Annotated in this window: 51 protein-coding genes and 2 tRNA genes (1 of these 53 cut by a window edge); 22 read left to right on the forward strand and 31 right to left on the reverse strand. The window is 73.2% G+C overall.

Annotated elements, in window-relative coordinates; genetic code table 11:
- Window positions 1–124: 124 nt before the first annotated feature.
- From ACH5AO_RS00900 to ACH5AO_RS00920, 5 genes are read right to left on the reverse strand one after another with little or no spacing between them, the layout of a single operon-like run.
- Window positions 125–1075 (reverse strand): VOC family protein, encoded by a 951-nt coding sequence (locus ACH5AO_RS00900; RefSeq protein ID WP_398920394.1) that lies wholly within the window; start codon window positions 1073–1075, stop codon window positions 125–127.
- Window positions 1056–2171: a 4-oxalomesaconate tautomerase gene (locus tag ACH5AO_RS00905; RefSeq protein ID WP_398920396.1), complete on the reverse strand. Its 1116-nt coding sequence runs from the start codon at window positions 2169–2171 to the stop codon at window positions 1056–1058. The genes ACH5AO_RS00900 and ACH5AO_RS00905 overlap by 20 nt, the downstream gene beginning before the upstream one ends.
- On the reverse strand, window positions 2168–2875 hold the full coding sequence (locus tag ACH5AO_RS00910) for a 4-carboxy-4-hydroxy-2-oxoadipate aldolase/oxaloacetate decarboxylase (RefSeq protein ID WP_398920398.1): 708 nt from the start codon (window positions 2873–2875) through the stop codon (window positions 2168–2170). Before ACH5AO_RS00910 ends, ACH5AO_RS00905 begins: the two co-directional genes overlap by 4 nt.
- Window positions 2872–3624 (reverse strand): PIG-L deacetylase family protein, encoded by a 753-nt coding sequence (locus ACH5AO_RS00915; RefSeq protein WP_398920399.1) that lies wholly within the window; start codon window positions 3622–3624, stop codon window positions 2872–2874. The genes ACH5AO_RS00910 and ACH5AO_RS00915 overlap by 4 nt, the downstream gene beginning before the upstream one ends.
- Window positions 3625–3672: 48 nt before the next feature.
- Complete coding sequence (locus ACH5AO_RS00920; protein WP_398920401.1) at window positions 3673–4323, reverse strand: GntR family transcriptional regulator; 651 nt, start codon at window positions 4321–4323, stop codon at window positions 3673–3675.
- 188 nt (window positions 4324–4511) lie between these two features.
- Here ACH5AO_RS00920 and ACH5AO_RS00925 point away from each other — a divergent pair, with 188 nt between their 5' ends.
- Window positions 4512–5663 carry a Gfo/Idh/MocA family protein gene (locus ACH5AO_RS00925; RefSeq protein WP_398920403.1) on the forward strand — a complete coding sequence of 384 codons (1152 nt, stop codon included), beginning with the start codon at window positions 4512–4514 and terminating at the stop codon, window positions 5661–5663.
- A 216-nt stretch (window positions 5664–5879) separates the two neighbouring features.
- On the opposite strand, the gene ACH5AO_RS00930 is transcribed toward ACH5AO_RS00925, so the two are convergent.
- Both ACH5AO_RS00930 and ACH5AO_RS00935 read right to left on the reverse strand, forming a co-directional pair.
- Window positions 5880–6494, reverse strand: coding sequence for a TMEM175 family protein (locus tag ACH5AO_RS00930; protein WP_398920405.1), 615 nt, complete (start codon window positions 6492–6494; stop codon window positions 5880–5882).
- A 53-nt stretch (window positions 6495–6547) separates the two neighbouring features.
- The gene (locus tag ACH5AO_RS00935) at window positions 6548–7582 is read right to left on the reverse strand and encodes a LacI family DNA-binding transcriptional regulator (RefSeq protein WP_398920406.1); all 1035 of its coding nucleotides are present in this window, start codon (window positions 7580–7582) and stop codon (window positions 6548–6550) included.
- Window positions 7583–7689: 107 nt separating this feature from the next.
- Between ACH5AO_RS00935 and ACH5AO_RS00940 the strand changes: the two genes are divergently transcribed.
- The 3 genes from ACH5AO_RS00940 to ACH5AO_RS00950 are packed head-to-tail and all read left to right on the forward strand — an operon-like array spanning window position 7690 to window position 10718.
- Window positions 7690–8865 carry a phytanoyl-CoA dioxygenase family protein gene (locus ACH5AO_RS00940; RefSeq protein ID WP_398920408.1) on the forward strand — a complete coding sequence of 392 codons (1176 nt, stop codon included), beginning with the start codon at window positions 7690–7692 and terminating at the stop codon, window positions 8863–8865.
- Between the two features lie 18 nt (window positions 8866–8883).
- On the forward strand, window positions 8884–9660 hold the full coding sequence (locus ACH5AO_RS00945; RefSeq protein ID WP_398920410.1) for an SDR family oxidoreductase: 777 nt from the start codon (window positions 8884–8886) through the stop codon (window positions 9658–9660).
- A 53-nt stretch (window positions 9661–9713) separates the two neighbouring features.
- Complete coding sequence (locus tag ACH5AO_RS00950) at window positions 9714–10718, forward strand: Gfo/Idh/MocA family oxidoreductase (RefSeq protein WP_398920412.1); 1005 nt, start codon at window positions 9714–9716, stop codon at window positions 10716–10718.
- A gap of 60 nt (window positions 10719–10778) precedes the next feature.
- On the opposite strand, the gene ACH5AO_RS00955 is transcribed toward ACH5AO_RS00950, so the two are convergent.
- From ACH5AO_RS00955 to ACH5AO_RS00975, 5 genes are read right to left on the reverse strand one after another with little or no spacing between them, the layout of a single operon-like run.
- Window positions 10779–11798 (reverse strand): Gfo/Idh/MocA family protein, encoded by a 1020-nt coding sequence (locus ACH5AO_RS00955; protein WP_398920414.1) that lies wholly within the window; start codon window positions 11796–11798, stop codon window positions 10779–10781.
- 29 nt (window positions 11799–11827) lie between these two features.
- On the reverse strand, window positions 11828–12730 hold the full coding sequence (locus ACH5AO_RS00960; RefSeq protein ID WP_398920416.1) for a sugar phosphate isomerase/epimerase family protein: 903 nt from the start codon (window positions 12728–12730) through the stop codon (window positions 11828–11830).
- A gap of 1 nt (window position 12731) precedes the next feature.
- The gene (locus ACH5AO_RS00965) at window positions 12732–13643 is read right to left on the reverse strand and encodes an ATP-binding cassette domain-containing protein (RefSeq protein ID WP_398920417.1); all 912 of its coding nucleotides are present in this window, start codon (window positions 13641–13643) and stop codon (window positions 12732–12734) included.
- Window positions 13644–13648: 5 nt separating this feature from the next.
- Window positions 13649–14725 carry an ABC transporter permease gene (locus ACH5AO_RS00970; RefSeq protein WP_398920419.1) on the reverse strand — a complete coding sequence of 359 codons (1077 nt, stop codon included), beginning with the start codon at window positions 14723–14725 and terminating at the stop codon, window positions 13649–13651.
- Complete coding sequence (locus ACH5AO_RS00975; RefSeq protein WP_398920421.1) at window positions 14725–15744, reverse strand: sugar ABC transporter substrate-binding protein; 1020 nt, start codon at window positions 15742–15744, stop codon at window positions 14725–14727. The genes ACH5AO_RS00970 and ACH5AO_RS00975 overlap by 1 nt, the downstream gene beginning before the upstream one ends.
- Window positions 15745–16060: 316 nt before the next feature.
- Between ACH5AO_RS00975 and iolC the strand changes: the two genes are divergently transcribed.
- Genes iolC through ACH5AO_RS01000 form a run of 5 tightly spaced genes read left to right on the forward strand, consistent with a single transcriptional unit; the run spans window position 16061 to window position 21572 of the window.
- Window positions 16061–17053: a 5-dehydro-2-deoxygluconokinase gene (gene iolC, locus ACH5AO_RS00980; RefSeq protein WP_398920423.1), complete on the forward strand. Its 993-nt coding sequence runs from the start codon at window positions 16061–16063 to the stop codon at window positions 17051–17053.
- Between the two features lie 13 nt (window positions 17054–17066).
- The gene (locus tag ACH5AO_RS00985) at window positions 17067–17945 is read left to right on the forward strand and encodes a deoxyribose-phosphate aldolase (RefSeq protein ID WP_398920425.1); all 879 of its coding nucleotides are present in this window, start codon (window positions 17067–17069) and stop codon (window positions 17943–17945) included.
- Window positions 17946–17973: 28 nt separating this feature from the next.
- Complete coding sequence (iolB, locus tag ACH5AO_RS00990; RefSeq protein ID WP_398920427.1) at window positions 17974–18867, forward strand: 5-deoxy-glucuronate isomerase; 894 nt, start codon at window positions 17974–17976, stop codon at window positions 18865–18867.
- The gene (gene iolD, locus ACH5AO_RS00995) at window positions 18864–20756 is read left to right on the forward strand and encodes a 3D-(3,5/4)-trihydroxycyclohexane-1,2-dione acylhydrolase (decyclizing) (RefSeq protein WP_398920429.1); all 1893 of its coding nucleotides are present in this window, start codon (window positions 18864–18866) and stop codon (window positions 20754–20756) included. The genes iolB and iolD overlap by 4 nt, the downstream gene beginning before the upstream one ends.
- A 30-nt stretch (window positions 20757–20786) precedes the next feature.
- Entirely contained in the window at window positions 20787–21572 is a 786-nt protein-coding gene (locus ACH5AO_RS01000; protein ID WP_398920431.1) for a GntR family transcriptional regulator, read from the forward strand.
- A gap of 16 nt (window positions 21573–21588) precedes the next feature.
- Here ACH5AO_RS01000 and ACH5AO_RS01005 read toward each other — a convergent pair whose 3' ends face one another.
- Complete coding sequence (locus ACH5AO_RS01005; RefSeq protein ID WP_398920433.1) at window positions 21589–22569, reverse strand: aldo/keto reductase; 981 nt, start codon at window positions 22567–22569, stop codon at window positions 21589–21591.
- A 661-nt stretch (window positions 22570–23230) separates the two neighbouring features.
- Here ACH5AO_RS01005 and ACH5AO_RS01010 point away from each other — a divergent pair.
- The 4 genes from ACH5AO_RS01010 to fxsT are packed head-to-tail and all read left to right on the forward strand — an operon-like array spanning window position 23231 to window position 31582.
- Window positions 23231–24352, forward strand: coding sequence for a trypsin-like peptidase domain-containing protein (locus ACH5AO_RS01010; RefSeq protein WP_398920435.1), 1122 nt, complete (start codon window positions 23231–23233; stop codon window positions 24350–24352).
- Window positions 24349–25881, forward strand: a complete 1533-nt coding sequence (locus tag ACH5AO_RS01015; protein ID WP_398920437.1) for a hypothetical protein — start codon at window positions 24349–24351, stop codon at window positions 25879–25881. Before ACH5AO_RS01010 ends, ACH5AO_RS01015 begins: the two co-directional genes overlap by 4 nt.
- On the forward strand, window positions 25878–26984 hold the full coding sequence (locus ACH5AO_RS01020) for an AAA family ATPase (protein ID WP_398920438.1): 1107 nt from the start codon (window positions 25878–25880) through the stop codon (window positions 26982–26984). Before ACH5AO_RS01015 ends, ACH5AO_RS01020 begins: the two co-directional genes overlap by 4 nt.
- Window positions 26981–31582 (forward strand): FxSxx-COOH system tetratricopeptide repeat protein, encoded by a 4602-nt coding sequence (gene fxsT, locus ACH5AO_RS01025; RefSeq protein WP_398920440.1) that lies wholly within the window; start codon window positions 26981–26983, stop codon window positions 31580–31582. The genes ACH5AO_RS01020 and fxsT overlap by 4 nt, the downstream gene beginning before the upstream one ends.
- A 52-nt stretch (window positions 31583–31634) precedes the next feature.
- Here the strand turns inward: fxsT and ACH5AO_RS01030 are convergent, their stop codons facing one another.
- From ACH5AO_RS01030 to fxsA, 3 genes are read right to left on the reverse strand one after another with little or no spacing between them, the layout of a single operon-like run.
- Complete coding sequence (locus ACH5AO_RS01030) at window positions 31635–32918, reverse strand: aKG-HExxH-type peptide beta-hydroxylase (RefSeq protein ID WP_398920441.1); 1284 nt, start codon at window positions 32916–32918, stop codon at window positions 31635–31637.
- Window positions 32915–34162, reverse strand: coding sequence for an FxsB family cyclophane-forming radical SAM/SPASM peptide maturase (locus tag ACH5AO_RS01035; RefSeq protein ID WP_398920443.1), 1248 nt, complete (start codon window positions 34160–34162; stop codon window positions 32915–32917). Before ACH5AO_RS01035 ends, ACH5AO_RS01030 begins: the two co-directional genes overlap by 4 nt.
- A gap of 2 nt (window positions 34163–34164) precedes the next feature.
- On the reverse strand, window positions 34165–34458 hold the full coding sequence (gene fxsA / locus ACH5AO_RS01040) for an FxSxx-COOH cyclophane-containing RiPP peptide (protein ID WP_398920445.1): 294 nt from the start codon (window positions 34456–34458) through the stop codon (window positions 34165–34167).
- 232 nt (window positions 34459–34690) lie between these two features.
- On the opposite strand from fxsA, the gene ACH5AO_RS01045 reads away from it, so the two are divergent.
- The gene (locus ACH5AO_RS01045) at window positions 34691–36382 is read left to right on the forward strand and encodes a chloride channel protein (RefSeq protein ID WP_398920447.1); all 1692 of its coding nucleotides are present in this window, start codon (window positions 34691–34693) and stop codon (window positions 36380–36382) included.
- Here the strand turns inward: ACH5AO_RS01045 and ACH5AO_RS01050 are convergent.
- Both ACH5AO_RS01050 and ACH5AO_RS01055 read right to left on the reverse strand, forming a co-directional pair.
- Entirely contained in the window at window positions 36343–36762 is a 420-nt protein-coding gene (locus tag ACH5AO_RS01050) for a CU044_2847 family protein (RefSeq protein ID WP_398920449.1), read from the reverse strand. The two genes, ACH5AO_RS01045 and ACH5AO_RS01050, sit on opposite strands and share 40 nt — an antisense overlap.
- Before the next feature lie 252 nt (window positions 36763–37014).
- Window positions 37015–37088, reverse strand: a tRNA-Pro gene (locus tag ACH5AO_RS01055).
- 100 nt (window positions 37089–37188) lie between these two features.
- On the opposite strand from ACH5AO_RS01055, the gene ACH5AO_RS01060 reads away from it, so the two are divergent.
- Together ACH5AO_RS01060 and cobF are read left to right on the forward strand one after the other, a co-directional pair.
- The gene (locus ACH5AO_RS01060) at window positions 37189–37713 is read left to right on the forward strand and encodes a DUF309 domain-containing protein (RefSeq protein WP_398920451.1); all 525 of its coding nucleotides are present in this window, start codon (window positions 37189–37191) and stop codon (window positions 37711–37713) included.
- A gap of 55 nt (window positions 37714–37768) precedes the next feature.
- Complete coding sequence (gene cobF, locus ACH5AO_RS01065; RefSeq protein WP_398920452.1) at window positions 37769–38542, forward strand: precorrin-6A synthase (deacetylating); 774 nt, start codon at window positions 37769–37771, stop codon at window positions 38540–38542.
- 228 nt (window positions 38543–38770) lie between these two features.
- Here cobF and ACH5AO_RS01070 read toward each other — a convergent pair whose 3' ends face one another.
- Window positions 38771–39520 carry a cobalt-precorrin-6A reductase gene (locus tag ACH5AO_RS01070; RefSeq protein ID WP_398920454.1) on the reverse strand — a complete coding sequence of 250 codons (750 nt, stop codon included), beginning with the start codon at window positions 39518–39520 and terminating at the stop codon, window positions 38771–38773.
- A 121-nt stretch (window positions 39521–39641) separates the two neighbouring features.
- Here ACH5AO_RS01070 and ACH5AO_RS01075 point away from each other — a divergent pair, with 121 nt between their 5' ends.
- Window positions 39642–41045, forward strand: a complete 1404-nt coding sequence (locus ACH5AO_RS01075; RefSeq protein ID WP_398921065.1) for a diacylglycerol/lipid kinase family protein — start codon at window positions 39642–39644, stop codon at window positions 41043–41045.
- Here the strand turns inward: ACH5AO_RS01075 and ACH5AO_RS01080 are convergent.
- Window positions 41031–41804 carry a sulfite exporter TauE/SafE family protein gene (locus ACH5AO_RS01080; RefSeq protein ID WP_398920456.1) on the reverse strand — a complete coding sequence of 258 codons (774 nt, stop codon included), beginning with the start codon at window positions 41802–41804 and terminating at the stop codon, window positions 41031–41033. The genes ACH5AO_RS01075 and ACH5AO_RS01080 overlap by 15 nt on opposite strands.
- A 75-nt stretch (window positions 41805–41879) precedes the next feature.
- The gene (locus tag ACH5AO_RS01085; RefSeq protein ID WP_398920458.1) at window positions 41880–43067 is read right to left on the reverse strand and encodes a thiolase family protein; all 1188 of its coding nucleotides are present in this window, start codon (window positions 43065–43067) and stop codon (window positions 41880–41882) included.
- 324 nt (window positions 43068–43391) lie between these two features.
- Between ACH5AO_RS01085 and ACH5AO_RS01090 the strand changes: the two genes are divergently transcribed.
- From ACH5AO_RS01090 to ACH5AO_RS01110, 5 genes are all read left to right on the forward strand, one after another.
- On the forward strand, window positions 43392–43874 hold the full coding sequence (locus ACH5AO_RS01090) for a Dps family protein (RefSeq protein WP_398920460.1): 483 nt from the start codon (window positions 43392–43394) through the stop codon (window positions 43872–43874).
- A gap of 40 nt (window positions 43875–43914) precedes the next feature.
- Window positions 43915–44247 carry a DUF3140 domain-containing protein gene (locus ACH5AO_RS01095; protein ID WP_398920462.1) on the forward strand — a complete coding sequence of 111 codons (333 nt, stop codon included), beginning with the start codon at window positions 43915–43917 and terminating at the stop codon, window positions 44245–44247.
- Between the two features lie 5 nt (window positions 44248–44252).
- Complete coding sequence (locus ACH5AO_RS01100) at window positions 44253–44909, forward strand: endonuclease (RefSeq protein WP_398920464.1); 657 nt, start codon at window positions 44253–44255, stop codon at window positions 44907–44909.
- Window positions 44910–45025: 116 nt separating this feature from the next.
- Complete coding sequence (locus ACH5AO_RS01105) at window positions 45026–45838, forward strand: SAM-dependent methyltransferase (protein ID WP_398920466.1); 813 nt, start codon at window positions 45026–45028, stop codon at window positions 45836–45838.
- Window positions 45839–45860: 22 nt separating this feature from the next.
- Complete coding sequence (locus tag ACH5AO_RS01110) at window positions 45861–46397, forward strand: NUDIX hydrolase family protein (RefSeq protein ID WP_398920467.1); 537 nt, start codon at window positions 45861–45863, stop codon at window positions 46395–46397.
- 12 nt (window positions 46398–46409) lie between these two features.
- Here ACH5AO_RS01110 and ACH5AO_RS01115 read toward each other — a convergent pair whose 3' ends face one another.
- The 10 genes from ACH5AO_RS01115 to gap all read right to left on the reverse strand — a co-directional run.
- Window positions 46410–47588 carry an ABC transporter ATP-binding protein gene (locus tag ACH5AO_RS01115; protein ID WP_398920469.1) on the reverse strand — a complete coding sequence of 393 codons (1179 nt, stop codon included), beginning with the start codon at window positions 47586–47588 and terminating at the stop codon, window positions 46410–46412.
- Between the two features lie 25 nt (window positions 47589–47613).
- Entirely contained in the window at window positions 47614–48447 is an 834-nt protein-coding gene (locus ACH5AO_RS01120; RefSeq protein ID WP_398920470.1) for a carbohydrate ABC transporter permease, read from the reverse strand.
- The gene (locus tag ACH5AO_RS01125; protein WP_398920473.1) at window positions 48447–49376 is read right to left on the reverse strand and encodes a carbohydrate ABC transporter permease; all 930 of its coding nucleotides are present in this window, start codon (window positions 49374–49376) and stop codon (window positions 48447–48449) included. The genes ACH5AO_RS01120 and ACH5AO_RS01125 overlap by 1 nt, the downstream gene beginning before the upstream one ends.
- Window positions 49373–50653, reverse strand: a complete 1281-nt coding sequence (locus ACH5AO_RS01130; RefSeq protein WP_398920475.1) for an ABC transporter substrate-binding protein — start codon at window positions 50651–50653, stop codon at window positions 49373–49375. The genes ACH5AO_RS01125 and ACH5AO_RS01130 overlap by 4 nt, the downstream gene beginning before the upstream one ends.
- A 168-nt stretch (window positions 50654–50821) precedes the next feature.
- Window positions 50822–51529 (reverse strand): response regulator, encoded by a 708-nt coding sequence (locus ACH5AO_RS01135; RefSeq protein WP_398920477.1) that lies wholly within the window; start codon window positions 51527–51529, stop codon window positions 50822–50824.
- A 17-nt stretch (window positions 51530–51546) separates the two neighbouring features.
- Window positions 51547–52743, reverse strand: a complete 1197-nt coding sequence (locus ACH5AO_RS01140; protein WP_398920478.1) for a sensor histidine kinase — start codon at window positions 52741–52743, stop codon at window positions 51547–51549.
- 76 nt (window positions 52744–52819) lie between these two features.
- Window positions 52820–53290: a hypothetical protein gene (locus tag ACH5AO_RS01145; RefSeq protein WP_398920480.1), complete on the reverse strand. Its 471-nt coding sequence runs from the start codon at window positions 53288–53290 to the stop codon at window positions 52820–52822.
- A gap of 89 nt (window positions 53291–53379) precedes the next feature.
- Window positions 53380–54333, reverse strand: coding sequence for a hypothetical protein (locus tag ACH5AO_RS01150; RefSeq protein ID WP_398920482.1), 954 nt, complete (start codon window positions 54331–54333; stop codon window positions 53380–53382).
- Between the two features lie 241 nt (window positions 54334–54574).
- Window positions 54575–54648: transfer RNA gene (locus tag ACH5AO_RS01155), tRNA-Pro, on the reverse strand.
- A gap of 127 nt (window positions 54649–54775) precedes the next feature.
- Window positions 54776–55265, reverse strand: partial view of a type I glyceraldehyde-3-phosphate dehydrogenase gene (gene gap, locus ACH5AO_RS01160; RefSeq protein WP_398920484.1) — the end only. 509 nt of this gene lie beyond the right edge of the window; 490 of the gene's 999 nt are visible here — the last part of the coding sequence; the start codon falls outside the window, past its right edge; it ends in the stop codon at window positions 54776–54778.

The raw sequence follows: 55265 nt of genomic DNA on the forward strand, positions 1-55265 counted from the left end.
GCCGGCATTATTACTCCCGACCCCCCCCCCCCCCCCCCCCCCCCCGGGGCCCGCCCCCCCCCCCCCCCCCCCCCCCCCCCCCCCCCCCCCCCCCCCCCCCCCCCCCCCGGTGGCGCGGTCCTCGTCAGGCGACCGGTGGTGTGCCGTGGGTGTGGAACGACGCGATGGTCTTCAGGCCCCAGGCCTGCCCCTTGGCCCGCTCCGCCTCGGTCCAGGTGATCAGCGGCCAGTCGGGGGCCAGCACCAGGCGGGTGAGTGGGTTGCACAGCTCGATGCGGTTGCCGCCCGGCTCGTAGACGTAGAGGAAGAACGTCTGCTGGATGGCGTGCTTGTGCGGGCCCGTCTCGATGAACACGCCGGTGTCGATGGCGAGGTCGGCGGCGCGCAGGATGTCCTCGCGGGTGTCGGCCGCGAAGGCGATGTGGTGCAGCCGCCCGGAGGAACCGGTCCAGTCCTCGGTGTAGACGACGTCGTACGACTTGTCGGTGAAGGTCAGCCAGCGGGCGGCGATCCTCCCGGAGTCGAGCCGGATCTGCTCGGTGGGCCGGGCGCCGAGGAGCTGTTCCTGGAACTCGGCGTTGGCGAGCACGTCGGCGGCGAGGAAGTTGATGTGGTCCAGGCGGCGGACGCCCACGCCCCGGTTGGGTCTGGCCTGCGGCTGGTTCTTCAGCGCCGGCTTCAGCTCCTCGGGGGCCCGGTAGTGCTCGCTCTCCCAGTACAGGGCGTGCTCGTGGCCGTCGGGGTCGGCGGTGAGGTACATCCTGCCGATGCCGGGCTCGTCCTCGACCCACTTCCCGGGCCGGTCCGCCGCCTCCAGGGCGGCCACCCGGCGTTGCAGCGCCTCCTCACTGGAGGTGCGCAGCGCGAGCCGGCCGAGGCCGGGGTGTTCGCGGGCGGTGAGGACCAGGCTGTGGTGTTCGTAGTCGTCGTAGGTGCGCAGGTAGACGGTGTCGCCGGCCTGGCCGTTGACGGTCAGGCCGAGGTAGTCGGTGAAGAAGGCGACGCTGGCGTCCAGGTCGGGCGTGAAGAGCTGGGCGTGGCCGACGTGGGCGATGTCACCGAGCGGCGGAGTCATGGGTGCCTCCAGGGCGTTGTGCGGGGATCGGTGCCGTCTCGGCGGGCCGGGGGAAGACGGTGCCGTCGAAGATCTTGCGCGCGGTGCGTACGACGGCGGTGCGGCGGACCGTGGCGGAGCCGGGGTCGACGTGGACGTCGATCTCCAGGTAGCCGGTGGGGTGTTCGACGCGTACCCGGTCGCCGGAGTCGGGGAGCCGTGCGATCCCCTCCCCCACCCCGCCCGCCACGCGCAGTCCGGCCGCCACGCTCGCGGCGCCCAGGACGCCGATGGAGGTGTGGCAGCGCACCGGGATGAAGGTGCGGGTGGTGACCGCGCCGCCGTGCCGGGGCGGGGCGAGCAGGGTCAGTTTGGGCACGGTGGCGCCCTCGACGTCCCCGAGACCCATCAGGTGCCCGGCGGCCAGCCGGATCTCCTTGAGGCGGTCGGCGAGCGCCGCGTCCCCCTCCAGTTCCGCCGGCGTCTCGTACCCGGTGACCTCCAGCGCCGCCGCCGGGATCAGCACCACCGGCATGCCGTTGTCGACGCAGGTCACCTCGGTGCCGGCGATCGTGTCGCGGGCGTTGCCGGTGGGCAGCAACGGGCCCTCGCCCTGCGGGAACTCGATGACGACCGGGGCGGCCGTGCCCGGCACGCCGGATATCCTGGCGGTGCCGGTGTGGTCGACGCGTCCGCCCGGGGTCGGGAAGGTCGCGACGGCGCGTTCGCCGGTGTTGAGCATGCGGATGCGTACGGACGTCTCGTCGTCCCCGGCGGCCACCAGCCCGCGCTCGACGGCGAACGGGCCCACTCCGGCGAGGATGTTGCCGCAGTTCTGCCGGTCGGTGACCTCGGGTGTGTCCACAGCGACCTGGAGGAACAGGTAGTCGACGTCGACGTCCGGGTCGGCCGAGCGGGAGACCACGGCGACCTTGCTGGTCAGCGGGTGGGCGCCGCCCAGGCCGTCGATCTGGCGCGGGTCGGGACTGCCCATGATCCGCAGCAGCAGGTCGTCACGGGCGGCGGGATCGGCGGGCAGGTCGTCGGCCAGGAAGTAGCCGCCCTTGGAGGTGCCGCCGCGCATCAGCGTGCAGCGCACCCCGTCGGATCCGGTCACGGCCGCTCCCCGGCCGCGTACGCGTCGTACGACTGGTAGGTCACGCCCAGTTGCCTCAGCTTCTCGCGCAGCCCGTAGCGGTCCAGGCCGAGTTGGCCCTCGATGAAGGCGGCGCGGGAGGCGGCCTCCTTGTTCTCCCGGGCCTCGGACGCCTCGGCCGTCTCCCGGGCCTTCTCGCGGGGGACGACCACCACGCCGTCGTCGTCGGCGACGATCACGTCGCCGGGGCGGATGACCTGGCCGTCGACGGCGACCGGCACGTTGACCGAGCCACCGGTGGCCTTGACCGTGCCCTGTGCGGAGACGGCCCGGGACCAGGCGGCGAAGTCCATCTCGCGCAGTTCCTGCGTGTCGCGGATGCCCGCGTTGATGACCAGGCCGCGGACGCCGCGCCGTCGCAGCGCGGTGGCGAACAGTTCGCCGAACATGCCGTCGGTGGACGGGGAGGTGGTGGTGACGACCAGGACGTCGCCCTCGCCGCACTGCTCCACGGCGGCGTGGATCATCAGGTTGTCGCCGGGCCAGGAGAGCACGGTGACCGCGGTGCCCGCGACCCGTACGCCCTGCTGGATCGGCCGCAGCTCCGGTCCGAGCAGCCCGGTGCGGCCCATGGCCTCGCTGATCGTGGCCACGCCGTACCCGGCGAGCGCCTCGACGTCCTTCGCGTCGGCCTTCGGGGGGTCGGTGACGACGACGCCGCTCATGCCAGCTCCTTCGCGATCTGCGGGTACGGGCGCATGAACGCCTCGGCCATGGTCTTGTGCGGCAGGCCCAGGTTGGGGCCCGCGTTGCGCTTGAGCTGGACGCCGCGGCGGACGGCCAGGTCGGTGTAGTAGTCCCACAGGTGCCGCTGCGCGGCGAGGCACTCCATGGCCTTGCGCTTGGTCTCCCACACCTCGGTGATGTCGAGCAGGACCTCGGGCCTGAAGCCGCTCATCTCGGGCTGGTGCGGCTCGAAGTAGAAGACGGGCGGGGCGCCGATGATCTCGCCCTCCCCCGGGTAGCCGATGGCCTGGGCGAGGACGCGGGCCTGGAGCGCCATGCGGTGGGCGGCCGGGTGGTCGCCGTTGTACGGGTCCTCGACGGGGTGGGTGAGCACCACGTCGGGCTGGGTGGCGCGGTAGACCTCGACGAGCCGGTCGGTCAGTTCGGGGGTCTCGGTCAGCGGGTAGTCGCCGGCGTCGAAGAAGCGGACCTCGGCGCCGAGGACGGCGGCGGCCTTCTCCGCCTCCTCCCGGCGTATCGCCTTGATCTCCTCCAGCTTCTTCCCCTCGCGCCAGGCCTTGGCCGACTCACCGCGCTCGCCGAAGGTCAGGCACGCGATGGTGACCTTCTCCCCGCGCGAGGCGGCCAGGGCGACGGCGCCGCCCGCCCGCCACACGAAGTCCCCCGCGTGCGCGGTGACGACGAGCGTCGAACGGGGTACGGGGGCGGGCGCGTTGGCATGCGTCATGACTGAAGATCTCCTTGGTGACAGGTGACGCCCGCCCCGGTGCGTGTGTCAGTCGCGCAGCGCCTCGATCACGCTGGTGAGGTGGGCGCGGACGGCCGCCTCGGCCGCCTGCGGGTCCCTGGCCGCGATCGCCTCGATCATGGCCAGATGCTCGTTCAGGGATTGCTGCGGACGCCCCGGTCGCAGCGCCAACTGGAAGCGGTGCCGCACCAGTTGGGCGTTGAGCCGCTCCAGGAGCTCCACGGCCGTCATCTGGCCGGAGAACTCCCGGATCCTGGCGTGGAGTTCGTGGTTGAGCTCCGAGTAGGTGAGCGGTTCGCCGTCGGCCACGGCCTTGCGCATCGCCGCGCCCAGGTCCTTGAGCTCGGTGACCTGTGCGTCGGTGACGGCGGCCGCCGCCTTCGCCGCGCAGAGACCTTCGAGGACCAGGCGGCATTCGGTGATGGCGACCGCTTCCTCCACGGTCACCACCCGCACCCGTGAACCACGGTTGCGGATCCGTTCCACGAGCCCCTGGGACTCCAGCTCGATCAGCGCGGCCCGGATGCTGGCCCGGGTCACGCCGAACTGCTCGGCGAGTTCGTTCTCCACCAGCCGCTGCGCCGGCGCCATCTCGCCGCGCAGGATCGCCTCCCGCAGCTGCCCGAGCGCAAGCTGTCTGGCCTGCTCCCCGGTGCCCGGACGGGCTTGGTTCGGCATGGTCGCCCTCCCTGAGTGAGTGCCTGTCGAACGTAAATCTAGCCAAACAAGATTGTCAACAATTTTGTTCGCCGTATTGCGGTGGTCGCTTCCGGCGCGTGGATTGTCCTGTCAAACGGTTGACATGACGGCGGGTGCCCGCAGAAGGTGAGCGGGCAGGACACGGACCGGGCCGGAGAGAGGCTTTCATGCTGGACGCACTGGGTGTCGCCGTCGTCGGATTCGGCTGGATGGGGCGGGTGCACACCCAGGCGTACGCACGCGTGCGGCACCACTATCCGCAGCTCCCCCTCCGCCCCGAACTGGTCACGGTCGCCGAGGAGGTGCCGGGCCGGGCCGAGGAGGCCGCCGCGCAGTTCGGCTTCGCCTCGACGACCCGCGACTGGCGGGAGGTGGCCGCCGACCCCCGGGTGCGGGCCGTCAGCATCACCGCCCCGAACTTCCTGCACCGCGAGATCGGTGTCGCGATGGCCGAGGCCGGCAAGCACCTCTGGATCGAGAAGCCGGTGGGCCTGGGCGCGGACGACGCCCGCGCGGTCGCGGACGCGGTCGCCAAGGCCGGGGTCCAGGGGACGGTCGGCTTCAACTACCGCAACGCGCCCGCCGTGGAGGCGGCCCGCGAGCTGATCGCCTCCGGTGAGATCGGCACGGTCACCCATGTCCGCATCCGGCTCTTCAGCGACTACGCGGCCCATCCCGAGGGCGCCTTGACCTGGCGCTACGAGCGGGAGCGCGGGGGCAGCGGGGTGCTCGGCGACCTGGCCTCGCACGGCGTGGACCTGGCCCGCTTCCTGCTCGGCGACATCGCCTCGCTGACCGCGGACACGGCGGTCTTCCTGCCCGAGCGGGCCCGGCCCGTCGGCGCCACGGCCGGTCACTCCCGCGCGGCCGGCGGTGAACTCGGCCCGGTGGAGAACGAGGACTACGTCAACTGCCTGCTGCGGTTCGCCTCCGGCGCGCGCGGGGTGCTGGAGGCGTGCCGGGTGTCGGTCGGCGAGCAGAACAACTACGGCTTCGAGGTGCACGGTACGCGGGGGGCGGTGTTCTGGGACTTCCGGCGGATGAACGAACTGGGCGTCAGCAGGGGGACCGCCTACCAGGACCAGCCCGTCAGCACGGTCTACGTCGGCCCGGGGCACGGGGAGTTCGGGGCGTTCCAGCCGGGGGCGGCGAACTCCATGGGGTACGACGACCTGAAGGTGATCGAGGCGTACCGGTTCCTGCGCTCCGTCGCGGAGGGGGTTCCGTACGGGGCCACTCTTGCCGACGCCGTGCACAGTGCGGCGGCGCTGGACGCGATGGCGCGGTCGGCGGAGAGCGGGGCGTGGGTGGTGCTCTGACGTTTCCTCGCCCCCGCCGCCCCTTCCCGTCCCGTCCTTCAAGGGGCGCTGCCCCTTCGACCCCGACGTGCGGGTGGGTGGGGGTTGCTCGCGCAGTTCCCCGCGCCCCTATAGGGGCGCGGGGCTGTGCTGACATGCGGCTCCGCCGCGTGGGCGCATGGGGGTCTGAGGGCGCAGCCCTCAGGGAAGGGGCGGCGGGGGCGAGGAAAAGGAGCGTCATCCCGCCCGGGCGTTCTCGCGTCGGCCCAGCCACACCTTCACCGGTACCAGCACCAGCCACCACCACATGGCGGCGGGCCCGACGGCCAGGGCGAGCGGGACGGTCACCAGGAACACCGTCACCGTCGCCCCCAGATCGACGGCGCGGAGCCGCTCGTCCCGCACGGGCGCGGTCCCGCCGCGCAGCCAGGGGCGCCGGACGACGAGGGCGGCCAGCGCCAGGTGGACGGCGCCGAGCGAGGCCACCGTCACCGCGTAGATGATCACCGGGGCGCGTTCGTCGCCGTACTCGGAGACCAGCGCGGTCGGGAACGGCAGCAGGGCCGCGATGCCCAGACCGAGCAGGGTCAGCGAGATCACGTGCCCGTCCACCTGCCGGACCGTGCGGAAGATCGCCCGGTGGTCGCGCCAGAAGCCGCCCAGCACCGCCAGGCTGATCCCGTAGGCACCCAGACTGGGCACCGTGTCGCCCAGGGCCTGGTGGAACTCCTCGGAGTCCAGTCCTTGCGGCACGGAGATGTCCAGGACCAGCAGGGTGATGGCGATGGCGAACACACCGTCGGCGAGCGCGATCAGCCGCTCGGGCCCGCCTTCCGGGGTCGGTTTCCTCATGCGCACGACGGTAGGCAGGCCCGGCCCGGGGCACGGGGTTACACGCCCGGCCGTCACCCCGCCGGCATCGGGGGCGGCATGTTGTAAGGGGTCACCACCTGGACGGCGGAGGGGAGGGTGGGCCCGGCGGGCGGCAGGGCGCCGTGGGCGCGCATCACCAGGTGGCAGGCCTCGCGCAGGTCGTGGCGCAGGTCGTGGTGGAGCACGGCGGACAGCCGGTGCTCCCGCAGCAGTCGGGTGTTGTCGTGGTCGAGGTCGTGCGCGACGAACACCGCGCACTCGCGTCCGGCGTCCTCGAAGGCGCGCAGGGTCGCGATGTTGCCGCCGCCGATCGAGTAGACCGCGCGGATCCCCGGGTCGCGTTCCAGGGCGGCCCGGACCAGGTCGTACTGGGTGGCGTCCAGGCCCTGGCCCTCCGCGATCTCGACGAGGGTCCGCCCGGGGAACCGGGCGCGCATGGTGGCGCGGAACCCCATCTCGCGCTCCTCCTCGTTGCGGAAGGAGCCGCTGGAGAGACTGGTCAGCACATTGCCCGGCCGGTCCCCCAGCCACTGCCCCATCAGATACGCGGCGGTCGCGCCCGCCGCGCGGTTGTCGCTGCCGACGTGGCCGATCCGGGCGCTCGCGGGCAGGTCCGTCACCAGGGTCACCACGGGGATCCCGGCCGCCGCGAGCCGGCCGACGGCGGCGGTGACCTCGGGGACGTCCGGGGCCTTGAGGAGTACGCCCTGGGAGCCGCGCCGGCCGATCCGGTCCAGGACGGCGACCAGTTCCCCCGCCGGGCCCGTCTCCCGGAAGTGGAAGCGGGAGCGGACCACCGCCGGGTGCAGGGAAGGCAGTTCGGCCTCCAGCGCGGCCCGGACGGCCGTCGAGAACCGCTCCGGCGACTGCATCACGATGTCCACCATGAACGTCCGGCCGACCAGCCGGACCTGGGTGCGCTGCCGGTCCAGGTCGGCGATCGCCAGGCGCACCTCCCGCGCGGTGCTCTCCCGCACTCCGCCCCGGCCGTTGAGGACCCGGTCCACCGTGGCCTCGCTCAAACCGGCCTGACGTGCGATTTCCCGGATCGGGAAGGGATGGCCCACATCCGCTCCTGAGGGGTTTTTGATGGCTCGCTGCTGGTTGTTCGAAGGGTTTGTACTGACAAGAATGACATCAGCCGCGTCGCTCCGTGACCCGAAGGGACGGCCCCATGTCAGCCTCCACCCACCAGCGGACGCCCGTTCCGGCCGCCTGGCTGTCCGAGCGGGACTGCGACCTGGACGCCTTCCGCGCACTGGTCGAGCAGCCGACCGACCTCGACGCCTACCCGCACGCCAGTGACGTCGAGCGGAACGTGCTGCTGTACGACGCCGACCGGCTCGCCCTCGCCGACCACCGTGCCGTCCAGGCCGAGCTGGTACGCGCGTTCGCGGACGGCCCCGGCATCGTGGTGATCCGCGGGGCCTTCACCGACCCGGCGGTGGTGGACCGGACCACCGCCGTGTTCGACGCCCTGATCGCCGAACAGCGCGCCTCGGGCGCCGCGGCCGGCGACCACTTCGCCAAACCGGGCGCCAACGACCGGGTGTGGAACGCCCTGGAGAAGGCGGCCCTGTACGACCCCGAGGCGTTCGCCGACTACTACGCCAACGAGGTGATCGCGCTGGTCTCCTCGGCCTGGCTCGGCCCCGGCTACCAGATCACCTCCCAGGTCAACGTGGTCAATCCGGGCGGCGCGGCGCAGACCGTGCACCGCGACTACCACCTCGGGTTCCTCTCCGACGAGGCCGCCTCCGCCTACCCGGCGCACGTGCACCGCCTCTCCCCCGTGCTCACCCTCCAGGGCGCGGTGGCCCACTGCGACATGCCCGTCGAGTCCGGGCCCACGCTGTACCTGCCGCACTCGCAGAAGTACGAGCCGGGCTACCTCGCCTGGCGGCTGCCGGAGTTCCGGGCGTACTTCGAGGAGCACCACGTGCAACTGCCGCTCGCCAAGGGCGACGCGGTGTTCTTCAACCCGGCGCTCTTCCACGCCGCCGGCGCCAACCGCTCGGCGGACATCCGGCGCATGGCCAACCTGCTCCAGGTGTCGTCGGCGTTCGGCCGGGCGATGGAGACGGTGGACCGCGAGGCGGTGGTGGGCGCCGTGTACCCGGTGCTCCTCAAGCGGCGGGGCGAGGGCGCCGGCGAGCGGTGGCTGGAGAACGTGATCGCGGCGAGCGCCGAAGGCTACCCCTTCCCCACCAACCTCGACAGCGACCCGCCTGTCGAGGGCCTGGCCCCGCCCTCGCAGGCCGACGTCGTGCGCCGGGCGCTGCGCGAGGGCTGGACCGCGCGGACCCTGCGGGGCGAACTGCGGGCCGGCGCCAAGCGGCGCGAGAGCTGAGAGGAGCCGGACGCAGGCATGGGACTCCTCGACGACAAGGCCGTCCTCGTCAACGGCGGCAGTCAGGGCGTCGGCGCGGCCGTCGCGCGGGCCGCGGTCCGCGAGGGGGCGGTCGTGGCCGTGAGCGGGCGGCGCCCGGAGCCCGGTGAGGCGCTGGTGGCCGAACTGACCGCCGCGGGCGGCAAGGCGATGTTCGTACGGGCCGACCTGGCGGACGCCGAACAGGCCACGGCGTGTGTCGCGCGGGTGGTGGAGGCGTACGGGCGGATCGACTGCCTGGTCAACTCCGCGGGACTCACCTCGCGCGGGACGCTGCTCGACACCACGCCCGAGCTGTTCGACCAGCACATCGCGGTCAACCTCAAGGCGCCGTTCTTCGCCATGCAGGCCGCCGTCGCCGACATGGTGCGGCGAGCGGCGCCCGGCACGGTCGTCAACGTCATCACCTCCTCCGCGCACGGCGGGCAGCCGTTCCTGGCGCCGTACGTCGCCGCGAAGGCGGGGCTGATCGGCCTCACGCGGAACGCGGCGCACGCCCACCGCTGGGACCGGATCCGGATCAACGGCCTGAACATCGGCTGGACCGCCACCGAGGGCGAGGACGCCACCCAGCGCGCCTTCCACGGCGCCGGGGACGACTGGCGCGAGCAGGCCGCCGCGCGGCTGCCGATGGGCAGGCTCGGCCAACCGGACGAGATCGCCGACTTCGTGGTCCTGCTGCTCTCCGACCGTTCCGGTGTGGTCACCGGCTCCGTGATCGACTGGGACCAGAACGTCCTCGGCGGCCTCGACTGACCTCCCCGCACACCCCGCTCGTACGCACCCGCAAGCAAGGAGCACCGTCCCCCATGCGCATCGGAATCCTCGGCCTCGGCCGCATCGGCGCCTTCCACGCCGAGACCCTCTCCGGGCTCGGCGCCGTCGAGTCCCTCGTCGTCTCCGACCCGTTCGCGGACGCCGCGAAGGCCGCCGCCGAACGGTTCGGCGCCGAGGTCGCGGACTCCCCCGAGGCCCTGCTCGCGGCCGGGGTGGACGGCGTGGTCGTCGCCGCCGCGACCGACGCCCACCCGGCGCTGATCCTCGCCTGTGTGGAGGCGGGCGTGCCCGTCTTCTGCGAGAAGCCGGTGGCCCGCACGATGGCCGAGGGGGTGGCGGTGCTGAAGGCGGTCGAGGGCCGGGACGTGCCGGTCCAGATCGGCTTCAACCGCCGCTTCGACGCCGGCTTCACCGCCGCGCGGGCGGCCGTGCGGAGCGGGGAGCTGGGCACGCTGCACACCGTGCGCTCGACGACGCTGGACCCGGCGCCGCCGCCGGCCGCGTACGTCGCCGCGTCCGGGGGCATCTTCCGGGACTGCTCGGTGCACGACTTCGACATCATCCGCTGGGTGACCGGCCGCGAGGTGGCCGAGGTGTACGCGGCCGGCGGCAACCGGGGCGCCGACTACATCCGGGAGGCGGGCGACGCCGACACCACCGGCGCGGTCCTCACCCTCGACGACGGCACCCTCGCGGTGGTCTCCAACAGCCGCCACAACGGGCGCGGTCACGACGTCCGCATGGAGATCCACGGCTTCGCCGACTCCATCGCGGTGGGGCTGGAGGACAAGCTGCCGCTGCGGTCGGTGGAGCCGGGCACGACCTTCCCGGCGGGCACCCCGCACGACTTCTTCATGGACCGGTTCACCGCCGCCTACCGCGCCGAACTGGCCGCGTTCACCGAGGTCGTGGCCGGTGTCATCCCCTCGCCGTGCACGGTCGCGGACGCCCTGGAGGCGGGCTGGATCGCCGAGGCGTGCACCCTGTCGCTGCGCGAGCACCGTCCCGTCACCGTCGCGGAGGTACGGCAGGCCTGAGCGGGTCCGGCCGGGCCCCCGCGCACCGGAATCCCGGGAACCGCGCGGGCGGGCCCGCCGTCACCGGTACAGCGCGGGTTTCTCCACCAGGTCGACCTCCACCCGGCCACCCTCCTCCAGCGCCCGCACCCCCGCCTCGCACACGGCCGCCGCGGCGTAGCCGTCCCACGTGCCGGGGCCGGTGATCTCGCCGCGCCGGGTCGCGTCGACCCAGGCCTGGACCTCGTCGTCGTAGGCCTGGGCGAAGCGTTCGGTCCAGTCCTGGGGGATGGTGCCGCCCCAGTGGCCGGCCGTGTGGGTGATGAGGGCGTGGCCGTCGCCGATGCGGGCGGTGCCGTGTTCGCAGACCACCTCGGCCTGTACCTGGTAGCCGAAGCCGCAGTTGACGAAGATCTCGACGTCGCTGAGCGCGCCGCCGTCGGTCTCCAGGACGACGAACTGCGGGTCGGCCAGTCCTTCGGGGGCGCCGGAGGAAGGGGTGGGGCGCAGGACCGTGACGGCGGTGATCTCGTGGCCGAGGAGCCAGCGGGTGGCGTCCACCTCGTGGGCCACCGAGTCGGTGACGAGCATGGCGCTGGTGAAGAAGGGCGCGCTGGACACGTTGCGGTGCCGGTTGTGCAGCATCAGCGGGCGGCCCAGCCTGCCGGTGGAGAGCAGTTCCTTCAGCTTCACGTACTCGGTGTCGTAGCGGCGCATGAAGCCGACCTGGACCCGGCGGTGGCCGAGGGCCTGCTCGGCCTCCATGACGCGCAGGGCGGAGGCCGCGTCGGGGGTGAGCGGCTTCTCGCACAGGACGGGCAGGTCGTGTGCGAACGCGGTGAGCAGGGCGGCCTCGTGGGCCGGCCCGGAGGAGGCGACGAGCACGGCGTCGACGTCGGCCGCCGCCATCGCGGCGGCCGGGTCGGTGTGGGCGGTGCAGCCGTCGACGCCCGCGGCGACGGCCTCGGCCCGTTCGGCGTCGACGTCCACGACGGCGGTGACCCGCGCGCCGCTGACGACCCGGTCGATGCGGCGTACGTGGTCGGCGCCCATCCGGCCGGCCCCGATGACGGCGACGCGCAGCGGCTCTCGCCGGTCCATGGCTCTCGCCTCCCCCTTCGTCGGGCTCGTCAGGCGCCGCAGGAGCGGAGGAACTGGCGGGTGCGTACGGCGATGGGGAGCGGCTTGTCCGGCTCGCAGGGGTACATGTCCTGCTCGACGATCGCGAACAGGTCCACGCCCAGCTTCTGCGCGGCCGTGAGCACCGGGCCCAGCTCGGGGACGCCGGCGGGCGGCTCGCACATCACCCCGCGCTGCACGGCCGGCCCGAACGGGACCCCGTTCCCGACGACGTCGGCGAGGATCTCCGGGTCGACCTGCTTGAGGTGGAGGTAGCCGATGCGTTCGCCGTAGGTCTCGATCAGCTTGACGCTGTCGCCGCCGCAGTAGGCGTAGTGGCCGGTGTCCAGGCAGAGGTTGACCAGGCCGGAGTCGGTCGAGTCGAGGAAGCGCTCGACGTGCTCCTCGGTGTCGATGTGGGTGTCGGCGTGCGGGTGGACGACGATGTCCAGGCCGTACGTGTCCTTCACCTCGCGGCCGAGGCGTTCCATGCCCCGGGTGAGGTGGCCCCACTGCTCGGTGGTGAGCTCCGGGGGTTCCAGGATCTCGGCGGTCTTGTCGTCGCGCCAGAAGGACGGGATCACGACGAGGTGCTTCGCGTCCATGGCCTGGGTGAGGGCGGCGACGCGGCTGACCTGTTCCCAGGTGGTGTCCCACTCGGAGGGGCCGCGGTGCAGACCGCAGAAGATGGTGCCGGCGGAGACCTTGAGGTCGCGCTTCTTCACCTCGTCGGCGAGGCGGGCCGGGTCGGTGGGGAGGTAGCCGTAGGGGCCGAGTTCGATCCAGGAGTAGCCGGCCTCGGCGACCTCGTCGAGGAAGCGCTGCCAGGGCACCTGCCGCGGGTCGTCGGGGAACCAGACGCCCCAGGAGTCGGGGGCGGAACCGACACGGATGCGGTCGAGCGCGAGGGCCATGTCAGGACTTTCCTTCCGGGGTTGCGGCCACGGGGGCCTGGAGGTCGCCCTCCTCGGGGAGTTCCTCGGTGTCGACGCCGCCGACCTGCGCCAGCTCGTGCTTGAGGGCGGCCAGTTCGGCGCCGCCCGCCATGTGGTTGGTCAGCTCCTCGAGGCCGACCTCGCTGCGGTCGGCGCTGAGTTCCACGGTGCCCAGGCGCAGCACGCTGAAGTGGTCGCCGACCATGTAGGCGTGGTGCGGGTTGTGGGTGATGAAGATGACGCCGAGGCCGCGGTCGCGGGCCATCGCGATGTACTTGAGCACCACGCCGGACTGCTTGACTCCGAGGGCGGCCGTCGGCTCGTCCAGGATCAGCACCCGCGCGCCGAAGTAGACGGCGCGGGCGATGGCGACGCACTGGCGCTGGCCGCCTGAGAGCGTGCCGATGGGCTGCTCCAGGTCGTCCAGGACGATGCCCATGTTGCGCAGTTCCTCGTCGGCGGTCCGCTTCATGCGGTCGATGTCGAGGCGGCGGACGGGCCAGGGGCCCTTGGTCATCTCGGAGCCGAGGAAGAAGTTCCGCCACACCGGCATCAGCGGGACGACCGCGAGGTCCTGGTAGACGGTGGCGATGCCCTTGTCGAGGGCCTCGCGCGGGGTGGAGAAGCGCACCGGCTCGCCGTCGACGAGGAACTCGCCCTCGGTGTGCTGGTGCAGACCGGAAATGATCTTGATGAGGGTGGACTTGCCCGCGCCGTTGTCGCCGAGGACACAGGTCACCCTGGACGGGTGGACGGTGAGGTCGACGCCGTGCAGGGCGCGGATGTTGCCGTAGGACTTGCCGGCTCCGCGGAGTTCGACCAGGGGGCGGTCGCCGTCGGGGGCGGTGTCCTTGAGGACGGAGCCGTGGGTGCCGGGGGTCTTGTCGGTCATTGCGGTCACCTCCGGGTCGCCTGGCGCTGGACCCACAGATTGATGAGGACGGCGCCGAGCAGCATCACGCCGAGGAAGGCCTTGAACCAGTCCGGGTTCCAGCCGGCGTAGACGATGCCCTGCTGCACCATGCCGAACATGAAGGCGCCGAAGACCGGGCCGATCGCGCTGCCGGCGCCGCCGGTCAGCAGACAGCCGCCGATGACGGCGGCGGCGATGTAGATGAGCTCCTGGCCCACTCCCTCGCCGGACTGCACGGTGTTGAAGGAGAACAGGTTGTGCATGCCGACGAACCAGGCGCCGAAGCCGACCAGCATGAACAGGGAGATCTTGGTGAAGGTGACGGGGACGCCGACCGCGCGGGCGCTGTCCTGGTTGCCGCCGACGGCGAAGATCCAGTTGCCGTACTTGGTGCGCAGCAGCACCCAGGTGGCGAGGGCGGCGAAGACGAGCCACCACACCACGGTGATCTTCACCTGGACGCCGGCGACCTCGAAGCCGGAGGCGAAGATCGCCTTGGCCTGGTCGAAGCCGTCCATGTCGCTGATGCTGTCGGTGGCGACGTTGCCGGTGACCAGCTTGGTCACCGCCAGGTTCACGCCCTGGAGGATCAGGAAGGTGCCGAGGGTGACGAGGAAGCTGGGCAGCCCGGTCCGTACCAGCATCCAGCCGTTGAACGCGCCGATGCCCAGGGAGACCGCCAGGGCGACGATCACGCCCATCCACACGTTCAGGGTGAGCTGGTAGCTGAGCATGCTCGCGGTCAGTGCCGAGGTGACGACGGCGACGCCGGACGAGAGGTCGAACTCCCCGCCGATCATCAGCAGGGCCACGGGCAGCGCCATGATCCCGATGACCGACGACTGGTACAGGATGTTCGCCATGGAGCTGCCGTCCCGCACCGGCGGCGCGGCGAACAGGAAGAACACCATGACGGCCACGGCCCCGAGGAACACGCCGACCTCGGGCCGGGCGAGCAGGCGCAGCGCCGGCGAGCGCCGCACGGTGCGGCCGTCGGTCTGTTTCGGGCCGGGGGCCGGCGGTGTGCTCACCGCCGGCTCAGCCTGTGGGGCCATGCTCATCACCGGGTGCCCTTCGCGGCGTACCCGGAGACCGCGTCGACGTTGGACTTGTCGACGAACGCCGGGCCGGTGAGCACCGGCTGCTCACCGCCGCCGCTGTAGTTGCCGTTGTTCTCGTAGAGCCACAGGCCGTCGACGGCGAGGTAGCCCTGGAGGTAGGGCTGCTGGTCCACGGCGAACTCGATGTCGCCGGCCTCGATCGCCTTGGTCAGCTCCTTGTTGAGGTCGAAGGTGGCGACCTTCGCCTTGCTGCCCGCGTCGCCCACCGACTGCACCGCGGTCGGCGCGAAGGGCGCGCCGAGGGTGACGACGTAGTCGATGGCGGAGTCCTGCTTCAGCTTCGCGGTGATCGTCGACTTCACCGACGGCATGTCGGTGCCGTTGACGTTGAGGATCTGGGTCTCGCCCTCGAAGGTCTTCTTCACCCCGTCGCACCGCTGGGTCAGGCCGACGTTGCCCTGCTCGTGGACGACGCAGACCGTGTTCTTCGCGCCGACCTCGTTCAGCTTCTTGCCGAACGCCTCGCCCGCCACGGACTCGTCCTGGCCGAAGAACTCCAGCAGGCCGAGGTCCTTCCAGTCGCTCAGACCGGAGTTGAGACCGACGACGGGGATGCCGGCCGCGTCCGCCTTGGCTATGACCTCCTTGAGCGCGTCCGGCTTGGCGAGGGTGACGGCGATGCCGTCGACCTTCTGGTCGATCGCGTTCTGCACCAGGGTGGCCTGGTTGCCGGCGTTGGGGTCGGCCGAGTAGACCAGGTCGACGTTGTCCTTGGCGGCCGCGGCCTCGGCGCCCTTGCGGACGATGTCCCAGAAGGTGTCACCGGGCGCCTGGTGGGTGACCAGGGCGACCTTCATGCGGGGCGTGTTCGCCTTGCCCGCGGAGGCGTCCGCTCCGCCTTCCTCCGACTCCTTGCCGCCGGAACCGCTGGAGCATCCGGCGAGGGTCAGGGCAGCTGCCGCTGCGACCGCGACGAACTGCGCGATTCTGCGGGAGCGGGTGTGCGAAGAGCGGTCCATCTGTCCTGCACCTCACTGTGCTACGCGGGGAAAGGGCGGGAGTCCGAGGATCCGGTGCCCGGAACCTCGGAAGTCCGGGAGTGCGCCATGGAACACGGCGGTTCATGCTGGGACGCGATCCAATCCCCAGAACCGTCCGCTGTCAATACTTTGTTAAGACATCATTTCACTAACTAGTCCGAATGTAAGTACAAACTATTGACAGCGTCGCCCTTCGAGACCTACACCTGGGAGGCGGCAGGTCCCCGGAATCCATCCCCACCGTGGCAGGGCGCCCCGGGACCCGCATCCCCAGCTGCTCGAGGAGCGTCGCTCAATGGCCCACTCACCACAGTATTTCGACCTGATCACCATGGGGCGCATCGGGGTCGATCTTTATCCACTGGAGACCGGCGTTCCGTTGTCACGGGTGGAGACGTTCGGGAAATTCCTGGGCGGATCGGCCGCGAATGTCGCGGTGGCGGCCGCCCGGATGGGCCGTTCCACGGCGCTGATCACCCGCACCGGTGACGACCCCTTCGGCACCTTCCTGCACGAGGCGCTCAGGGAGTTCGGCGTGGACGACCGCTGGGTCACGCCGGTCGCCGCGCATCCCACGCCGGTCACCTTCTGCGAGATCTTCCCGCCGGACGACTTCCCGCTGTACTTCTACCGCCTCCCCAAGGCCCCCGACCTGGAGATCCGCGCCGACGAGCTGGACCTGGCCGCCGTACGCGCGGCCGGGATCTTCTGGGTCACCGGCACCGGCCTGAGCGAGGATCCCAGCCGCTCGGCCACGTTCGCCGCCCTGGAGGCGCGGGGCGGGTCCGGCACCACCGTCTTCGACCTGGACTGGCGCCCCATGTTCTGGCGCGACCCGGAGCAGGCCCGCCCGTACTACCGCGAGGCGCTGCGCCACGCCACGGTCGCCGTCGGCAACCTCGACGAGTGCGAGGTCGCCACCGGTGTGCGCGAGCCCGAGGCCTGCGCCGAGGCGCTGCTGGCGGCCGGGGTGGAGCTGGCCGTGGTCAAGCAGGGCCCGAGGGGCGTGCTCGCCGTGCACCGCGACGGCACCCGGGCCGAGGTGCCCCCGGTGCCGGTCGAGGTGGTCAACGGCCTCGGCGCGGGCGACGCCTTCGGCGGCTCGCTCTGCCACGGCCTGCTGGCCGGCTGGGGCCTGGAGAAGACCATGCGCCACGCCAACGCCGCCGGCGCCCTCGTCGCCTCGCGCCTCGCCTGTTCGTCCGCCATGCCGACCGGGCCGGAGGTCGCGGACCTCCTCACGCGGGCCGCGTCGCCCGGCGCGGCGGACCTGCCGAGCCAGTCCTGAACGGAGCCCTTCCATGAACCTCAGCATCCCCGACCTCACCACGGTCCGGGCCCGCAATCCGGAGGCCGTCGCCGAGGCCGCCGCCCGCCGGGCACGGCGCCCGCTGATCGGCGACAGCGGGCGGCTGATGATCGTGGCCGCCGACCACCCCGCCCGGGGCGCGCTCGGCATCGGCGACCGCCGACTGGCCATGGCCCACCGCACCGACCTGCTGGAACGTCTCTGCACCGCGCTGTCCCGCCCGGGCGTCGACGGCGTGCTGGCCACCGCCGACATCCTGGAGGACCTGCTGCTCCTCGGGGCGCTGGAGAACAAGGTCGTCATGGGCTCGATGAACCGCGGCGGCCTGGCCGGCGCGTCCTTCGAGATGGACGACCGCTTCACCGGCCACCGCGCGCAGGACATCGCCCGGCTGGGCTTCGACGCCGGCAAGCTGCTGGTCCGCATCGACTACGACGACCCGGGCTCGCTGACCACCCTGGAGTCCGCCGCCCGCGCCGTCGACGCCATGGCCGAACACCGGCTGCCGGTCTTCGTGGAGCCGTTCATATCGCGCCGGGGCGCGGACGGCCGGGTCCGCAACGACCTGTCCGCCGAGGCCGTCACCCGCTCCATCGCCATCGCCTCCGGGCTGGGAGGCACCTCCGCCTACACCTGGCTGAAGCTCCCCGTCACCGACGACGTCGACGCCATGCCGGAGGTGCTGGGGGCCTCCACGCTCCCCGTCGTCCTGCTCGGCGGCGAGGTCGGCGACCAGGAGGCGGCGTACGAGCGGTGGGGCAAGGCGCTGCGGCTGCCCACCGTGATGGGGATGGTCGTCGGCCGCTCGCTGCTCTACCCGGCCGAGGGCAGTGTGGAGACGGCGGTCGACACGGCCGTCGGCCTGTTGTGAGAAGCCCGTACGAAGACGGAGGCATCGCATGGCACATCACCTTCCCGCGGGCAAGGCCCTCGCCGGCCCCTACGCCGTCGACGTGACCCCGAAGTCCGCCGGCTGGGGCCACTCCGGCCTGCGCGTCCTGGAGCTGCCCCCGGGCGGCACGCACACCTTCGACACCGGCGACAGCGAGTGGATCGTGCTGCCGCTGAGCGGCGGCTGCACGGTCACCGCCGACGACGACTTCGGCCACGACACCTTCGAACTCACCGGCCGCACCGGTGTGTTCGACGGCGTCACCGACTTCGCCTACGTCCCGCGCGACGCCCGTGCGACGGTGTCCGCCGCGGACGGCGGACGGTTCGCGCTCACCGGCGCCCGCTGCACCCGCCGGCTGCCCGCCCGGTACGGGCCCGCCTCCGGCGTCCCCGTGGAGCTGCGCGGCACCGGGAACTGCTCGCGGCAGGTCAACAACTTCGGCGCGGCAGGCGTGTTCGAGTGCGACAGGCTCATCGCGGTCGAGGTGCTCACCCCGGGCGGCAACTGGTCGTCCTTCCCGCCGCACAAGCACGACGAGCACCGGCCCGGCGAGGAGTCCGTGCTGGAGGAGATCTACTACTTCGAGTTCGCCGGCCACGACGGCACCCCCGGCCTCGGCTACCAGCGGGTCTCCCCCTCCGGTCCGGGCCGTGAGACGGACGTGCTGGCGGAGGTGCGCGACGGCGACGTCGTCCTCATCCCGGACGGCTGGCACGGCCCGTCGATGGCCGTGCCCGGCCACCACATGTACTACCTCAACGTCATGGCGGGGCCCGATCCGGAGCGCGCCTGGCTGATCTGCGACCACCCCGACCACGCCTGGATCCGCGACACCTGGCCGGACCAGGCCGTCGACCCCCGACTCCCCCTCTACACCGCACCGGAGAGGTCCGCATGAGCGCCGCCACCCGCCGCACGAGCGCCGCCACCCGCCGGCTGACGACCGCCCAGGCACTGGTGCGGTTCCTGTCCGCCCAGTACACCGAACGCGACGGCGTACGGCGCCGGCTGATCGCGGGCACCTGGGGCGTCTTCGGCCACGGCAACGTGGCGGGGATCGGGCAGGCGCTCGTCGAATGCTCCGACGTCATGCCGTACCACCAGGGCCGCAACGAGCAGGCCATGGTGCACGCCGCCGTCGGGTACGCCCGCCAGCTGAACCGGCTCTCGGCGCAGGCGGTGACGACGTCCATCGGCCCCGGCGCGACCAACCTGGTCACCGGCGCGGCCCTGGCCACCGTCAACCGGCTGCCGGTGCTGCTGCTGCCCGGCGACTACTTCGCCTCCCGCGTCGCCGACCCGCTGCTCCAGCAGCTGGAGCACCCGGTCGAGGCGGACGTCTCGGTCAACGACACGCTCCGCCCGGTGTCCAGGTACTTCGACCGCGTCACCCGCCCCGAGGCGCTGATCCCCTCCGCGCTGAACGCCGTGCGGGTGCTCGCCGACCCGGCCGAGACCGGCGCGGTGACGCTGGCCCTCCCCCAGGACGTGCAGGCGGAGGCGTACGACTGGCCGGAGGAGTTCTTCGCCGAGCGCGTCTGGTCCGTACGCCGTCCCGCCCCGGACCCGGCGGAGCTGACGGCGGCCGCGCGGGCCGTACGGACCGCGCGCCGCCCGCTGATCGTCGCGGGCGGCGGGATCCACCACAGCGAGGCCGAGGAGGCGTTGAGGGCGCTGGTGGAGGCCACCGGCATCCCGGTCGCCTCCACCCAGGCCGGCAAGGGCTCCCTGCGCCACGACCACCCCGCCGACCTCGGCGGCATCGGCCACACCGGCACGGCGGTCAGCGACCAACTGGCCCGCACCGCCGACCTGGTGATCGGCGTCGGCACCCGCTACACCGACTTCACCACCGCCTCCGGCACCCTCTTCCAGAACCCGGACGTCCGTTTCCTCAACCTCAACATCACCGGGTTCGACGCGCACAAGCTGGCGGCGCGCACCCTGGTCTGCGACGCGCGGAGCGGTCTGGAGCTGCTCACCGGGGCGCTGGCCGGACACCGCGTGGAGGCGTCGTACGAGGAGGAGTACCGGGCCGGCAAGGCGCGCTGGGAGCAGGTCGTCGAGGGCGCCTACCGCGCGGCGGACGACACGGCCGTACCGACGCAGACGCAGGTGCTCGGCGCGCTCGACGCGGTCGTCGGCGACGAGGACGTGGTGATCAACGCGGCCGGTTCGCTCCCCGGTGACCTGCACAAGCTGTGGCGGTCGCGCAGCCCCCGCCAGTACCACCTGGAGTACGGCTACTCCTGCATGGGCTACGAGATCCCGGCCGCGCTGGGTGTCCAGCAGGCCGCGCCCGGAACCCCGGTCTGGGCCCTGGTCGGCGACGGCACGTACCTGATGAACCCGACGGAGATCGTCACCGCCGTCCAGGAGAACCTGCCGGTGAAGATGGTCCTGGTGCAGAACCACGGGTACGCCTCCATCGGCGGCCTGTCGGAGGCGGTGGGCGCCGAGCGCTTCGGCACCGCCTACCGTCACCGGGCCGCCGACGGCACCTTCACCGGCGCCCCGCTGCCCGTGGACCTCGCCGCGAACGCGGCCAGCCTCGGCATGGACGTACTCCGCGCCAAGACCGTGCGGGAGCTGCGCGACGCGCTGGCCGAGGCGCGCGCCTCCGCCCGGCCGACGTGCGTGTACGTCGAGACCGACCCCGCCCCCACCGCGCCCCCGGCCGAGGCCTGGTGGGACGTGCCGGTGGCCGAGGTGTCCGCCCGCGAGGCCGCCGTCCAGGCCCGCGCACGGTACGACACCGAGGTCGCCGAACGCCGCCGCCACCTCTGAACCCCCGCACCACTACAGGAAGGTACGTCCATGGCGAAGACCGGTGACCCCGCACGTGCCGCGACCGGACCCGCGCTGAGCACCCTGGACTTCGCCCTGGACCGGGGCAGTCCGGTGCCGCTGTACCACCAGCTCGCCCAGCAGCTGGAGGCGGCGATCGAGCAGGGCGTCCTCGCCCCGGGCGATCTGCTGGGCAACGAGGTCGACCTGTCGGTGCGGCTCGGCCTGTCCCGCCCCACCGTCCGCCAGGCCATCCAGTCCCTCGTCGACAAAGGGCTGTTGGTCCGGCGGCGCGGGGTGGGCACGCAGGTGGTGCACAGCAAGGTCAGGCGCCCCCTGGAGCTGAGCAGCCTCTACGACGACCTGGAGGCGGCCGGGCAGGGCCCGACCACGCAGGTGGTCCGCAACGAGACGGTCCCCGCGCCCGCGGACGTGGCGACCGCCCTGGGGCTGGCGCAGGGCGGCGAGGTCGTCCTGCTGGAACGCCTCCGCCGCACCCACGGCCAGCCGGTCGCCCTGCTGTGCAACTACCTCCCGTCGGACCTCCTCGGCCTCGACAGCGCCCGGCTGGAGGCGACCGGCCTGTACCGGATGATGCGCTCGGCCGGCATCACCCTGCACAGCGCCCGTCAGACGGTCGGCGCCCGCGCGGCCACCGCGGCGGAGGCCGCCCGCCTGGACGAGGAGGAGGGCGCCGCCCTGCTCACCATGGAGCGCACGGCGTACGACGACACCGGGCGGGCGGTGGAGTACGGCACCCACGTCTACCGCGCGTCCCGGTACTCGTTCGACTTCCAGCTGCTGGTCAGACCGTGAGGCACGGGCCGGCGGTTCAGTGCGCCGCGTCCAGCCGGGCCCGCTGCTCCGCCGACAGTTCCAGGTCCACCGCCGCCAGGTTCTCCTCCAGCTGGGCCGGCGACGACACCCCGGCCAGCGGGATGACCGGCAGCTCGTGGCCGATCTGCCAGGCCAGTACGACCTGGTTGACGGTCGCTCCGGTCTCCCGGGCGACCTCGTGCAGCACGGCGAGGCGGGCCGGGGTGCCCGGGTGGTCGTAGTCGCCGGGCAGGCGTTCGGGGCGGGTGTAGGCGCCCTTGAGCAGCGGCGAGTAGGCGACCAGGGTCAGGGCGGGCTCGGCGCGCAGGTAGCCGGCCAGCTCCGCGCCCGCGTGGCCGAGGCTGCCGTCGGGGAAGAGGGCGTCGGGGACGTCGAAGCGGGGGCGCAGATGGCTGTGCTGGTACTGCAGGACCTCGTAGCCGGGCAGGCCGGCCGCCGCCGCGAGGGCGCGGGCCCGCTCCACTCGCCAGACGGCCTGGTTGCTCACGCCGAGCAGCCCCACCGTGCCCTCGGCGACCAGCGCCCCGAAGGCCTCGACCGTCTCGCGCTGGGGGACGGTGTGGTCGTCGATGTGCGCGTACAACAGGTCCAGCCGCTCCAGCCCGAGCCGTTCACGACTGCGTTCGGACGACTCCCGGATCACCTTCGCGGACAGGCCCTCGGCGTTGTCGGTGTAGCTCGTGCCGGGGGCGAGGGGGCGGGCGCCGAGCTTGGTCGCGAAGACGATCTCGTCGCCCACCCCTCGGCCGCGGCGCCAGCGGCCGAGCAGTTCCTCGCTCTGCCCGCCCTGGCCGCCGTCGGTCCAGAAGGCGTAGTTGTCGGACGTGTCGATGAAGTTCCCGCCGGCCTCGACATAGCGGTCGAGCAGGGCGAAGGAGGTCTTCTCGTCGGTCACCGACCCGAACAGCATCGCGCCGAGCGCGAGCACGCTCACCCGGCGGCTGTGCGGACCGGTGCCGATGGTGCGGTACTTCATGCCTGAATCCTCCCGTTCAGCACCCCGATGCCGGGGCACGGAACGGGAGTCTTCCGCTTGAAGAGCGCTCCAAGTCAAGCGTGTCCGCGGCTCGTCGAGGCGAAGCGGCGAAGAGGCGAAGCGGAAACCGGTCCACCTCGCGATCCGTCCCGGTCGACGAGCCGGGCGGACGGGAAACCGGACGGAGCGGGCAGCAGCGCCCGGACACGCGCGGGACGGCGGGACGGCCGACGCCGGGGGGCCGCGCGGGAGCGTGTTCGGCTTCGGGCTGTCGGACGACGCCGTCCGGTACGGGCCGAACCGCGCCCCCGGCGTCGCCGGGCGGGCCGGCGAGCGCCTCGGACAGGGGGACCGCACCGGCGCGGGTCCCGGCCGGCGGGACGACCGGCGGATCGTGGCCGGGCCGCCGGGCCGGCACCACCGGGGACGGCCGACGCTCCGTCACCGGCCGTCCCGGCCTGCGGAGAACGCGACGGCGGCATTTCGGCCACCCTTCGGCCCTCCCGTCCGATTCGGACGTCTTGCCGGGACACCGACCGGGTATTGCTGCTTAGCATGGCCGTAACACGCGCGCCTCCAGCACCTGGTTCACCGCGGCCGTGCCCGACCCCGGCGAACGGGGTGCGGCGGAGGCTCGCGGAGCGGGAAACGGGGGGCAGGGGTGGAACATTCACTCGCGGAGTCATGGCGCGTACGGATCCTGGACGCACGGGGAACGCCGGTCGGCGCAGGGGTGTTCGTCGCCGGTGACAGGGTGGTGACCTGCGCGCACGTCGTGGAAGGGGCGCTCGGTCCCGATGCCGGGGACCCGCGGGAGGCGGAACTCACGGTGGACTTCCCCGGCTCCCTCGCACCCGGTGCCGGGCCGGTGCGCGCCCGGGTCGCGCCCCGGGGATGGGCGCCGCCGGACGAGGAGCGGGCCGACGTCGCGGTGCTCGACCTGTACGGGGGCGCCCCGGTCGACTGCCGGCCCGCGGAGCTGCGGCCATGCGGCCCCGCCCGCGACCGGATCGTCCGGGCCTTCGGGCAGGCCGTCGGCGCGCCCGCCGGGCTGTGGCTGCGGGCGCGGCTGGTGGGATCCGGCGGGCTGAGCCCGGAGTGGATGCAGCTCGAGGCGGCGAGCGAGGCCGGGGACCGCCTGCGGCAGGGCTACAGCGGGGCGGGGGTCGTCGACGGCTCCGGGTACGTGATCGGCCTGGTGGTCGCGGAGGACACCCGCGCGGAGCGCCGCACCGGCTGGCTCATACCGGTCGAGGTCGTCGTACGGTACTGCCCCGACCTCACGGACGCGGTGACCGGTCCCGCCGCCGGGGCGGGCGGGGTTCCGGACACCGACGGGTCCCGCGGATCCGGTCACCACGCGCACCGGGCGTACGGACCGTACGCCCCGGACGGCCCGTACGCTCCGGCCGGCGCCCCCGGTTCGTACGGGCCGGAGCGCGGTCCCGGCGCGGAGGGCGTCCTTCCGCCGTCCTGGCCGCCCAGCGCCGAGCGGGACCTCGCCCGGGTGCTCGTGAAGGTGCGGAGCTTCGCCGACCCGCACCGCCGGGAGCGGGTGCTGCGGGACACCGGGGACCACATCGCCTTCCACGTCGAGCGCACCGGGATCCTGATCAACGACGCCCGGGCGGTGCTCGGGCTCTGCCTGGAGTACGAGGACGGCATCGACCGGTTCGCGGCGGCGTTGCGCTGGTACGAGTCGCGCTCGCTGCCGATGCGGGAGTTCGACCGCGAGGTCGCCCGGCTGCGTGCGCTGGGGTCCGGCGGCGGGGCCGCCCGATGAGCGGCTCCCGCGACCCGTACTGGGCGCTGGCCAACGAGATGCTCCGGCTCAAGCGCTCGCCCACGGACACCGCCTCGGCCCGGCGGGCGGCGCTTCAGCGGGTCGCGTCGGAGTACGGGACGGCCCCGCGTTCCCCCGAGGGCACCACCGTGGAGGCGCTCGCCCTGGAACTGGCCTACTGCGCCGACCATCCGGGCGGGCTGGCCGTCTACCTGGAGGAGTTCTCCCGCGGCCACCAGCAGACGACCAGCTGGCGGGCGGTGGAGCAGCTGCACCGGCAGCTCTTCCCCTCGGACCTCCTGGAGCCGCACCACCGCCGGACCCTGTGCGAACTCCTGGAATCCTGCGATCAGGGGCCCCGGCTGCGCCCCCTCGCCCTGCGCGTCCTGCACGAGACCGGCGCCGGCTCCGCCTCCCTCGGGGACCGGGGGTCCGGCCGGGGCCACGACGAACGGCACGGCGAGGTCTCGGCCCTGCTGGCGGTCTTCGAGGACCTGCCGTACGGCTGGGAGAACGAGCCACACCCCCTGCTCGTCTTCGTCGAGACCGTCGCCGTCCTGGAGGACGCCCCGCTCCGGGCCCGGCTGCACGCCTGGAGCGGGCGGGTCGCCGCCCGTCTGGGCTGCCGCAGTCCGTGGCGGCTGGCCCGGCTGCGCGACGAGGTGGCCGCCCGGGCCGGCCGGCCGCTCTCCCCGTACCGGCTCCTTCTGGAGATCACCGCGCGCACGCCCGTGCCCGACCTCTACACCGTGCGGTCCTGGGTGGTGCCGCCCGGCCCGGACGGGGCACGGCCGTACGGCGAGCCGGTGCAGCTCTCCTCACGGGCCGCGATGGAGGACGAGGTCGCGGGCCGTTACCTGTCCTGCGTACAGGAGCTCGGGGAGCTGAGCGCGGGAATGGTGGTCGAGTTCCTGCTGCCGAGACCGCTTCTGTGGCTGCCGGTGGACCAGATCATGGTCCGGCCGCCGGACTCGGTGGCCCGTCCGATCGGCGCCGACCACACGGTCCTGGTCCGCAGCCGGGACCGGTGGGCGAAGCCGCACTGGCGTCCGCGGCTGCACGCCCGGTCCGACCTCCTCGCCACCGCCCCGGAGACCCCCTTCGAGTCGGCCGCCGTACGCGTGGTGCCGTACGGCGAGCGGCTGCGGCCGGTGGAACTGCTCCGTCAACTGCGTCACGACCGCGAGCAGCTCGGCTGGTTGTTCCTCGAACCTCCCCCGTACACCGGCGGTCTGGAGGGGGACGCAGTCAACGTGCTGCTGGAGATGGGGATACCGGTGATCGTGGCGGTGCGCGAGGTGGGCGGCCATCCGGAGGCGGAACGAAGGACACGGAAAGTACTGGCCGGCAGGCTCATCGAACTGCCCGAGCGGGTAAGGATGCTGAGGGGGGAAGTGGGGCCGGACGCGGAGGTCTTCTCCGTTCTGGACCTGCATCGGCACATCAGCCTAGTGTGGGACGGCCGTGACGGACTGGAGGGGGCGGACTCCGCGCTGGGGCATCCGTCGACCGGGGGTGGCTTGCGATGAGCGGGACCGTGCACCGCGTGACGGGCGGCACGAACGACGCGGGTGGGACCGACGGATCCTCCGTCCCCGGCTGGTGGGTCTTCCGGGACACCGGTGAGCACCGTTCACCGGGGGACGACGTGCTGCCGAAGCTCCCCCCGCCGCCGGCCTGGCGCCGTTTCCGTCCGGAGTCCGAACTCGGTCCGCTGGACGTGCCGCTGCCCGCCGACGACCAGGACACCCGGCGCCGGCTCGGCAGGCGGCGCGGCGGCACGCTGGCCCCGAAGACCCTGCACGTCGTCAACGCCGCGATCCATCTGCGCCGCCCGCTGCTCGTCACGGGCGCGCCGGGCACCGGGAAGTCCTCCCTCGCCCACCAGATCGCCTCCGAGCTGGGGCTGGGCAAGGTGCTGTGGTGGCCGGTGGTCAGCCGCACCACGCTCCGCGACGGTCTGTACGACTACGACGCCATCGGCCGGGTCCAGGACGCCCCGCAGCCGGGACGCCGCTCCCCCACCGGGGACGGCCCGCTGCCGAACATCGGCCGCTACCTCACGCTCGGCCCGCTGGGGACGGCCCTGCTGCCGTGGCGGCGACCCCGGGTGCTCCTCGTCGACGAGCTGGACAAGAGCGACGTGGACCTCCCCAACGACCTGCTGCACATCTTCGAGGAGGGCGAGTACCACATCCCCGAGCTGGAGCGGCTCGCCCAGTCGCGGCGCCAGGTGGACGTGGCCACCGCCGACCACGACCACCGGGTCACCGTGACGGCGGGCCGGGTGCGCTGCGCCGAGTTCCCCATCGTGGTGATCACCAGCAACGGGGAGCGCGACTTCCCGCCCGCCTTCCGCCGCAGGTGTCTGGAGGTGCGGATGCCCGCACCGGACGCGCAGCGGCTCGCCGCGATGGTCGCCTCCCACTTCGGCGGGGCGCTCGACGAGCGGACGCGGGAGCTGGTGCGGGAGTTCGTGGAACAGCGGGGCGACAGCGCCGACCTCGCCATCGACCAGCTGCTCAACACCGTGCACATGCTCACCAACGGCGCCGCCGAGGCGGACGACACCTCCTGGCTGCACCTGCGCGACGCCCTCTGGCGGAACCTGTCCTCGGACACCTCACCATGACCGGATCCGAAGGCTCCGCGGAGCCCACGGCCCGCGAGTGGGCGGAGGCGCTCTGGCTCGCGGAGGTGATCGGGCAGGAGGAGGGGCCACCGGGCCCCGACCGGGACACCGGCGACCGGGAGACAGGCCGGCGGGAGACCGACGGACAGGAGACCGACGGACGGGACACGGGCGGTCCGGAGGCCGACGGCCGCGAACCCGGCGCGGACCCCGGCGGTCCTCCCGGGGTCTCCCCCGCGCCGGAGGACACGTCCGAAGCAGCGGACCACGGCACGGGAACGGACGACGGGACGGATCCCGCGAACGACACGGGCGGAGCGGTGACGGCGCACGGCCCCCCCGCTCCCGGCGCCGGCGCCACCGGCCCGGCCCTCCCCGACGGCCCGCTGCCCGCCCTCCCCCGCATCTCCCACACCCTCTCCTCCGGCCGGGGGACCATCACCGGGGAGGAACTGCCCGGCGCGCTCCGCGACGCCCGGGGCCTGGCCCGGGCCCTGCGGCCGCTCAACCGCCGGCTGCCGGGCGGCGCCCGGCGACGGGTGCTGGACGAGGAGGCGACCGCCGTACGGGCGGCCGAGACCGGCCAATGGCACCCGGTGCTCACCCGGCCACCCGACCGCTGGTTCGAGGTGGCCCTCGTGGTGGAGCGCAGCGTGTCCATGACGGTGTGGCAGCCGGTGGCCCACGCGTTCGCCGAACTGCTGCGCATGCAGGGCGCGTTCGCCGACGTACGGCTCTGGTCGCTGGACACCCGGGACGGCAAGCACGCGGTGCTGCGCTCGGCCGACGGGGGGCTCCGGCACAGCCCCGCCGAACTGTTCCATCCGGACGGGCGCCGGATCGTCCTGGTGATGAGCGACTGCGTGGGCGACGCCTGGGCGGGCGGGGCCGTGCCCCGGCTGCTGCACACCTGGGGCAGGCGCGCGCCCGTCGCCGTGCTGCAGCCGCTGCCGACCCACCTGTGGGACCTCTGCGACGGTGTGCCCATGGACCTGCGGGTGCGCGCCTTCGCGCCGGGGCTCCCCAATTCCCGTCTCGAACTGCTGCGGTACGGCCGGTGGGAACGGCCCCGCGACAGCGACCCGGCCGATCCGCTGCCCGTCCCCGTGCCCGTGCTGGAGCTGGAACCCGGCTGGTTCGCGGGCTGGGCCCGGATGGTGACCGGGGGCGCTCTGCCGTGGGCCGAGACGACCTCGCTGCTGGTGGACGAGCAGGGGCTCACACCGCACTGTCTGCCTCCGTTCACCTGGGAGGAGCGGCGCCGTCCGGTGCCGCCGGACCTGGCGGTGCGGCGGTTCCTGCAGCACGCCTCCCCGGCCGCGCGGCGGTTGGCGGCCCGGCTCGCGATGGTGCCGCTGCGTCCCGAGGTGGTGGAGGCGGTGCGGCAGGGGCCGGTGGCGGCCGGCGGACCGCTGCCGTTCGCGGAGATCCTGCTGGGCGGACTGCTCGCGTTACGCACCACGACCGCCCGGGGGCGGACCGGCGAGGAGTACATGTTCGAGTTCCTGGACGGGGTGCGCTCCCGGCTGCTGCGCGGGCTGGGCCGCACCGAGCTGCTGCGCACGCTCCAGGAGACCTCCGCGCTGGCCGGACGTGCGGTCGGGGCCCGGCCGGACCTGCTGCGCACCGTGATCGGCAGCCGGGAGACGCCCGACGCGGAGACCCTCACCGATCTGGACCGCGAGCTCCTCGACGCCGCGGGGCCCGCGCTCAAGGCGCTCGGTCCACCCTATGGTGCGGTTTGGGACCCGGTTCGGGGGACGGCTCCGTTCGGTCCGGTCACCACCGGGGAAGAGGTGACGGCGGAGGAGGACCCGGCACCGACCCCGGCGGGAAGCGCTCCGGCGGACGACGCCTCGCGAACCGGCGGGGCGGGCGGAGAAGGAGACGGCCCTCACCCCGGAAGCGAGGCCGGAGCCGGCCCCGGCTCCCCCCAGGACGACGGCACAACGCCCCCGAACGCAAAGGACACCACCACCATGGAACCCCCAGCGGCGGGAGGCACCGCACCGGGTGTCACGCCCCCCAGCCCCGGCGACACCGGCACCGGTACCGGCACCGGCACCGGCACCGGCACCGGCACCAAGGGACCGGACCCTTCCGGCCAGTCCCGCTCACCCCGTTCCGTACCCCTGCCCAATCCGCACTTCGCCGGGCGCGAGAACGAACTGGCCGAGTTGCACCGGCAGCTGGGGACGAGCACGCGGGCCGCCGTCCTGCCGCACGCGCTGCACGGCCTCGGGGGCGTCGGCAAGACGCAGCTCGCCCTGAAGTACGTCCAGCTGCACCGGCACGAGTACGACCGGGTGTGGTGGATCGACGCCGAACAGCCCGCGGTGATCCGCGCCCAGCTGACCATGCTGGCGCCGGAACTCGGCGTGGTGCCGGACCGGCAGAGCGACACGGTGGCGCGTGTGCTGGCGGCGCTGGCCTCGGGCACGCCGCACAGCCGCTGGCTGCTGGTGTTCGACAACGCGGGACAGCCCAACGAGGTCATCCCGTACCTGCCGTCCCTGATCGGAGGCTCCGAGGGGACCGGACGCATCCTCATCACCTCGCGCCACGCCGGCTGGTCGGACCGGGTGCTCGCGACCAAGGTGGACGTGTTCACCCGCGCCGAGAGCCTGGACTTCCTGCGGGCGCGCGCCCCCTGGGCCGGTCCGGAGCAGGCGGACCAGCTGGCCGAACTCCTCGGGGATCTGCCACTCGCCCTGGAACAGTGCGCGGCGCTGCAGCGGCAGACCGGCATCGCGGTGGCGGACTTCCTGACGATGATCGAGCAGCGACGGGCCGAGGTGCTGGCCGAGGGGGTCGACTCGATCACCCTGCCGGTGGCGGTGGTGTGGCGGGCCTCCATGGAGACGCTGGCCACGCAGGCGCCGGGCGCGCTCGAACTCCTGCGTCTGCTGGCCTTCTTCGGGCCCGAGCCGGTGGCGCTGGACTTCCTGCACGACGCCAGGATGCTGCCGTTGCCCCCGGCGCTCATGCGGCTCGCCCGCGACCCGCTGTCCCGGGGCCGTGCCATCCGGGCGATCAACCAGTTCTCGCTGCTCACCGTCGACAACGTGGCCGGGACGGTGCAGATGCACCGACTGGTGCGAGCGGTCCTCCAGGACGAACTGCCGGCACGGGAACAGAGCGAGATGCGGCACCTGGTGCACCAGGTCATCGCCGCGCACGACCCGGGCGACAGCCAGCGGTCCGAGCACTGGCAGAACTACGCCGACATCCTTCCGCACCTGGAGCCGACGGGGCTGCCCCGCTGCGAGGACCGGCACATCCGGGACACCGCGATCAACCTGATCACCTATCTGCTGGCGCGGGGCGTGCTGCGCGGAGCGGCGCAGCTCGGCGAGCGCATCAGCACGGACTGGCAGTCGTTCCTGGGCGCGGACGACCTCCAGACCCTGTGGGCGATGCGGCACCGGGCGAGCGCCCACTGGCAGCTGGCCGAGTTCACCGTCTCGCGGCCGCTGAGCGAGGAGGTGCTGCGGCGGCTCCGGGAGACGGTGGGCGACGACCACGAGTACACGCTCACGGCCGCCGGAGTGCTCGCCGCCGACCTGCGGACGGCGGGCCGGTTCGCGGACGCCCTGGAGCTGGACGAGGACGCGTACCGGCGCAGCGTGACCATGTACGGGACGGAGGACCCGTTCACCCTGCGGGCCGGGCACAACTACGGGGTGAGCCTGCGCGTCAACGGGCGCTACGGGGAGGCCCTGGACCTCGACCGGCGCGTCCACCAGGACCTCCGCACGGTCCTCGGCGCCACCGCGCTCTCCACCCTCTTCTCCGTCAACAACGTGGCCCGCGACCTGCGCGAGTGCGGCGAGTACGCGGCGGCCCTGGAGCTCCAGGAGCAGACGCTCGCGCAGTACCGCGCACAGTACGGCGACCGGCATCCGCACACCATGCGGGCGATCAAGAACATGTCGGTGACCTGCCGCAAGGCCGGCCGGTTCGACCGGGCGCGGGCACTGGCCGAGGAGGTGCTCGACCTGTACGTGGCGATCCTCGGGCCGATGCACATCGACACGCTCGCCGCGTTCGCCAACCTCGCCAACGACCTGCGGCTGACGGGTGACGCCGAGGCCGCCGAGCGGCAGGGCGCGCAGGCCCTGGAGCGGTACCGGACGGTGCTCGGCGCCGAGCACCCGCTGACGCACGTGGCGGCCGTCAACCACGGCGCCGCGCTGCGCGCGGTGGGCAAGTTCCCGCAGGCGCTCCGGCTCGACCAGGAGACCGCGCCCGGTCTCGAACGGGTGTTGCACGAGACGCATCCGTGGGCGCTGCTCGCGCACGTCAACCTGGCGACGGGGCTGGCCAGGACGGGCGAGCACGAGGCGGCGCGCGACCTGGGCGAGCGGTGTGCCCGGACCCTGGAGGAGCGCTACGGGGACCGGCATCCGGCGACCCTGGCCGCCCTGCGCAACGTCTCGCTCGACCTCGTGTCCTGCGGGGAGGAGGAGCGGGGCGCGGAGCTGCTGGCCTCGGTGGTGCGCCGCTACCACGACACCCTGGGGGCCGAGCACTGGGAGACGCTGTCGGCGAAGGCCGGGCGACGCGCGGAGTGCGACATCGAGCCGCCCCCGCTGTGACGCCCCGGCTCCCGCGGTGCCCCCGCCCGTATCCGCGGGCCGGGCGGCGGCCTCACGGGAGCGGGCGACGGTCCCGCTCCTCCCGGCGGTCCCGCTCCTCCCACGAGGCGAGGACGGCGCGCAGGGCACCGAGCAGCCGCCGGCCCTCCCGCGTCGTCCAGTCGTCGTGGGCGGTGAGGGTGGCGAGGGCCGTCGCGGCGGTGCGCCTGCTGTGCTCGTACAGCCGGCGGGCGGCGGGGTTGCCGAGCCGCAGTTCGGTGCGCCAGAAGCCGGCCGTGACGAGGAAGGCGGAGCTGCCCTGGAGCAGCGCGGCAGGCGGGCGGGGCCGGTCGCTCCAGGGAGCGTCGGCCCGGACTCCGGGCGGGGAGCCGAGCAGTTCGACGAGGTCCATGGCGGCGTAGAGCAGCGAGTGCTGGGTCTCGTGGACGAGGTCCGCGGCGAGTTCGGCCGGGTCGTCGACCGGGGAGAGCGCGACCAGTCCGGTCGCGTCGCCGAACGAGGCGCTGCGCCAGCCGGTCCCGTCCTCCTCCCCGAGCGGCACGAGCACGCGCAGCACCTCCGCGACCGTCTCCGCCCGCTCGGGGTGGCGTTCCGTCAGCAAGCGCCACGTGCCGTCGAGCCGGCGGACCCAGCCCGCGTGCTCGGCGGGCGGCAGGGGGCGGGGAGGCAGGGGCGCGGGGCCGCCGAGCCGCAGCGGGTCGAGGGTGTCGAGCCGTACGGCGGCCCGGCCGCCGAGGCGCAGCCGCGGCACGGGGAACCAGCCCCCGGTGCCGTCGGGCCCGGCCGCCGGGGCACCGTGGACCAGTACCGGCCGCTCTCCGTCCCGTACGGCCGCGGCGCCGCCCCCGTCGCACAGGACGGTGGCGGTACCGGGGCCCGGGGCCGGGAAGAGGACGGCGCCGAGCCCGGGCAGGACCAGCGCCGTACCGTCCGCGACCGGCACCCGGATCCGGAAGCGGAGCCCGGCGCGGAGGGCCGCCGCGGCGGCGAGACGGGCGAGTCCGGCGGCGGGTTCGCGGTCGGTGCCGCGCGCGGCTCCGCCCTCGAGGACGCGGGGGAGGGCGTGCCGGGCGAGCCAGGCGCCGGCCTCCGGGCCGCCGAGCAGTTCCGTGAAGACCTCCGGCCGGGCGCGCCGGACCTCGGCGAGCAGGGCCACCGCCGCCGCCCAGTGCGGGTCGGCCCGGTGACGCCGGTGGGCGACGCGGAGCAGCAGGAGGTTGCGGTTGCGGCGGGCGGTGCGCAGAGCGGCGAGGGCGGCCGGAGCGGGGGTACCGGCCGCAAGGGACTCCCAGAAGTCCTGCCGGGAGGCGCGCGGGGACGGGGAGCGGGTGCTCATCCGTCGTGCTCCGCGCCCCGGCGGCCCGGAGTCCGCCCCGCCATCACCGCCGCCTCCGTCCTCGTCACCGCCTTCGCCGTCCTCGCCGTCCTCGGGAAGTCGGCGGCGACGGTCCGTGCCACATGGCCGATGAACCGGGCGAGGTCGGGGCAGTACACGGACGGGTTGTCGTGGCCCGCGCCGCCGGATCCCGCCCGGTAGCGGTGCGGGTAGTGGCCGCCGCCGCACACGGCGACCAGCGGGCAGGCCCGGCAGCCGGCGCAGAGCCCCGCCGGGCCGGCCTGGCGGGCCGCGACGCCCGGGTGGCGGAGCAGCGCGTCGAACGGGTCGCGGTGCACGCTGAGCCCCGTCCGGTCGGCCCCGTCGTAGGTGGTCTTGAGATGGTCGGAGAGCGTGAGCGAACCGTCGGTGTCGATCACGGCGAGCCGGCTCGGACCGCCGCCGATCACCTCGCTGCCGGAGGCGCCGCCCAGCAGCAGGTCGATCACCGACTCGAAGAGGGGGACGCGCGGCGCCCGGCTCCCGCTCCCGTACCAGCGGTCGAAGACCTGGACGAGCCAGTCGGCGTACGGGGTCCGGGCCGGGTCCGGGACGCGGCCGGGCGGGGGGACGGTCCAGTTGCCGAGCGGCAGGATGAGGGTGAGGGCGGGCGGATCGTACGAGAGCAGGTGGTCGTACGTGGTGAGCGGGTCGGTCGTCGGGTCGACCGTGGTGAGCAGTCCGCTCCAGAGCGGACGGTGCTCCGGGCGGGTCAGGAGTTCCAGCGCGGCGGCCACCCGGGCGTGGCTGCCGCGGCCGGCCGGGTCGCGGCGGTAGCGGTCGTGGACGGCGGGCGGGCCGTCCAGACTGACACCGATCCGGATGTCCTCCGCGTGGCAGAGCCCCAGGAGCGTCTCGTCGAGGAGGGTGCCGTTGGTCTGGAGGGCCACCTCGGCACGGGTGGCGGCGGGCAGCGCGGCCCGCAGTCCGCGGACGAACCGGGCGAGGAACGCCTCGCCCGCGAGCAGGGGCTCGCCGCCGTGCAGGATCACCCGGACGGAACGGAGGACGTGGCGGCGGGCGTGCTCGGCGATCCGCAGGACGAGCCGCGCGGCCGTCGCGGGGGTCATTCCGACCGGCTGGGTGCGCCAGCCCCGGTCCTCGCTCTCGTACACGTAGCAGTAGCGGCAGGCGAGGTTGCAGCGGCTGTGCACCTTGACCAGGAACTCCCGGAACGGGAGCGGCGGCCGGGACCGTCCGGGCACGGTCACACCGGGGGGTCGTCGACGGGCACGGCGGACGAGTTGTAGGCGGCGAGCGGCGCCTCCTCGGCCATCAGCCGGTCGAGGACGCGCCGGGCGGCGCGGGCGAGCACCGGGTTCGGCGCGTCGAGGAGCTCCTCCAGCGCGAGCCCCGCGAGATCCGGGAGGTCCGGAAGATCCGGGAGCCGGGGAACCCCCGGCAGGTCCGGCAGGTCCGCCGGTTCCCCGCGGCCCGTCGGTTCCGGCGCCCTCGCGGGCGGTACGACGTCCGGACCTCGCTCGGGTGGACCGGCCCTCATGCACTCCCCCTGTCGCACGCGTGTCCCACGGCCCGCCCGCCTCCGGTGTCCTCGCGCCGCGTCGTGCGCGGAACCGTGCGGGCTCTTCTCCATGTCATGGCCATCCATCACCCCCGCCAAACAGATGACCGATACATCGACGGCGTGATCGAGGCGGCGCGGCGGTGGCGCGGGCCTGCCTGTCCCTGGGTCACAATACGTGCGACACGGCCCGAACAGCCAGGGAGATCCGATGAGTTGGAAGCGAAAGACCACAGGCCCTCGCTCCACCGCCGATCGTCCTCTGCCACGGTCCGTGGCCCGGCTGTTCCCCTCTCCGGAGGCCGCGACCGACCCGCTGTCCCGCTGGATCGTGCCGGCCCTGCTGATCGGCGCGGTGGCGGGGCTGGGCGCGGTGGCACTGTTCGGGCTCCTGCATCTGTGCACCGAGTTACTCCTCGAGGACATCGCCGGATTCCACCCGTACCGGACCTCCGCCGAGGGCGGCTTCCGTGAACTGGTCCCGTCCGAACGCCCCTGGGCCGTTCCGCTGGTGGCCGCCGGGGGCGCGCTCCTCGCCACCGCGTTCGCCGTCTGGCTGGCCCCCGAGGCGCGCGGACACGGGACGGACGCCGCGATCGCCGCCGCACACCACGATCCGTCCGGGATGCGCGGCCGGACGACGGTGGTGAAGCTCGTCGCGTCGGCGCTGACCCTCGGTTCCGGCGGTTCGGGCGGTACGGAGGGGCCCGCCGCGCAGATCTCGGCGGCGTTCGGCTCGGTGATCGCCCGTCGTACCGGCATGTCCCGGCGGCAGGCCCGCACCGCCCTGGTGATCGGTCTCGCCTCGGGCGTCGGCGCGATCTTCCAGGCCCCGCTGGGCGGGGCGCTGCTCGGCGCGGAGCTCCTGTACCGCAGGGAGATGGACGCCCGGGTGCTGCCGAAGGCGCTCGTGGCGGCCTGCGCGGGCTGGCTGGTCTTCGGCGCGTGCTACGGCTTCGCGCCCGTCCTCGGGCGGCACTCGGCGGACGGACCGGGCTTCGGGGCCGGCGACTTCGTCCTGATCGCCGTGACCGGGCTGCTGTGCGGACTGGCCGGCCGGCTCTACACCGGCGCCTTCTACGCCGTGCACCTGCGCACCGAGGACCGCGTCCGGTCCGTGCCGGCCAGGATCGCCGCCCCGGCGGTCGCCGCCCTGTTCGTGGGCGTCCTCGGGCTGCTGGTGCCCGGTGTGCTCGGCACGGGGTACGGCCTGATGGAGGCGCTCACCGACCGCGAGCTCGTCGCCGACCTTCCCGTACTGATGTTGCTCGCCATCCCGCTCGCGAAGATCGCGGGCACGGCCCTGACCGTCGGTTCCGGCGGGTCCGGCGGCATCTTCGGACCGTGCATGGTCGTGGGCGCGGGGACGGGTGCGCTCGCCTGGCGCGTCGGCGAGGCGCTGCACCTGCCGTCGGCCGGGCCGCTCCCGTACGTGGTGGTGGGCATGGCGGCCTGTCTGGGCCCCGTGGCCAACGCGCCGCTCGGCGTGCTGGTCATGGCGACGGAGATGGTCGCGGACGCCTCCCTCCTGGGGCCGGGCATGCTGGCGGTCCTGTGCGCGTCGGCGGTGACGGGACGCACGACGCTGTACCGGAGTCAGCTGGAGCGCCGGCCGCGGAAGACGGCCGAGGAGCGGGACGGGGCGGCGGAGGGCCGGTCCGGGACGGCACACGCCCCGGACCCGGTGCCGACGGCCGCCCGCACCCCTGTCCGGGAGCCCGGGCCGCCGGAGCCGAAGCCCGCGCCCGTGGCCACCGGCGGGACGACGGTGGCGGCGGCCGACTCCACGGCGAGCCCTGCGTCCGATCCGGCGTCCGACCCCGCGGCCGGGCCGGTCGCCGCTCCCGCGGTCCCGCCGACGGCTCAGCCCTCGCCGTCCGCCCCCGCCTGCGCGCCCGACTGACCTCCGGCCGGGGGCGCTTCGTCCTCCTCGGGTCGCCGGTGCCGCTCGCCCCGCTCCCAGACCACCTTGACCTTGAGGTGCCCCTCGACCCCGGTACGGGCGATCACCGCACCGGTCTCCACGTTGAACTTCACCCCGAACTCGAGCTCCACCGTCGACGGCGGGGCGGGCAGCGACACCATCCGCTCCAGCGTCCGTCCGGCCATCTGCCGGACCTGGTCGAGCCCTTCCTCGAACCGTCCCGCCGCGACGTCCACGGCACCGTTCCCCGACCGGTCACGGCTCCGGGCCCGTACGATCTCCGGATCCTGGTCCTCGAAAGCCACGTACACCGCGGCGTCCCCGTCGCCGAGTCCGAACCGCGCCAGCTCCTCCGGCATGTCCCCTCCGCCCGCTCCGGACCGGGCCGTGCGCCCGGCGGCGCCAGCCTACGGCGCGGGGCGCCGGAGCACACCGAGACGGACAGCCCTCGAACCCCTGACCGAACAGGCGTGACGGAGCGTTCCCGGACCCCCGTCGTCGCGGTCACCACGGCGTCCCCACGCCACCTGTCCTCGGCCGGCGCCCCGAAAACGGCCAGGGGCCGTTCCAGCTCTCCGCTGGAACGGCCCCTGGACCGCGACTTCACAAAGTCGGGACGACAGGATTTGAACCTGCGACCCCTTGACCCCCAGTCAAGTGCGCTACCAAGCTGCGCCACGTCCCGGTGCGCTCACACGGGGTGGATCCGCGTGATCGCGCGAACAGCACTTTACCCCACGCCCCCGGCTCGGCCCGAATCGGAGCGGGCGCGGGACAATCGGCGTATGGGCAGCATGGAGAGCACGCCGTCGGGCCGGACGGCCGCCGCGCGGGACCGGGACAGCGAGGGGCGGGCGCGCAACGCCCGGCCGCGGGACGGGCTCGGGCGGCCCCTGCCGTACGGGGCGTCGGGGGTGCCCCGGCAGCCCGAGGGGGTGGTGCGGCGGCCGGAGGAGAGCGTCGCGGAGGCGCAGCGGCTGCTGGACGAGGGGAAGCCGTTCCACGCGCACGAGGTGTTCGAGGACGCCTGGAAGTCGGGGCCGGAGGAGGAGCGCGAGCTGTGGCGGGGGCTGGCGCAGCTCGCCGTGGGGCTCACCCATGCCGCGCGCGGGAACGTCACCGGCGGGGCGCGGCTGCTGCGGCGGGGGGCCGGTGCGGCGGAGGCGTGGGCCTCGGGGGCCGGCCACCGGCCGCACGGGATCGACCTTCCGGGCATGATCGCCTGGGCCCGCGAGCTGGCCGCCGAGGTGGAGGCGGGTGCCCCGGTGGACGCGGGGGCGCGGGCGCCCCGGCTGCGCGGGGCCTCCTGACGGAGGGATCGGGTCCGGTGCACGCGCTGTCGGTGCGGTGCGGCAGACTCGGGGCGTGCGAGAGATTCATGTCATCGGTATCGGCGCGGGCGACCCCGACCAGCTGACCCTGCAGGCGGTCAAGGCACTGCGGAGCACGGACGTGTTCTTCATCCTGGACAAGGGCGAGGCGAAGGCGGACCTGACCCGGCTGCGCCGGGACATGCTCGACACGCACATACCGGAGGGCGGCTACCGCGTCGTCGAGGCACGTGACCCGGAGCGGGACCGGACGGCCGGCGGGCCGGCCTACTCCCCCGCCGTCGGGGACTGGCGCAGTGCCCGCGCGGACATCTACGAGCGGATGATCTCCGAGGAGCTGGGTGAGGACCAGACCGGGGCGTTCCTGGTGTGGGGGGATCCGGCGCTGTACGACAGCACGATCGGCGTCCTCGAGGAGGTCCTGGAGCGGGGCCGTGTCGCCTTCGACTACGACGTCGTGCCGGGCATCAGCAGTGTGTCGGCGCTCGTCGCCCGGCACCGGACCGGGCTCAACCGGGTCGCCCGCCCGGTGCAGATCACCACGGGGCGGCGGCTCGCCGAGGGGTTCCCGGAGGGCGTGGACGACGTGGTGGTGATGCTCGACGCCCACCAGGCCTTCCGCGCGTACGCCGACCAGGACGTCGACATCTACTGGGGCGCCTACATCGGCACGCCGGACGAGATCCTCGTCTCCGGGCCGCTGGCCGAGGCGGCTCCCCGTATCGAGCGGCTCCGCGCGGAGGCCCGGGAACGCAAGGGCTGGATCATGGACACGTATCTGCTGCGCCGCAGACCGACCGAGGGCTGAGCGGCCGGTCGGGGGTGCCCGGCCGCTGACGCCGGCCCGCCGGGGCGCATCCGGGCGGAGTGCCGGGCCGCCGGGTACGGCCTGCCGGTCACGACCGGCCGGCGCGGGGCCCCGGGACGCCGCCGACGGCGGTCGCGTACGACGGCCCGGAGGCCCGCGCCGCGGACCTCGGTGAAGGTGACGCCGGCCACGTCCCGCGCGGTGGGGCACGGAGCGAGCCGTCCGTCCTCAGGGCCGGGCGAGGGCGTCCAGCCGGCGCAGGACCGCCGGTACGTCCTCGACCGCCGTGACGCCGTCCGGCAGCGGCGGGCGGCGTACGACGACGACCGGGAGGGCGAGGTCGCGGGCCGCGGTGAGTTTGGCGGCGGTCGCCGCTCCGCCGCTGTCCTTGGTCACCAGTACGTCGACGCGGTGCTCGCGCAGCAGGGCCGTCTCACCGGCCACGGTGAAGGGGCCGCGGGCCAGCAGGACGCGCGTGTGCGGGGGCATGGGCGGCTCGGGGGGCTCCACCGACCGTACGACGAAGTGGGGTTCCGTCAGGTGGGCGAAGGCCGCGAGGCCGAGGCGGCCGGTGGTGAGGAGGATCCGGTGCCCGAGCCGGGGCAGCAGGCCGGCCGCCGCCTCCAGTGACGGGACCGGGTGCCAGTGGTCGCCGGGGCCCGGCCGCCAGCCGGGGCGGCGCAGGACCACCAGGGGCAGCCCGGTCACGGTCGCGGCCCGTGCCGCGTTCGCCGTGATGGTCTCCGCGAAGGGGTGCGTGGCGTCCACCACCGCGTCCACGCGCTGCTCGCGCAGCCAGTCCGTCAGGCCGCGGGCGCCACCGAAGCCGCCGACGCGCAGCTCGCCGGCGACCGCGCCCGGCCGGGTCACGCGTCCGGCGAGGGAGGTGGTCACCCTGGTTCCGGGGCGGGCGGACAGCTCGGCGGCCAGTGCGCGTGCCTCGGCGGTGCCGCCGAGAACCAGGACGTGGGGGGACATGGCGCCGAGGGTACGAGGCCCGGACGCCGGGTCCGGCACCGGCCCGCCCGACGAAGATCGGCATCCGGCCGCACACCCGTACGCGCACGCCCTACGATGACGCCGGGTGACTGGAGGAAGCATGGCCGTGGAGTGGAGCAGGCGGGGCTATCACGCCCAGCGGTGGGCGGCGCGGGGGGCGTTGGCCGCCGCCGCGCTCGCGGTGGCGACCCCCCTCGTCTACGGCGGGCTGCGCGGCCTGCTGTTGCTGGTGTGCGGGGTCGCGGGGCTGGGGCTCAGCGCGGCCGCCGTGTGGTGGACGCTGACCCTGCGGGGTCCGCTGCGGTGGGTGTCCGCGCTGGTCGCCGTGTGTGTGCCGGCGGGTCTGATCGCGCTGTTCGCGGTGACGCTGTTCTGGGCACTGCTGGTGTCCCTGGGGCTGTGGGTGCTGGCGGTGTGGAGCGGCAGGTTCGCGCTGCGCGGCACGGGCGGCGGGCAGGCCCCGGTGCGCGAGCGGCGGCTGCCGCCGCCCCGCAAGCCGGTGCTGATCATGAATCCCCGGTCGGGCGGCGGCAAGGTGGGCCGGTTCCGGCTGCGGGAGAAGGCGGAACGCCTGGGCGCCCGCGTGGTGCTGCTCGAGCCCGGCAGGCAGCACGACGTCACCGCGCTGGCCCGGGCCGCCGTCGCGGACGGCGCGGATCTGCTGGGCGCCGCCGGCGGCGACGGCACACAGGCGCTGGTGGCGGCCGTGGCCGCGGAGCACGACATCCCGTTCCTGGTGATCAGCGCCGGGACGCGCAATCACTTCGCCCTGGACCTCGGCCTCGACCGCGGCGACCCGGCCGCCTGTCTCGACGCGCTCACGGACGGCGTCGAGCTCCGTGTCGACCTGGGTTTCGCGGGTGAGCAGCCGTTCGTGAACAACGCCTCGTTCGGCGCGTACGCGGCGATCGTGCAGAGCCCCGCCTACCGCGACGACAAGATCGGCACCAGTCTGGAGATGCTGCCCGGCCTGCTCACCGGGCAGCAGGGGCCCCGGCTGGTCGCCCGCGCGGGGGACACCACGCTCGTCGCGCCGCAGGCCGTGCTGGTCAGCAACAATCCGTACCGCACCGGTGACCCCTTCGGTCTCGGGCGGCGGGAACGGCTCGACTCCGCCGCGCTCGGCGTCCTCGGGGTGAAGCTGGAGGGCGCCATCAGCGCCGCCGCCCTGCTGCTGAACCCCGAGCCGAGCGGGCTCACCATCGTGACCGCCACCGAGGTCGTCATCGAGGCGGACCGCGCGGAGATCGAGGCCGGGGTCGACGGGGAGGCCATGATCCTGCCCGCCCCCGTCCACTGCCGCATCGCACCCGGCGCGCTGCGCGTCCGGGTGCCGCGCAGGCGGCCCGGCGCCACGCAGGCCCCGCCGCGCATGGACTGGCGGCGGCTGCGCAAGCTGGCGGCGACGGTCGGCCGTACCGCCGCGCCGAGCCGGCTCCACCACTTCCACGAGGCACCCCGCGCACCGCGGCAGTCGGCCGGGCCCCGCTCAGGGCAGCAGTAGCTGCACGCCGCCCACCACCGTCGCCGCGATCACCAGCCGTTCGAAGAGCCGCTGGTCGATCCTGTTCACGGCCCACTTGCCGAGGAACGCTCCGGGCACCACGAACAGCACGAGCGCCGCGTCGAGGAGCAGCGAGTCGGCGTCGATCAGGCCGAGGCCGGCGCTGAAGGGCAGCTTGGAGGTGTTGACGATCAGGAAGAAGAACGCCGAGGTCCCCAGGAAGCCGAGTTTCCGGAAGCCCGCGGAGAGCAGGTACAGCGACATCACCGGGCCGCCCGCGTTGGCGACCATGGTGGTGAAGCCGCCGAGGACGCCGTAGGAGCGGGCCTTGCCGCGGCCGGCCCGGGTGGCGGCCCCGTCGGGCTCCTCGCCCGCGTCGGCCGTCCGCCGCCGCCACACCGTCACCCCGGTCATCAGCAGCAGGATCGCCCCGATGGAGCTCCGTACGGTCCCGTCGTCCGCCCACACCAGGAACAGGGTTCCCACGACGACGCCCGCCGCGACCGCCGGGAACAGCCGCCACAAGGTGGGCCAGTGGGCGTGCCGGCGGTAGGTGAGGACGGCGAGCAGGTCCCCGGCGATCAGGATGGGCAGCAGGACGCCGGTGGAGGCCTTGGCGGGCAGCACGGCGGCGAAGACGGCGAGGCTGACCGTGTTGGCCCCGCTGACGGCGGTCTTGGAGAAGCCGACGAGCAGGGCGGCGAAGGCGAGCGCGGCGAATTCCCAGCCGTCGAGGTGCCAGGGCGTCATCATGTTCATTACGAGGACAGATGCTATGCGCAAGCATCCGACGCCCGTAAGGACCGTCTCACCCGATGGCTCCGGGGGTGCCGGTCAGTGCCTCTCGACCAGCACCGCGCTGCCCTGTCCCACGCCCACGCACATGGTCGCCAGGCCGCGTCCGGCGCCGGTGCGGCGCATGCGGTGCAGCAGGGTGGTGAGGATGCGGGCGCCGGAGCAGCCCAGCGGGTGGCCGAGCGCGATGGCACCGCCGCTGGGGTTGACCAGGCCGGGGTCGATGCCGAGCTCGTCGACGCAGGCCAGGGCCTGTGCGGCGAACGCCTCGTTGAACTCGGCCTCCTGGAGGTCGCCGACGGTCCAGCCGGCGCGGGCGAGCACCTTGCGCGTGGCGGGGACGGGGCCGATGCCCATGACGTCCGGATGGACGCCGGCGGAGGCGCCGGCGACGTAGCGGCCGAGCGACTCCAGGCCCAGCTCGTTCAGGGCCTCCTCGCTGACCAGGATCAGGCCGGCGGCGCCGTCGTTCATCGGGGAGGCGTTGCCCGCGGTGACCGAACCGCCGGCGCGGAACACCGGCTTCAGCCGGGCCAGCTTCTCGAGGGAGGTGTCCTCGCGGACGCATTCGTCGGTGTCGACGACCACTCCGTCCGGGCGGGTCACGGACAGGAGTTCGTCGTCGAAGTGACCGTTCTTACGGGCTTCGGCGGCGCGCTGGTGGCTGCGCAGGGCGAACTCGTCCTGCCGTTCGCGCGGGACGCCGTACCGGGCGGCGACCTCCTCGGCCGTCTCGCCCATGGCCAGCATCCCGTGGAGGTCCTTCATCGCGGGGTTGACCAGCCGCCAGCCGAGGCGGGTGTCGGCGGTCTCCATGCGGTGCGGGAGGGCCTCGTCGGGGCGGGGCAGGACGAAGGGGGCGCGGCTCATCGACTCGGAGCCGCCGGCGACGACGATGTCGGCCTCGCCGGCCGCGATGGTGCGGGCGGCGGTGGTGACGGCCTCGAGGCCGGAGGCGCACAGCCGGTTGACCGTGGCGCCCGGGACGGACTCGGGGAGCCCGGCGAGCAGCGCGGCCATGCGGGCGACGTTGCGGTTGTCCTCGCCGGCCTGGTTGGCGGCGCCCCAGTAGACCTCGTCGACGCGGGCCGGGTCCAGGGCGGGCACGTCGGCGACCAGGCCGCGGATCACGGCGGCGGCGAGATCGTCGGGCCGTACGGTGGAGAGGGCTCCGCGCAGTTTGCCGATGGGGGTGCGGCGGGCGGCCGCGAAGTGGACGGGACGCACGAGGGGACTCCTGACCGATGCCGACGGCTGTGCCGTGTGACCGGCGACACTATTAATTAGCACCGCTAGTTTCGGACTATAGACCGCCGGACGGCCCCCTGGGAAGTCGCCCGCTCCGGGGCCGCGTTTGCGCCGGAGGGCCGGGGGCACCCGCGCATTCATGGAGTGGTCGCGGAGCTCGGCCCGTGCGGGAGGGGACCCGGAGTCGTCCTTCCCGCGGGACCGACGAGGCCGGCGCCGCGGAACCTCGCCGCCGGCGAGGACGGGTGCCCGGCGCCACTCCGCACGTACCACGGACGATTCGAGAAGGAGGAACAGCACCCCATGACCGTTGTGAGGAGCACCCTGCCCGACGAGGCCCGCCGGATCTCCTGCGAGGCCCTCCAGGACACCCTGGTGGATCTGCTCGGGCTGTCGCTGATCGGGAAGCAGGCGCACTGGAACGTCGTGGGCCCGCGGTTCCGTTCCGTCCACCTCCAGCTGGACGAGGTGGTCTCCGCCTCCCGCACCCACGCCGACACCGTGGCGGAACGGGCCGCGACGCTCGGCGTGCCGCCGGACGGCCGCCCGGAGACCATCGCCAAGGTCTTCTCACTGCCGGCCCCGGCCGAGGGCTGGCTGCGCGACTCCCAGGCCGTGGAGGTGATGACGGAGGCGCTCGGCACGGCCGTCACGCGCCTGCGCGAGCGCATCGACGCCACCGAGAAGGCGGACCCGGTCACCCAGGACCTGCTGATCTCGATCACCGCGGACCTGGAGAAGCAGCGCTGGATGTTCGAGGCGGAGAACTTCCCCGGCGAGTCCTGACCGTCACGACGCCGGAGCACACGCACGTAAGGGGCACATCATGAGCGACGCCCTCGAGAGGGACGCGCTGTGGGACGACTTCCACCGCGTGGTGAACATGACCTCGGCGGAACTGGCGGCCTGGCTGCGGGTGAGCGAGGCCGACGAGACGACCGAGCCGCTGCCGGACCGGGCGGGCAGCGAGACGGGACAGCACGTCCTCGCCATCCTGCAGAAACGCCGCACCGACCTCACCGAGGACGACCTGCGGGTGATGGCGGAGGTCGTGGACACCGTCACGGCGCAGACGGACCCGGAGAACGAGCCCGTGGCCGAGGACACGCCCCGCCGGCACCGTCTGATGACCCTCGGCCACGACCCGCTCAAGCCGTAGCCGCCGTGGCCGGCCGGGACGAGCGGGTGGTCCGTGCCCTCGTCGGCGCGTACGGCCGGACGTACGCGGAGGAGGCCGGCATCGGGCTGAAGGACACCCCGCAGCCGCTGTACCGGCTGCTGGTACTGGCCCATCTGCTCAGCGCCCGCATCAAGGGATCGATCGCCGTGGCCTCCGCCCGTGCCCTGCACGAGGCGGGGCTGCGCGACCCCCGCCGCATGGCCCGGGCCGACTGGCAGGAACGGGTGGACGCGCTCGGCCGGGGCGGCTACCGGCGCTACGACGAACGCACCGCGACCCAACTGGGCGACGGCGCCGAGCTGTTGATCGAGCGCTGGGGCGGTGACCTGCGCGGGCTCCGCGCGGAGGCGGACGGCGACATCGGTGAACTGCGCAGTCTGCTGCGGGAGTTCCCCGGCATGGGCCCGGTGGGCGCCGACATCTTCCTGCGCGAGGTCCAGCGCGTCTGGCCGGAGGCGGCGCCGCTGTTGGACGCCAAGGCCCTCGACGGCGCACGGCGGTTGGGGCTGCCGCAGGACCCGGACCGGCTCCTCGCCCTCGCGGGACGCATCGAACCGGCCGTCCTCGCGGCGGCGCTGGTCCGCGCGGCGGTCGACGCGCACGTGGCCGAGGACGCACTCGGCCGGGCCGAGGACACGTGACCTCACGCCAACAGGGCTTTCCCGCTCCCCCGTTCACGGGACAACGTGATCACCACGCGGCACAATGGCCGCGGCGGCCCGGTCACGGCCGTACGAGCGAGGGAGAGGGAGGGACCGTGAGCGAGAGCCACACCCCGCCGAGCGGATCGGCGAGGCTGAACACCGGTGTGGCGCACAACGCGCGCGTGTGGAACCACTGGATCGGAGGCAAGGACAACTACGAGGTCGACCGGCAGGTCGGCGACCACGTCGCCTCGATCAACCCGGTGGTCCGGGACATCGCCCGCGCGGACCGGGACTTCCTGGGCCGGGCGGTGACGTATCTGACCCGCGAGCGCGGTGTGCGGCAGTTCCTCGACATCGGCACCGGCCTGCCGACGGCGGACAACACCCACGAGATCGCGCAGCGGATCGCGCCGGACTCGCGGATCGTCTACGTCGACAACGACCCGATCGTGCTCGTCCACGCCCGCACCCTGCTGACCGGCACGCGCGAGGGCGCCACCGACTACATCGACGCCGACGTGCACGACCCGGACGCCATACTGGAACGCGCCGCCGAGACCCTGGACCTCACGCGGCCCGTCGCGGTGATGATGCTGGGGATCCTCAACTTCGTGCTCGACACCGACAAGGCCAGGGAGATCGTCCGCCGGATCATGGCGGCGGTGCCCTCCGGCAGTTTCCTGGTCCTCACGCACCCCACGTACGACCCCGAGGTCGGCGGCGAACTGCAGGTCCCGGCCATGGAGTTCTGGAACGCGAACGCCACTCCCCCGATCACCGCCCGCGGTGCCGCGGACATCACCGCGTTCTTCGAGGGGCTCGAACTGGTCGAGCCCGGTCTGGTGTCCTGCTCGCGGTGGCACGCCGCCTCCGACTCCGTCGTCACGGTGCCGCAGTACGGCGCGGTAGCCGTGAAGCCCTGACCGCTGAAAGTATGATCAAGCAATGTCTGACATGACCGAAACCACGCCGGGCTGGCTGTCCTCCGACGATCTGGAGATGGCACGCGCCCAGATGCCGATCCTGTACGTCGAGGCCGTGCCCGTGCGCGTCGACGACAGCGGTGAAGTCACCAGCGTCGGTCTGCTGCTGCGCATCGGGCCCGACGGAACGGTCAGCCGGACTCTGGTCTCCGGCCGGGTGCTGCACCACGAGCGGGTCCGGGACGCCCTGCTGCGCCATCTGGAGAAGGACCTCGGCCCGGTGGCGCTGCCCCGCGTCCCGGCGTCGCTCCAGCCGTTCACGGTCGCCGAGTACTTCCCCACGCAGGGCATCACCCCCTTCCACGACCCCCGTCAGCACGCGGTGTCGCTGGCGTACATCGTGCCGGTGACGGGTGACTGCCGGCCCCGGCAGGACGCCCTCGACCTGGTGTGGTTCAGCCCGCAGGAGGCCGTGTCGCAGGCGGTGCAGAGCGAGATGCCGGGCGGTCACGGGGTGCTGCTGAAGCAGGCGCTGGCCCACGCGGGCTGCGCGATCTGACACGGGAAGGCGCTAGCCCTCCGCGTGGGTGAGGTTCGTGCCCGTCGACGGGTCGAAGACATGGGCCTTGCCCATGTCGACCCGGAGTTCGACGGGCGCGCCCTCGCGGGCCCGGGTGGCGGCGTCCAGCCGGGCCACGATCTGCTGGGCTCCCTGGGCACCGGTGTCGCGCGCGCCCGAGTCCGTGGCGAGTTCCTCCAGTTCGGCGGTGGTCACCGGCCCGCCCTCCGCGCTGAAGTAGACGTACGCGTCGGAGCCCAGCGACTCCAGCACGTCCACGGTGGCGGTGACGACGGGGCCGCCGGTCTCCCGCGCCAGGCTCGCGTCCTCGAAGGCCTCGGGGCGCAGCCCGACGATCACCTCGCGCGGCGCGTCCCGCCGTTCCAGCATCCGGCGCGTACGGTCGTCGAGCGGCAGATCGCCCAGCGCGGTGCGCAGGACGCCGCCGGACAGGGAGGCACCCACGAAGTTCATCGCCGGGGAGCCGATGAAGCCCGCGACGAACAGGTTGCGCGGCATGCCGTAGAGCTCGGCCGGGGTGCCGACCTGCTGGACCAGGCCCTGCCGCATCACCACGACCCGGTCGCCGAGCGTCATCGCCTCGGTCTGGTCGTGGGTGACGTACACGGTGGTGGTGCCCAGGCGGCGTTGCAGCCGGGAGATCTGGGTGCGCATCTGCACCCGCAGCTTGGCGTCCAGGTTGGACAGCGGCTCGTCCATGAGGAACGCCTTGGGGTCGCGGACGATCGCCCGCCCCATCGCCACCCGCTGGCGCTGTCCGCCCGAGAGGTTGGCGGGCTTGCGGTCCAGGAACTCGCCCAGGTCGAGCACCCGGGCGGCCTCCTCGACCTTGCTGTCGATGACGGCCTTGTCCACCTTGGCCAGCCGCAGCGGGAACCCCATGTTCTCCCGCACGCTCATGTGCGGGTACAGGGCGTAGCTCTGGAACACCATGGCGACGTCCCGCTCCTTGGGGGCGAGGTCGTTGACGACCCGGCCGCCGATGCGCAGGGTGCCCTCGGTGATGTCCTCGAGGCCGGCAATCATGTTCAGGGTGGTCGACTTGCCGCAGCCGGACGGGCCGACCAGGATCACGAACTCGCCGTCGGCGATGTCGAGGTCCACCTCCCGCACGGCGAGGGAGCCGTCGGGATAGCGCTTGGTGACTCCCTCTAGGACGATCTCGGCCATGGGCGGCGCCTCCTTGCCTTCACGCTCATCCCTTGACCGCCCCGGAGGTCAGTCCGGCGACGATCCGCCGCTGGAAGAGCAGGACGAAGATGATGATCGGGATGGTGATCACCACGGCGGCGGCGGCGATCGAGCCGGTGGGCTGCTGGAACTGCGAACTGCCCGTGAAGAACGCGATGGCAGCGGGGACCGTGCGCGCGGACTCGGTGGAGGTCAGCGAGATCGCGAACAGGAAGTCGTTCCAGCAGAAGATGAAGACGAGGATGGCGGTGGTGAACACGCCGGGCGCGGCGAGCGGCACGATGACCAGCCGGAAGGCCTGCGCGGGCGTGGCCCCGTCCACCTTGGCGGCCTTCTCCAGGTCCCAGGGGATCTCCCGGAAGAACGCCGACAGGGTGTAGATCGCCAGCGGCAACGAGAAGGTCATGTACGGGATGATCAGCCCGGGCCAGGTGTCGAAGATCCCGATGATCCGCTCGATGTTGAACAGGGGGGAGACCAGGGAGATCGGCGGGAACATGGCGATGAGCAGCGACATGCCGATGAGGACCTGCTTGCCGGGGAACCGCAGCCGGGCCACCGCGTAGGCGGCCATGGTGCCGAGGATCACCGCGATCACGGTGGCGATCAGGGCGATGCCGATCGAGTTGACCAGCGCCCGGGTGAACTCGGAGGTCTCGAAGATGCCCCGGTAGTTCTCGAGGGTCCAGTCCCGCGGGATGTAGTTGCCGTCGGTGAGGGTGCCGGGGTCCTTGAACGACAGTGCGGCGATCCACCACACCGGGAACAGGGCGTACAGCACCACCACGACGTTGACGACGCCCCAGCGGGTGGCGTGGGACTTGCCTGCGGCGGTCATCAGCGCTTCACCTCCGCGCCCGGTGCGGCGGCGCCGAACAGCTTGACGAAGGTGAAGGCGATGATCCCGACGCAGAGGAAGATCAGGACCGAGATCGCCGACCCGATGCCCAGGTTCAGCGCGGTGAACAGGTTGTCGTAGCCGAGGATCGACAGGGAGCCGGTGCCCTGGGCGCCCGAGGTGAGGACGTAGATGTTGTCGAAGATCCGGAACGCGTCCAGGGTCCGGAAGAGCAGGGCGACCAGGACGGCGGGTTTCATCAGCGGCAGTACGACCTTGGTGAACCGCTGCCAGGGGGTGGCGCCGTCGACCATGGCCGCCTTGAGGGTCTCTTCGGGGACGAGGGCGAGGCCGGCCAGCAGGAGCAGCGCCATGAAGGGGGTGGTCTTCCACACCTCGGCGAGGATGATCAGCCAGAGCGCGGGCCACTGTTCGGTGAGCGGGGCGTCGCCGCTGGGCAGCAGCTCGGCGAGGTAGCCGAGTTCGGGGGTCCAGGCGTACTGCCAGGAGAAGGCGGCGACGACGGTGACGATGCCGTACGGGACGAGGACGGCGGTGCGCACCGTGCCGCGCGCGAAGAGCGTGCGGTGCATCACCAGGGCGAGGCCCATGCCGAGGACGAGCTCGACGGCCACGGACACGGCGGTCAGGAACACCGTGACCCAGAAGGCGTCCCACCAGAACGGGGAGGACAGCACCGCGCCGTAGTTGCTCAGGCCCACGAACTCGGCCCGTCCCGGGAAGCGCAGGTCGTAGCGCTGGAGGGACAGGTAGACGGCGTAGCCGATGGGGTAGGCGGTCACGGCGGTCATGACGAGGACGGCCGGTGCGCACAGCAGCCAGCCCAGGCGGCGTTCCTGTCTGGCACCGGCGGAGAGCTCCTTCCCGCCCGGTGTCCTGCCCTTCGTCGGCTCCGCCATCGTGCTCACGGGATCACACCCTCGGATCGCAGGGCCTGGTCGATCTGTTCCCCGATGGTGTCGACCGCGCTCTCCGGCTGGATCCCGGACGGCGGGGACAGGGTGTGGGAGACGGCGATCGACACGTTCTGGTAGGCGGGGGTGAGGGGCCGTACGCTCGCCGATTCCAGGGCGGCCAGCACCTCCGCGGAGAAGGGGTACTCCTTCATGAAGGCGGGCTCGTCGTACAGGGCGCGCAGGGTGGGCGGCAGTCCGCCCTCGAGCGCGGCGGTGAGCTGGTTCTCCCGGTTGCGCAGGCACAGGGCCGCCTCGAAGGCCAGGCCGGGGTGGCGGGAGTAGGCGCTGACGGCGAGGTCGATGCCGCCGATGGTGGGGCGGGCGGGCCGGTCGGCGTCGACGCGGGGGTAGGGCGCCCAGCGGAAGTTCTCGAACAGCCGCGGGTTGTTCGCCTTCATCGACGGATAGACGAACGGGTAGTTGAGCTCGAAGGCCGCCACGCCCGACTCCATGGCCAGGCGGTTCTGGTCCTCCATCTGGTTGGGCAGGGAGGGGTCGGCGGCCGGGGAGTTCGCGAGTTCCCGCATGATCGAGGCGGCCCGTACGGCGGGCGGGCCGAGGGAGGGCCCGGTGGCGCTCGCGTCGAGGATGGTGCCGCCCGCGCTGTTGACCAGCGAGTTGAACCAGACGGTGAGGCCCTCGTACTGGGCGCCCTGGATCTCCACGTAGTGCGGTCTGCCCTGCCGGGCGAGGCCGCGGGACATGTTCAGCATCTCGGACCAGGTCTTCGGCGGGGTGGGCACCAGGTCCTCGCGGTACCACAGGAGCTGGGTGTTGGTGTTGTACGGGACGGCGTAGAGCCTGCCCTTCCAGGTGGCCGTCTGCAGCGGGACGCGGAGGGTGCCCTCGGTGGCCCGGCGCTTGGCCTCTCCCGTCCACTCACGGATCCAACGGGCCTCGGCGAACTCCGCGGCCCAGGTGACGTCCAGGCCCAGGATGTCGAGGGAGTCGTCCTCGGCGGCGAGCCTGCGCACCATCTGCTGGCGCTGGCCGTCGGCGGCTCGGGGCAGTTTGTTGTAGCTGATCCGGTAGCGGCCGCCGGACGCCCGGCTGCAGCGGTCGGCGGCCTTCTGCAGGGCGCCGGAGTCGTCGGGGAAGTTGTACCAGTTGAGGGTGGGGCGTGAGGTGTCCTCGTCGCCGCAGGCGGCGAGCGTCGACGCCAGCAGGGTCAGCGCGACCAGCGCCCGCGTCCGTCGCGGCCTTCCGGTACGTCCGCGCCTCGCGTGCACGCGCTCCCCACCTCGCTTCCGGGATCGTGGCGCGGGTGTCCGATCCCGCGACGGTGCCTACCCGGCGAACACTAAACAGGACATAAGCCAATATCAAGGACATCCGTCCGTGGCTCGTCCGTGGCTCACCACGTCGCTCGGCGTACGGGCTCCGGCACCGGCACCGGTTCAGCCGGCGGAGCCGCCCGGGACCACCAGACCGGTCTCGTAGGCCACGACGACGGCCTGGGCGCGGCTGTCGAGGTCGAGCTTGGTCATCGTGCGGTTCAAGTGGGTCTTGACCGTCGCCTCGCTGATGAAGAGCTGCTCGGCTACCTCGGCGTTGGACAGCCCTCTCGCCGTGAGCAGCAGCACCTCGCGTTCCCGGGCGGTGAGCGCCTCCAGGGACGCCGGGGAGTCCGGCACCGGCTCCGAGCGCTGTACGTACGCCTCGATGAGCCTGCGGGTCACGCTCGGCGCGAAGAGCAGGTCCCCGCGCGCGACGGCACCGATCGCCTCCAGCAGCCGCTCGGGCCCGGTGTCCTTGAGGAGGAAGCCGGACGCGCCGGCGCGCAGGGCCGCGTACACGTACTCGTCGAGGTCGAAGGTGGTGAGCACCAGGACGCGCGGCAGGGGCGGCCGCTCCGCCCGCTCCCCCGGTCCGGGCGGGGACGCGGCGGCCTCGGCGAGGATGCGTTCGGTCGCGGTGATGCCGTCCGTGCCGGGCATGCGGATGTCCATCAGGACCACATCGGGCCGGGTGTCCGCCGCGCGGGCCACGGCCTCCTCGCCGCCGGTCGCCTCTCCCACGACCTCCACCCCCGGCGCGGCCCGCAGCAGCGCGACGAGCCCCGCGCGGATCAGGTCCTGGTCGTCGACCACGAGCACCCTGATCATCCTCGTAATCGATTCCCTCACTTCCCGGCCGGCGCCGAGGTGGGAAGGGTGAGGCACACGCGGAATCCACCGTCGGCGCGCGGACCGACGTCCACCGTGCCGCCGTAGAGCCTGGCGCGTTCCCGCATGCCGATCAAGCCGTGGCCGGACAACGGCGGGACGTTGTCCGGAAGCGATCGCTCCCGCGTCCCGTCGTCGGTGACCGTCACCGTCAGGTCCTGCCGGCCGTACGTGACGACCACGGTGGCTTCGGCGGGGCGGGCGTGTTTGATCACATTGGTCAGGGCCTCCTGCACCACGCGGTACGCGCACAGCTCGACGCCGGGCGCCAGCGGCCGGGCGGTGCCCTGTATCCGCAGGTCCACCGGGACTCCGGCAGCCCTGACCCGCTCGGCCATCTCCGTGAGCCGGGCGAGGCCGGGCATCGGCGCGTACGGCGTCGTCCCCGCCCCGTCCGGACCGTCCGGCTCGGCATCCGTGGCTTCGTCGGGACCGGCGCGCAGCAGCGTCAGCATGCGGCGCAGTTCGCCGAGGCCCTCCTGGCTGGTTTCGTTGATCGTGTCCAGGGCGGCGCGGGCGGTGTCGGGCGCGGAGTCGAAGACGTAACGCGCCAGTCCTCCCTGCACGTTGATCACCGACATGTGGTGGGCGACCACGTCGTGCAGCTCGCGGGCGATCCTGCGCTGCTCCTCGGCGACCGCGCGGCGCATCCGGTCCGCCTGTTCGCGGCGCAGTTGCCCGGCCAGTTCGGCGAGCCGGTCGGCGCGGCGGGCCGAGACGCGGGCGGCGACACCGAACCGGCAGCCGACGGCCGGGAAGACGACCGCCTGGGCGACGACCGCGGGCGTGGGCTGGCCGGCCCGCCAGCCGGCGTACATCCAGACGACCGCCGGGCGCACGGAGCGCAGGGCGGCGACCGTGTAGAGGGCGAGGAAGGGGCCCATCGAGTTCACGACGGGCCAGTAGTCGAGGGTGATGAACAGCGCCCACGCCGAGCCGCTGATCGCGAAGACGGTGAGCGGGGCCCGTCGGCGGACCGCGAGCGGTGCGTTGACCAGGCAGGTGACGGCTGTGCCGAGGCCGTCCTGGGGCTGCCGGCCCGTTCCCGGTTCGGGCTCGTGGCCGAGCAGGACGGCCACCACGGTGAAGGCCACCGCGATCGTGGCGTCCAGCCACGGGGTTCGTCGTTCGAGCAGCCGTTTGATCCTGTGCACGGCCGCAGCGTACGGGTACGGCGGTGCCCCGACCGCCGGTTTCCCGGCGGCCGGGGCTCCCTTCCCCCGGTTCGGATCAGGTCAGGAAGTTGCCGTAGCACTCGGAGTTCCAGGCCCACCGGTGCGAGCTGATGCCGTTGTTCACTCCGGCGCCGCTGGTGAAGTAGTTGTCGCTGAGGTTGCTCGCGTAGTACTCGGAGCGGGCCAGACAGCTGTAGCCGCCGCCCCAGTCGGTTCCGGTGCCGTTGTAGACCGCGACGGCCATGCCCGAGGTGCCCTTGTTCAGCACGGAGCTCGCCTTGTTGGTGTCGCCGCCCTGGAAGGAGCCCGCGCTGTTGCCCCAGTTGGAGTCGTCGCCCGCCGCCTTTCCGAGGAAACCGGCGCAGTTGACGCTGTCGTAGGCGTAGAAGTAGCCGGGTGTCGCGCCGGACCACGCGCCGCTGCAGGTGGCGGCCGGCTGCGCGGTGGCGTGTGCGGCCGTCGCGGGAACTCCCGCTCCCAGGGCCGCGAGGGCGAGTGCCGTCAGTACGGCGGGGATCTTGCGCATGGTGGATCGCTCCTTCTGCTCGGGTGTGGACGGGTGGTTCGGTGGTGGTGCGTTCCGCGGCTCGAGGACGCGGAAGTCGGCGCGTCGCGTCAGGGCGACGCGGTGCCGGCGCCGAGGGCCTCGGCACGGGCCAGCGCGGTGAGGTTCATGCGCCGGAAGGCGGCGATGTCGTCGCGGTAGGGGCGGAGCTTCTCGCTCCGCAGCCGGTGTTCCAGGGCGCGGGCGGTGCGGGCCAGCGCGGTGCTGTTGGCGCAGGTCGCCTCGGCGACGGCCAGCCGCACCTCGGTGGTCCGCGCGGCGGCCGGGCTCATCCCCTCGGTGATCGCGGACCGCTTCTCACGGATCTCGAGCGGAGTGTCGTAGGAGTGACCGGCTTCGCGCATGCAGGCGGCCCAGTCCTCGACCGCGCGCCGGAAGCGGGCGTCGGCGACGATGTCCGGTGCGTAGAGAGCGGTGAGGCTCTGGACCGTCTTCTTGGCACGGAACCAGGCCGGCAGGTCGCCGTACAGCTCCTTCATCGCCGTCGCCCGGCAGCCGTCGCGGGGGGTCCACACCGTGCCGCCCAGCGGCAGGTCGACCGTGACCACGCCGTTGGACGGCGTGCCGTCGAGGGCCGTGTTGTAGCGGACGAGGTCCCGTTCGGCCAGCGTCCTGGCGTAGGCGGTGTTGCGGTCCTCCCGCCGTGCCCGCTCCGCCCGTTCGTCCAGCTCCCGGCCGTAGCCGTACTTCCTCGCCCAGGCGACGTCGGTGAGTACGTATCCGTTGCCCTGCCGGTCGGCGACGCCCGCGACCGGGCCTGTCCAGTACGGGAAGCCCTTCTCCTTCATGCACTTCCCGACGAGGATCTCCTCCCCCCGCTCGACCGTGACCTGCTCGGCGTACGTCAGGTCGCGCGGCTTTCCCGTGTACCGCGCCGGCTCCGGGTCCGCGGGCGAGGCGCAGCCCGAGACCGCCACGGCCGTGGCCGCGGTCAGCGCCGCGCAGAGGGAGGCGAACAGAGCTCCTGTCCTGCCGTGACCGTTCCTGGTCGTGGATGAACTCATGTCCGCCCCCCCTGCTGCCCCCGTGGCCTCGCGGGGTGCTCCCCGCTCGAGAACAGAAGCTACGCCGCCGGCTCGGACGGATCGTCAGTCCGCCGGTTGACGATCGCGGTAAACCCTGGCGGTACTCCGTCGGGCGGACTCAACCGTGGTTGCAGGAGACCAGCGGGCGGAGAACACGGGGCAACGAGGAGAGGCCACATCGGGTGTTCCCGATGCGGCCTCCGGCCTGCTGTTCAGCAAGTCGGGACGACAGGATTTGAACCTGCGACCCCTTGACCCCCAGTCAAGTGCGCTACCAAGCTGCGCCACGTCCCGTTGCCCGTCTGACCTGGGGTTTCCCCCGGCCGAACGTGCATGGAAACCATACCGCACTCGGGGCGGTGATCGCGCACGTGTTTACGGGCGCGGCCGCCGTGGCCGGGGGTGCCGTTCCGGTGCCCGGTCAGCGGGTGGCGAGGAGCTCGAGGGTGTCGATCACGCGGTTCGAGAAACCCCACTCGTTGTCGTACCAGGCGACCACCTTGACGTGACGGCCGTCGACGCGGGTGAGGGCCGAGTCGAAGATCGACGACGCCGGGTTTCCCGTGATGTCGGACGACACCAGCGGGTCGTCCGAGTACTCGAGGATTCCGGCGAGCGGCCCTTCGGCCGCGGCACGGTACGCCGCCAGCACGTCGTCGCGCGTCACCTCGCGGGCGACGGTGGTGTTGAGTTCGACGATGGAGCCCACCGGGACGGGCACCCGGATCGAGTCGCCCGACAACTTGCCGTCGAGACCGGGCAGCACGAGCCCGATCGCCTTGGCGGCGCCCGTCGTGGTCGGCACGATGTTGACGGCGGCGGCGCGGGCGCGGCGGGCGTCGCGGTGTGGACCGTCCTGCAGGTTCTGCTCCTGCGTGTAGGCGTGGACCGTCGTCATGAAGCCGTGCTCG

This window comes from Streptomyces sp. NPDC018964, from assembly GCF_044390325.1.
Classification (GTDB): domain Bacteria; phylum Actinomycetota; class Actinomycetes; order Streptomycetales; family Streptomycetaceae; genus Streptomyces.

Bases quoted from the DNA above. Each gene is read 5' to 3' on its own strand.
- ACH5AO_RS00900 (WP_398920394.1), bottom strand. From the start codon at position 1,075: ATGACTCCGCCGCTCGGTGACATCGCCCACGTCGGCCACGCCCAGCTC.
- ACH5AO_RS00910 (WP_398920398.1), bottom strand. From the start codon at position 2,875: ATGAGCGGCGTCGTCGTCACCGACCCCCCGAAGGCCGACGCGAAGGAC.
- ACH5AO_RS00915 (WP_398920399.1), bottom strand. From the start codon at position 3,624: ATGACGCATGCCAACGCGCCCGCCCCCGTACCCCGTTCGACGCTCGTC.
- ACH5AO_RS00920 (WP_398920401.1), bottom strand. From the start codon at position 4,323: ATGCCGAACCAAGCCCGTCCGGGCACCGGGGAGCAGGCCAGACAGCTT.
- ACH5AO_RS00925 (WP_398920403.1), top strand. From the start codon at position 4,512: ATGCTGGACGCACTGGGTGTCGCCGTCGTCGGATTCGGCTGGATGGGG.
- ACH5AO_RS00930 (WP_398920405.1), bottom strand. From the start codon at position 6,494: ATGAGGAAACCGACCCCGGAAGGCGGGCCCGAGCGGCTGATCGCGCTC.
- ACH5AO_RS00940 (WP_398920408.1), top strand. From the start codon at position 7,690: ATGTCAGCCTCCACCCACCAGCGGACGCCCGTTCCGGCCGCCTGGCTG.
- ACH5AO_RS00945 (WP_398920410.1), top strand. From the start codon at position 8,884: ATGGGACTCCTCGACGACAAGGCCGTCCTCGTCAACGGCGGCAGTCAG.
- ACH5AO_RS00950 (WP_398920412.1), top strand. From the start codon at position 9,714: ATGCGCATCGGAATCCTCGGCCTCGGCCGCATCGGCGCCTTCCACGCC.
- ACH5AO_RS00955 (WP_398920414.1), bottom strand. From the start codon at position 11,798: ATGGACCGGCGAGAGCCGCTGCGCGTCGCCGTCATCGGGGCCGGCCGG.
- ACH5AO_RS00960 (WP_398920416.1), bottom strand. From the start codon at position 12,730: ATGGCCCTCGCGCTCGACCGCATCCGTGTCGGTTCCGCCCCCGACTCC.
- ACH5AO_RS00965 (WP_398920417.1), bottom strand. From the start codon at position 13,643: ATGACCGACAAGACCCCCGGCACCCACGGCTCCGTCCTCAAGGACACC.
- ACH5AO_RS00970 (WP_398920419.1), bottom strand. From the start codon at position 14,725: ATGAGCATGGCCCCACAGGCTGAGCCGGCGGTGAGCACACCGCCGGCC.
- ACH5AO_RS00975 (WP_398920421.1), bottom strand. From the start codon at position 15,744: ATGGACCGCTCTTCGCACACCCGCTCCCGCAGAATCGCGCAGTTCGTC.
- iolC (WP_398920423.1), top strand. From the start codon at position 16,061: ATGGCCCACTCACCACAGTATTTCGACCTGATCACCATGGGGCGCATC.
- ACH5AO_RS00985 (WP_398920425.1), top strand. From the start codon at position 17,067: ATGAACCTCAGCATCCCCGACCTCACCACGGTCCGGGCCCGCAATCCG.
- iolB (WP_398920427.1), top strand. From the start codon at position 17,974: ATGGCACATCACCTTCCCGCGGGCAAGGCCCTCGCCGGCCCCTACGCC.
- iolD (WP_398920429.1), top strand. From the start codon at position 18,864: ATGAGCGCCGCCACCCGCCGCACGAGCGCCGCCACCCGCCGGCTGACG.
- ACH5AO_RS01000 (WP_398920431.1), top strand. From the start codon at position 20,787: ATGGCGAAGACCGGTGACCCCGCACGTGCCGCGACCGGACCCGCGCTG.
- ACH5AO_RS01005 (WP_398920433.1), bottom strand. From the start codon at position 22,569: ATGAAGTACCGCACCATCGGCACCGGTCCGCACAGCCGCCGGGTGAGC.
- ACH5AO_RS01015 (WP_398920437.1), top strand. From the start codon at position 24,349: ATGAGCGGCTCCCGCGACCCGTACTGGGCGCTGGCCAACGAGATGCTC.
- ACH5AO_RS01020 (WP_398920438.1), top strand. From the start codon at position 25,878: ATGAGCGGGACCGTGCACCGCGTGACGGGCGGCACGAACGACGCGGGT.
- fxsT (WP_398920440.1), top strand. From the start codon at position 26,981: ATGACCGGATCCGAAGGCTCCGCGGAGCCCACGGCCCGCGAGTGGGCG.
- ACH5AO_RS01030 (WP_398920441.1), bottom strand. From the start codon at position 32,918: ATGAGCACCCGCTCCCCGTCCCCGCGCGCCTCCCGGCAGGACTTCTGG.
- fxsA (WP_398920445.1), bottom strand. From the start codon at position 34,458: ATGAGGGCCGGTCCACCCGAGCGAGGTCCGGACGTCGTACCGCCCGCG.
- ACH5AO_RS01045 (WP_398920447.1), top strand. From the start codon at position 34,691: ATGAGTTGGAAGCGAAAGACCACAGGCCCTCGCTCCACCGCCGATCGT.
- ACH5AO_RS01050 (WP_398920449.1), bottom strand. From the start codon at position 36,762: ATGCCGGAGGAGCTGGCGCGGTTCGGACTCGGCGACGGGGACGCCGCG.
- ACH5AO_RS01060 (WP_398920451.1), top strand. From the start codon at position 37,189: ATGGGCAGCATGGAGAGCACGCCGTCGGGCCGGACGGCCGCCGCGCGG.
- ACH5AO_RS01070 (WP_398920454.1), bottom strand. From the start codon at position 39,520: ATGTCCCCCCACGTCCTGGTTCTCGGCGGCACCGCCGAGGCACGCGCA.
- ACH5AO_RS01075 (WP_398921065.1), top strand. From the start codon at position 39,642: ATGGCCGTGGAGTGGAGCAGGCGGGGCTATCACGCCCAGCGGTGGGCG.
- ACH5AO_RS01080 (WP_398920456.1), bottom strand. From the start codon at position 41,804: ATGAACATGATGACGCCCTGGCACCTCGACGGCTGGGAATTCGCCGCG.
- ACH5AO_RS01090 (WP_398920460.1), top strand. From the start codon at position 43,392: ATGACCGTTGTGAGGAGCACCCTGCCCGACGAGGCCCGCCGGATCTCC.
- ACH5AO_RS01095 (WP_398920462.1), top strand. From the start codon at position 43,915: ATGAGCGACGCCCTCGAGAGGGACGCGCTGTGGGACGACTTCCACCGC.
- ACH5AO_RS01110 (WP_398920467.1), top strand. From the start codon at position 45,861: ATGTCTGACATGACCGAAACCACGCCGGGCTGGCTGTCCTCCGACGAT.
- ACH5AO_RS01115 (WP_398920469.1), bottom strand. From the start codon at position 47,588: ATGGCCGAGATCGTCCTAGAGGGAGTCACCAAGCGCTATCCCGACGGC.
- ACH5AO_RS01120 (WP_398920470.1), bottom strand. From the start codon at position 48,447: ATGACCGCCGCAGGCAAGTCCCACGCCACCCGCTGGGGCGTCGTCAAC.
- ACH5AO_RS01135 (WP_398920477.1), bottom strand. From the start codon at position 51,529: ATGATCAGGGTGCTCGTGGTCGACGACCAGGACCTGATCCGCGCGGGG.
- ACH5AO_RS01145 (WP_398920480.1), bottom strand. From the start codon at position 53,290: ATGCGCAAGATCCCCGCCGTACTGACGGCACTCGCCCTCGCGGCCCTG.
- ACH5AO_RS01150 (WP_398920482.1), bottom strand. From the start codon at position 54,333: ATGAGTTCATCCACGACCAGGAACGGTCACGGCAGGACAGGAGCTCTG.